The sequence below is a fragment of the Halorubrum sp. CGM4_25_10-8A genome (assembly GCF_005435025.1).
In the GTDB taxonomy this organism is placed as follows: Archaea; Halobacteriota; Halobacteria; order Halobacteriales; family Haloferacaceae; genus Halorubrum; species Halorubrum ezzemoulense.
Window position 1 is genome coordinate 114600 of sequence record NZ_SGTX01000004.1, and the last position, 56116, is coordinate 170715.

Consider the following 56116-nt stretch of genomic DNA (forward strand, 5'->3'; position numbering starts at 1 on the left):
GTGGTCGGCGATGGCGTCGAGCTGGCCGGAGCCGAAGTCGGTGAACAGCACCACGTCGAACTCGCGGGCGGCGATCCCGGCGATCGAGTCGGCGTCGAGCTGCTTCTCGAAGACGACCTCGTGGTCGATCCCCGCCCGGGCGAGCCCGGTGGACGCGACCGCGGCGCTCGTGATCCCGTCGGCGTCGATGTGGGACGCGAGCAGCACCCTGTCGGCCTCGCGCAGGCGGTCGGCGCAGTCGGTCGCGCGGTCGGCGAGGTCGGGAACGGGGGCGGCGACTGCCATTACCTCTTGTTGGCTCGCGACCGTGGATAAACTCACGCTTCGTCGCGGCGGTCGACGACGCGCTCAACCCGCGCGTCCCGGCTCGAACGGCCGATCTCGACGGCGTATTCGCCGGGGTCGACCCGCCACCCTGACTCCCCGTACCGCGCGAACGCGCGCTCGTCGAGCACGATTTCGACGGTACGTACCTCACCCGCCGGGACAGCGACGCTCGCGAACCCCGCGAGCTCCCGGACCGGGCGGTCGACCCCGTCCACGGCCGGCGGGCGAACGTACGCCTGGACGACCTCGCGGCCGTCGCGGTCGGAGACGTTCGCGACGGTGACGGTCGCCCGACGCTCGGCGTCGGCCGCCGGCGCCGCCTCGACGCTCGCGTCGCGGTACTCGAAGGTCGCGTACGAATGGCCGTGGCCGAACGGGTAGGTCGGTTCGGCGTCGCCTGCGCCCGCGGCGCGGTCGTCGTCCGCGTCGAACCAGCGGTAGCCGACGAACACCCCCTCGTCATGGCTCACTTCGCCATCGACGCCGGGGAAGCGGCGCTCGTCGACCGCGGTCGGGTATGCCCCCTCAGGGGCGAACGTCACCGGTAACCGTCCGCCGGGGTCGGCGTCGCCGTAGCAGACGCTCGCGACGGCGTCGCCGTGCGCCTGTCCCGGGTACCAGTTCACCAGGACCGCGTCGACGGCGTCGCGCCAGGGCAGCTCGACCGGACCGCTGGCGTTGACGACGACGACGGTCCGGGTCGCGGCGGCCGCGGTCCGCTCGACGAGTTCGTCCTGTCGACCGGGGAGCCGGAGCGATTCGCGGTCCATCGCCTCGGTGGCGGCGTCGCGCACGAAGACCACCGCGGCGTCGGCGTCGCCCGCGGCGTCGACCGCGCCGTCGACGTCGGGATCGCGCGCGTCCCCGTCGGTCCCGTCGTCGCCCGCGAGGAGGTCGAACATCGAGACGCCCTCGACTCGCGGGAGCCCGTAGCGAACGGTCACGTCGCCCGCGGCGCGGGACTCGAACCCCTCGACCGGCGCCGTGGAGACGACCGGCGTCGTCTCCGAGGAGCCGCCGCCGCCGAGGACCGCCTCGTCGACGTTCGGGCCGATCACGGCGACATCGGCATCGTCGTCGAGAGGGAGCGCCCCGCCGTCGTTCTTCAGCAGGACGGTCCCTCGCGCGGCGACCTCGCGGGCGTGCTCGCGGTGGGCCGGCGTGTCGACGGCGCCGTCGGCGCGCTCGTCTACGTCACGTAAGAGCCCGACGCCGTCCATTGCGCGGAGGACCCGGACGACCATGTCGTTGAGGCGTGACTCGGGGACGTCGCCGTCTCGCACCGCGTTGGCGAGCGTCTCGGCGAACCCCTCGCAGGTCCGCGGATCGGGCATGCCGCGAGCGATCGATTCGGGGAGGTCGTCGAAGCCGCCGCCGTCGGACTCGTCGCCCTTATCTTCCGTCCCGTCGTGGAGCGCCTCGGGCGAGGTGCCCGGCATCTCCACGTCGAGGCCCGCGTTGGCCGTGGCCGCCGCGCCCTCCGTTCCGTACCAATCGGAGACAATGAACCCGTCGAACCCCCACTTGCCTTTCAGCACCCCGGTTACGAGCTCGCGGTGGTCACTCATCCGGACGCCGTCGACGCCGTTGTAGGCGGTCATCACCGATCCCGCGCCCGCCTCGACGGCGTCGCGGAACGAGGGGAGATAACACTCCCGGAGCGCGCGCTCGCCGATCTCGGCACTGACCGACGCGCGATGCGTCTCCTGACTGTTCGCGACGTAGTGTTTGGGGGTGGCAATGACGTCCGCCGACTGGATCCCCGCGACCACCCGCGCGCCCATCGTCGCGGAGAGGACCGGGTCCTCGGAGAGGTACTCGAAGTTCCGGCCGTTGTGCGGGACGCGGATCAGGTTGACGCCGGGCGCGAGCAGGGCGTCCTGTCCCGCGCCGCGCGTCTCCCGGCCGAGCGCCGCGCCGTGCTCGCGCGCGAGAGCCGAGTCAAAGGTCGCGGCGAGCGCCACCGGCGCGGGGAACGCGGTCGCCGACTCGCCGGGGACCCGGACACCGAGCGGCCCGTCGACCAGCCGGAGCGGGGGGATGTTGAGGCGCTCGACGCCCGGGACGTAGCCCGTCGCCCGACCCTCAGGGTCGACGGCCCCGTGGACGAGTCGGACCTTCTCCGTCAGCGTGAGGTCGGCGACGAGGTCGGCAGGTGTGGGTGTTTCAGTCATACCCGAATCCTCGTGAGACTGCCGGAAACCGTTTCGGGGGGCGTTCTCCAAGCGGCGTCGCAGTAGCGACGGGTTCGGTCTCGAGCCGCGGCGCGCCGTTCGGTGTCCGCCGCGGGACAGGCCGAGGCATCACTTGCCGTAACTGACGGTTATAGCAGTGTCCAGAGATATACACTACGTACATGACACGTGGGTTTTCCACCCGGAGTCTCCACGCCGGCGCCGAGCCCGACGCGGCGACCGGCGCCCGCGCCACGCCGATCCACCAGACGACCTCGTACGTTTTCGACGACGCGGACACGGCGGCGGAGCTGTACGCGCTCCGGGCGGAGGGCCACGTCTACTCCCGGCTCTCAAACCCGACGGTGAACGTCTTAGAAGAGCGGCTCGCCGACCTCGCCGGCGGGTCGGACGCGGTCGCGACGGGCTCGGGGATGGCCGCGTTCGACGCGATAACCACCGTCCTCGCGAGCGCGGGCGACAACGTCGTCGCCAGCTCCGAGATGTACGGCGGGACGGCCGCGTACCTCACCAGCGTCGCGGACCGCCGCGGGATCGAGACGCGGCTCGTGGAGACCCTCGACTACGACGCGTACGCCGACGCAATCGACAACGACACCGCGTTCGTCCACGTCGAGACGCTCGCGAACCCCTCGCTCGTCACGCCCGACTTCGAGCGGCTCGCCGAGATCGCCCACGAGAACGCGGTGCCGCTCGTCGTCGACAACACGTTCGCGACGCCGTACTGCTGTCGGCCGTTCGAGCACGGCGCCGACATCGTCTGGGAGTCGACGACGAAGTGGATCACGGGCAACGGCACCACCGTCGGCGGCGTCGTGATCGACGGCGGGCAGTTCCCGTGGGACCACCCCGACGCCGACTACGCCGAGCTCGACGGCGAATCGCCCGCGTACCCGATCGACTTCGTCGAGCAGTTCGGCGACGCCGCGTTCGCGAACGTCGCCCGCCAGCGCGGCGTGCGGCCGACCGGCGGCCAGCAGTCGCCCTTCGACGCGTGGCAGACGATCCAGGGGCTGAACACGCTCCCCTTGCGAATGGATCGCCACTGCGAGAACGCGCGGCGGGTGGCCGAGTTCCTCCGCGGCGACGACCGCGTCGACTGGGTGACGTACCCCGGCTTCGAGGACCACGAGAGCCACGGCAACGCCGCGGAGTACCTCGACGGCTTCGGTGGGATGGTCACCTTCGGCGTCGACGGCGGATACGAGGCCGCAAAGACCTTCTGCGAGTCGGTCGACCTGACGAGTTTCCTCGCGAACATCGGTGACGCGAAGACGCTCGTCATCCACCCCGCCTCGACCACCCACGCGCAGATGGACGAGGACGAGCAGCGGCTCGCGGGCGTCTACCCCGAGATGCTCCGGCTCTCGGTGGGGATCGAGGACCCCGACGACGTGATCGCCGACCTCGACGCGGGACTGGCCGCGGGCGAGCACGTCGCGGCGGGCCGGACCGAGGAGGAGCGGGCCGCGGACGAGGGGGCGGACCGATGAGCGCCGTCCCGACCGACCACGGCGTCGCCTCGCTCGGCGAGTTCACCTTCGAGTGCGGGCAGTCGGTCCCCGACTTCGAGGTCGCCTACGAGACGCACGGCGAGTTCGACGGCGACAACGTCGTGCTCGTCTGCCACGCGCTCACCGGGAGCCAGAACGTCGCGCGCTCCCCCGAGCCGGAGCGGGACGCGGAGACCACCGGGGCCGGGCAGGCCGGGCAGGCCCGGGCGTGGTGGGACGACGTCGTCGGCCCGGGGAAGGCGATCGACACGACCGAGTACTACGTCGTCTGCGCGAACGTTCCGGGCTCCTGTTACGGGACGACCGGCCCCGCCAGCGAGCGACCCGCGGACCTCGACCTCCGCGAGGAGCCCGACCACGGCCGGTGGGGGACCGCGTTCCCGCCGGTCCAAGTTGAGGACTGGGCGCGCGCGCAGCGCCGGCTGCTCGACCACCTCGGCGTGGGGCGGCTTCGGGCGGTCGTCGGCGGCAGCGTCGGCGGGATGAACGCCTTGGAGTGGGCGAAGCGGTACCCGGACGACGTCGACCGCGTGGTCGCGATCGCGACGGCCGGACGCCTCGACGCGCAGTGTCTCGCGCTCGACGCGGTGGCGCGCCGGGCGATCCGCGCGGACGCGGACTGGAACGGGGGCGACTACTACGGCGACGACCGGCCGGCCCCGACCGAGGGACTCGCGATCGCCCGCCAGATCGGCCACATCATGTACCTCTCGAAGGCGTCGATGGAGCGGAAGTTCGGGCGCCGGTCGGCCGGCCGCGACTCCCTGACGCGCGAGGACGGGGACCTCGGGCTGCCGCCGGAGCCGACAGCCGGGTTCTTCCCGTACCGCGAGGTCGAGTCGTACCTCGACTACCAGGCGGAGGGGTTCGGCGACCGCTTCGACGCGAACAGCTACCTCTATCTGACGCGCGCGATGGACGAGTACGACCTCGCCGCCGGCCACGGGACCGACGCCGACGCCCTCGCCGCGTTCGAGGGCGAGACGCTGCTGATGAGCTTCACCGCCGACTGGCACTTCACCGTCGAGCAGTCGGCGTCGTTGGGCGACGCGTTCCGCGAGGCCGGGGTGCCGGTCGCCCACCACGTGGTCGACTCCGACCACGGCCACGACGCGTTCCTCGTCGAGCCGGAACACGTCGGCCCGCCGGTCCGAGACTTCCTCGCCGACGGCGTCGACGGCCGCGCCGTCTCCGACGAGGACGGCGACGACGGCGACGACCCGCGGCCAGACTCTAACCACGCGCCGGTCCACGCGAGCCTGTTTCGGGGGTGAAGAGTCACGATCAATCATGATAACGTTCATAGTTCCAGACCGCGTGAGGTGAGAGGTATGCCAGGCGGACACGCGCAGACCCTGCGACCGTTCATGTGGCGCGCCGAGCGACTGTACCCCGACACCGAGATCGTCTCGCGGACGCACGAGGGGCGGACGCGGCACACGTATGCCGAGTACGCCGACCGGACGGCCCGGCTCGCGAACGCCTTAGACGACCACGGGATCGAGCGCGGCGACCGCGTCGCGACGTTCTGTTGGAACCACACGCGGCACTTCGAGACGTACTTCGGCGTCCCGAACACGGGCGCGCAGCTCCACACGATCAACCCGCTGCTGCCCGACGAGCACATCCGGTACATCGTCGACGACGCCCAAGACGAGATCATCTTCGTCGACCCGTCGCTCGCCGAGAAGATCGCGGGCGCCGCGGAGGGGGCGGAAGAGTTCGACGGCGTCGACTTCGTCGCGATGGGCTCGGAGGGCATCGACGCGCTCGACGCGCCCGCCTACGAGGAGTTCATCGCGGACCACTCGACCGAGTACGACTGGCCGGACCTCGACGGCGACCAGCCCGCCGGCCTCTGTTACACCTCCGGCACGACGGGGAAGCCGAAGGGGGTCGAGTACACCCACTCGATGCTATGGAGCCACACGATGGCCTCCCAGACCCCGCAGGGGATCCCGATGGAGGACTCCGACGTGGTGATGCCTGTCGTTCCCATGTTCCACGTCAACGCGTGGGGGATGCCGTTCACCGCCGCCGCCGCGGGCGCGAAGCACGTCTACCCCGGTCCCTCGCCGGACCCCGCGGACCTCGCGGCGCTGATCGAAGAGGAGGGCGTGACCATCTCCGCGGGCGTGCCGACGGTGTGGCTCGGCCTCCGCGAGTACATCGAGGGGGGTAACGAGGTAGACCTCTCGACGCTCGACACCGTGATCATCGGCGGCGCGGCCGCGCCGAAGGCACTGGTCGAGTGGTACGACGAGCGCGACGTGGAGGTGCTCCACGCGTGGGGGATGACGGAGCTGTCGCCGATCGGCACCGTCTCGCATCTCAAAGATGACCTTCGCGACGCCGAGTACGAGACGCAGGTGAACAAGCGCTCGAAGCAGGGGCTCGTCGCTCCCGGCCTGGAGTTCGAGGTCATCGACGAGGACGGCGAGGAGATCCCGTGGGACGGCGAGGCGTTCGGTGAGCTCCGGATCCGCGGCCCGTGGGTCACGAAGGAGTACTTCAAGCGCCCCGAGGCGAACGAGGAGGAGTTCGTCGACGGCTGGCTGAAGACCGGCGACGTGGTCACCGTCGACGAGGACGGCTACATGCAGCTCGTCGACCGGACGAAGGACGTGATCAAGTCCGGCGGCGAGTGGATCTCCAGCGTCGAGTTGGAGAACGCGATCATGGCCTACGACGGCGTCAGCGAGGCGGCCGTCGTCGGCGTGCCCCACGAGCGCTGGCAGGAGCGCCCCGTGGCGTTCATCGTCGTGGCCGAGGGCGTCGACCGCGACGAGCTCGTCGAGCGGATCGAGACCGGGCTCCGCGAGGAGTACCCCAAGTGGTGGGTCCCGGACGCGGTGGAGTTCATCGACGAGGTTCCCAAGACCGCCACCGGGAAGTTCTCGAAGAAGGACCTCCGGGAGCAGTACGGCGACCAGTCGCTCGTCGAGGGGGCCGTCCCGGAAGACGACGCGCCCGAGCAGGAGTAGTCGAGCCGAGCGGGTAGCCGGTCGCTCGGCGGGCTTTCAGTCGTCGCGGTCGCCGACGACCCACTTGTGCGAGTAGCTCTCGCCGCAGGTACAGTGAGCGTACGCGTGGACCACGTCGCCCTCGGCGTAGAGGCCGCCGACCTCCTCGTTTTGCGCCTCGGCGAACGCGAAGATGAACTGGATGTCGTGGTCGGCTTCGGGATCCTCGCTCGCGTCGTCCGCGTCCGGGCCGTCCGCGAACGGACACGCGCCGTCGTCGAGCGAGCGCGCGATCTCGCCCTCCGCGGCCATCGCCGTCTTCGCGAACTCCATCGCGCCCATGCCCGTGCCGGCCTGGAACGCCGACCGCCCGGTCTCGCCGTCGAGGATCAGCCGCACGCCGCCGGCGGTCTCGGTGCCGACCTCGCGCAGCCGGGAGTCGTCGTCGAGGTACGCGTCGCTCAGGTAGAAGACCACGTCGTCGAGCCGCTCGCCCGCGAGGAACTCGTCGAGGTTGCTCATGCCGCCCGGAGGCGCGTGAGCGGTAAAAGGTGTGCGTGTCGCCTCGAGCGGAACCGGCTCCGGTCGCGGGCGATCGCGGAGCGGCGATCCGCCGAGCATATAATAGATCGTGTGGAATCGGGGTAACTGTTAATACGCACCACGGAGATCCGTCGCGTAATGAGCACGCAGAACAGATCCGACGACCGGCTCGCGGAGTGGGCGCAGCTGGTCGACGAGGACGTTCCGGAGGAGCTCCGAGAGGAGCGTTCCGTCGACGGATAACTTTCACCCCGCTTCGCGAAGGCTTTAGGCCGACGGCGGCGAAGCACCGCCGATGGCGACCGAGGCCGCCGGGATCGACAGACCCCTGCTCGTCGACGACTTCCTCCAGCGGCGCCGCTACCAGCTCCAGTTGGCGGACGCCGCCGCCGACAAACACACGCTGGTCTGTCTCCCGACCGGCCTCGGCAAGACGACGGTCAGCCTGCTCGTCACCGTCGAGCGCCTCCACGAGGCGGGCGGGAAGGCGCTCTTCTTGGCCCCCACGAAGCCCCTCGTCCAGCAGCACGCGGACTTCTACCGCGAGGCGCTTGAGATTCCGGACGACGAGATCGTCGTGTTCACCGGCGACGTGAAGCCCGACGACCGCGCCGCGCTCTGGGACGACGCGCGCATCGCGATCGCGACGCCGCAGGTCGTCGAGAACGACCTCGTCGGTAACCGGATCTCGCTGCGCGACGTGACCCACCTCACCTTCGACGAGTGCCACCGCGCGACCGGCGACTACGCGTACGTCTACATCGCGGAGCGGTACCACGCCGACGCAGCCGACCCCCTCGTCACCGGGATGTCGGCCTCGCCGGGCGGCGACACCGAGGAGATCGAGACGGTCTGCGAGAACCTCGGGCTCGTCAACGTCGAGGTGATGACCGAGGAGGACGCCGACGTCGACGAGTACACTCACGACACCGATGTCGGGTGGGAGCAAGTCACCTTGCCGGACGAGGTGCTCGCGATCCGGGACGCGCTCAACGAGGTGATCACGGACCGGCTGGAGAAGCTGAAACAGCTCGGCGTGACGAACACGACGAACCCCGACCTCTCGCAGAAGGACCTCAACAAGATGCGGGGGCAGCTGAAACAGATGATGGACAACGACCAGTCGGAGGGGTACAAGGGGATGTCCACCCACGCCGAGGTGATGAAGCTCCGGCGCGCGACCGAGCTTGTCGAGACGCAGTCCGTCGAGTCCGTGCGTCGCTACTTCGAGCGCCAGCGCGAGGCCGCCCGGTCGTCGGGCGCGTCGAAGGCCAGCCAGCGCATGGTCGCGGACCCCAAAGTGAGAGAAGCGATGCGGAAGGCGGAGTCGTTCGACGGGCTCCACCCGAAGTTCTCGAAGGCCCGCATCCTGCTGGCGGAGACGCTCGGGATCAACGAGGGCGAGCGCGCCATCCTGTTCACCGAGTCCCGCGACACCGCCGAGGCGCTCGTGGAGTTCCTCTCCGCCAGCTTCGACGTGCGCAAGTTCGTCGGACAGGGCGACAAGGACGGCTCCGACGGGATGAGCCAGAAACAGCAACAAGAGACGCTCGACGAATTCAAGACGGGCAAGTTCGAGGTGCTCGTCTCCACCTCGGTCGCGGAGGAGGGCCTCGACGTGCCCGAGGTCGACCTCGTCTGCTTCTACGAGCCCGTCCCCACTGCGATCCGCTCGATCCAGCGCAAGGGGCGGACGGGCCGGCAGGCCGAGGGAAAGGTCGTCGTCCTGATGGCCGAGGACACCCGCGACGAGGCGTTCTTCTGGATCTCACGGCGCCGAGAAAAGAAGATGGCCAGCCAGCTCGCCGAGCTGAAGGAGGCCACCGACGACATCGAGGAGTCAGTCGGCGACGAGGGACAGGCCGGCCTCGACGCGTTCGCCGGCGGGTCCGCGAGCGAGGGCGACTCTGGCGAAGGCGGCTCGGGCGATGACCAGGGTGAGGCTGAGGGCGAAGTCGATGGTGACGATGAAGGCGAGATCGGCGGTGACGACGAGGGCGACGCCGGTCTCACCGACTTCGCTGCGGAAGCGCGGGAGGGAGAAGACGACGTGGACGACGTGGAGGCCGAGGCTGGCGGAGAGACGGAGGTCGAGGGAGAGACGGACGCAGGCGACGACGGCGTCGTCGCCACCGCCGGCGTCGACGAGGGCGTCGAGGTTGTCGTCGACCAGCGCGAGCTCGACTCCTCGATCGCGAAGGACCTCTCGACGCGCGACGGCCTCGTCACCCGGCTGGAGACGCTCGCGGTCGGCGACTACGTCCTCTCGGACCGCGTCGCGGTCGAGCGCAAGTCGGCGGCCGACTTCGTCGACTCGATGCTCGATTCCGACCGGTCGATGTTCGAGCAGGTGGGCGAGCTCTCGCGGGCGTACGCTCGCCCCGTCATGGTCGTCGAAGGGACGAACCTCTACGGCCAGCGCGATATCGACCCGAACGCGATCCGCGGCGCGCTCGCGTCGCTCGCGGTCGACTTCGACGTGAGCGTCCTCCGCACCGAGGGCGAGGAGGACACCACCGAGCTGCTCGCGACGATCGCCAAGCGGGAGCAGGAGACGCGCGACCGCGAGGTGAGCGTCCACGGCGAGAAGACGACGAAGACCCGCGCGGAACAGCAGGAGTACGTCGTCTCCTCGATCGCCGACATCGGGCCCGTGACGGCGCGGACGCTGCTGGAACACTTCGGCACCGTCGAGGCCGTGATGACCGCGCCCGAAGACGACTTACTGGACGTCGACGGCGTCGGCCCGGTGACCGCGGAGCGCATCCGCGAGGTCGTCGGGACCGAGTACGAGTGAGGCCGGACCGGCCGCGGAGTTAGTCGAACCCGCTCACCAGCGTCACCACCCACTGCCCGAGGTCGTACTCCGACCGGACCTCCACGCGCGTCACCCATTTCACCCACTGGAAACCCCGGCGGTCGGGCGCGACCAGTCGGGCGGGCGCGCCGTGGCCGTGGCTCAGCCGCTCTCCGCCCACGTGCGTCGCGAGCAGCGCGTCCTCGGCCTCGTCGAGGGGGAGACTCCAGCGGTAGCCCGTCACGGACGTAAACCGGACGTGGGCCGCGTCGCCGTCGATATCTCCGGCCGCGTCGAGCAGGTCGCCGACGCGGATCCCGCCCCACTCCTGGACCGTGTACCACCCGCTCGTACAGTCGAGCAGGGCCTCGGTCTCGTGGCCCGCGGCGAGGTCCGCGGCCGTCAGTTCGACGGGGTCGCTCACGAGGCCGTCGACCGCCAGCCGGTACGCGTCCCGGTCGATCGGGTCGGGGTCGTCGGCGACCCACGAGGTGATCGGGAAGGCGCCGTTTCCGTCGCCCTCGCGGGGCTGCGAGCCGGTGAACCGCCGGTCTGCTCCGGCCGTGTCGAGCGCGTCGTTGATCCCCTGCTGGAGGCGGTAGGTCGTGCCGCCGGCCGCGAGCAGCGCGAAGTAGCGGACCGCGGTCCGCCGCCGCTCGAAGTCGACGCGCCGAGGCGGGCGGAACCGGGTGGAGGCGTGCGCGGCCACGAGCGGGACGAGCGCGAGCCCGAACCCGACGTGAACGGACAGGAGGGTCCAGTAGGAGAGACGCACGTCGAGGCCGAACACCCACGCGACGCCGGTCCCGATGGCACCGACCGCGGCGACGAGCGTCAGGACGGAGAGCGCGGTCGACCGTTGCCAGAGGGTCGGGTCAGTGAGCCGGCGGCGGACCCGCGCGAGCTTCCACGCGAGCAGCGCGACGATGCCGACGCCGAGCGCGCGGTGGAGCCAGAAGAGGGGCCACCCCTCGGGGACGCCGACGGTGAACGAGACCAGCCCGGTGACCGCCTCGGCGACGACGAACGCGAACAGCGACCAGTCGACCGCGCGCGGCGGCGGCTCCAGGCGGTCGAGCGCGGTCCGGAGTCGGTCCCTCGCGGCCATCTACGCGTGATACGTGCTAGCGGGTCAAAAGGGTACAGCCCGCGGACGGTCGCCGCGCCAGCTACAGCTCGTACACTTCGCCGTCGACCGCCAGCGGCTCCTCGAACGCCTCGTCGGCGGGGTAGAAGTGCGCGAGGTGGACGAGCCGCGTCCGGTCGGCGTCGAGGTCGTCCGCGAGCGCGAGCGCGCCCTCCCGGGTCATGTGCTTCGTGCCGAACGTCCGCGGGACGCCGTCCGGCCCCTCGTGGCGCCCGCCGATCGGGTGGTGTTCACAGAGCGAGGCGGGGACGATGGCGTCGGCGAGCAGCAGGTCCGCGCCGGCGAGCGCCTCGCGGGAGGCCTCGGGGACGTCGTAGCTGGTGTCGCCGGTGAGCGAGAGCGTCGCGCCTGTCTCCGGATCCTCGATCACGACGCCGTAACAAACGAGCGGCGGGTGGTCGACCGGGACGAACCGGACCTCGAACCCGCAGGTCTCGAACGGCTCGAACGGCTCGCGGGCGTGGACGCCAATCCGGTCCTCGAGGTAGTCGTACTTGTCGCGGATCGTCTCGGCGACGCTCTGATCCGTCGCGGGGTCGGTCTCGTTCGGCGCGTGGACCGGGAGCCCGTCGACGAGCCGGTAGACGTTGCCGAGCCCGTCGAGGTGGTCGAAGTGGATGTGCGTCACGAGCCCGGCGTCAGGGAGGGGGACGTCGGCCGCGAGGAACTGCTGTCTGAAGTCGGGACTGAAGTCGACGAGCAGCGACTCGCCGGTGCGCTCGTTGGCGATGTGGACGGAGAAGCGCGACCGCGACACCCCGCGCTCGCGGGCCCGTTCGCAGGTGTCGCAGTCGCAGCCGACGGTCGGCGTCCCCGTCGTGTCGCCCGTCCCGAGGAGGGTGACCCGCATGGGACGCTCTCGGCGGGCCACGGCCTTAGCGTCCGCGGTCGGGGCGCGGCAGAAGTCGGGGCGGGAGCGACCGCACGGCGGCCGAACCGCACGGCGGCCGAAGCGCACGGCGACCGAACCGCACGGCGGCCGAAGCGCACGGCGACCGAACCCCCGAGGTATAACCCCGATCCGCCCCGATCCGGACCATGCACACCAGCCGAGAACTGACGCTCGCGCGGCTCCCCTCGGGCGTGCCGATCCGGACGACCGTCCACGCGTACGGCGAGGGCGAACTCGTCGACGGCGACGACAGCCCCGAACTCGACGCGCCCGAGGACGCGCCCGTGGTGTACACGCAAGCGGCCCAACACGGCCGGGAGGTGAACGGGACCGCGGTGCTCCGGCGGCTCCACGACCGGCTCGTCGGCGACGGCGCCGAGGGCGCGTCCGGAGCCGAAACCGGGGACGGAGCCGAGCCCACGGCCGCCGGTCTCACCGGCACGCTCGTGACGGTCCCCGTCGCCGACCCGCTCACCTTCGACCGGGTCTCGTACACGACGCCGGAGTCGCTCGACTCGCGCCAGCCGAACATGAACCGATGCTGGCCCGGCGACCCGGAGGGGTCGCTCCACGACCGGATGGCCGCCCGGCTCTGGGCGTTCGCGGGCGAGGCGGACGCGATCGTCGACCTCCACACCGGGTCGCCGTCGATGGCGACCCACGCGGTGTACATGCGCGGCGACGACGCCTGCCGCGGGCTCGCGGAGGCGTTCGGCACCGACCTGCTGCTCGCGGAGGCGGCCGGAGACGACGCGGACACGGAGTGGGACGAGCGCGGGTTCGCCGGGAAGCTCCGGGTCGCGGCCACCCGCGAGGGGATCCCGACGATCACGCCCGAGCTCGCCCACAGCCGGGAGGTCGTCCCGGCGGCGGTCGAGACCGGCGTGGCCGGGATGATCGGCGCGCTGCGACACGAGGGGCTGCTCGACGGCGAGCCCGAGCCGTGGGACGGCGTCGTCGCGCGCAACCACCTCGGGCGGGTGACCGCCGGCGACTCCGGGCTGTTCGTCCCCGAGCCAGACCTCGCCGTCGGGGACCGGGTGACCGAGGGCGACCGCGTCGGCGAGGTGTTCGACCCGACGACGTTCGAGACGCATCAGGTCGCGCGCGCCGACCGCGACGGGATCGCGTACTCGGTCGCCCGCGAGGCAACGGTCACCGCGGGCGCGACGCTCGTCGGCGTCGCGGAGCGGATCGACGTGGAGTGAGAGAGCGGAAACCGACTGCGGCGCGAGGCTACGGCCGCCGGACGCGGATCTGCCCGTCGGCGGCGACCGTGACGAACAGCCGGTTGCGGACCTCGCGGCCGTGGACCGCGTCTCCCGCGCGGTCGCCGATCGCCTTCATCAGCTCCGGGGCGGTCTGGTTCACCTTGACGCCCGCCTCGTCGCAGGCGTCGTACACCCGCTTCGGCGCGTCGTAGAGGTCGGTTCCCGCCTCGATCTCGACGCGGACCGGCGAGGACAGCGCCTCCGCGAACGCGACCGTCTCGCGGGCGCGCTCGACGTTGTCGCGGGCGCTGGCCTCGACGCTGGAGACGTTCGCGCGAGAGGTGCCGAGTCGGCCGGCGATGTCCGACTGTCGGAGCCCGCGCTCGCGGAGCGCTAACACCTCCGCCTGCCGGCGCGTGAGCACGCTCTCGTCGGCGTCGAACCCAGCCCCCTCCAGGATCGAGTCGGCGTCGACATCGACCGGCTCCGGCTGCTCGTCGTCTGCCACCATGTGGTCATCGACGGGCCGGTCGCTCAAAAAACGGCGGTTTCAGACGACGGGCGTCGCGGGAGTCGGGCGGCGGAGAATCGCGCGACGGATCGACGGCGTCCGGACTGTCCGTGGGGCGGGGCTCCCCCGAGACGCCGTCACTTGCCCCAGAAGTTCTCGCGGCTGCCGAGCCGTTCGCGGTCCGGGCGGTCGCGGCGACTGCGACCCTCGTCGTCCTCGCTCTCCTCCTCGTCATTCCCCTCGGCGTCCGCGTCGTCGTCGGACTCCTCGGCGTCCGGGTCGTCGGGGAGGCGCTCGACGACTTCCTGCGCCGTCGCGTGGCTGGACTTCACGCGGTGGATCTTGACCTCGGCGCGCGCCGGGGGGAGGAGCCCGTCAACGAGGACGATGAACCCGTCGTCGGTGCGGCCGACGCCAGCACCGCTCTCGTGGATGTCGTCGACCTCGACGACGACCGCCTCGCCGGGCTGGACCGGCTGCTGTTTCAGCTCGTAGATCGGCATGTCGTAGTGGTTACACCACTCCGCGCCGCCTTTGTTGCCGTAGTGTTGACACCCCATCCCCTGGATCCGTTCGTCGAAGCTGGGGCAGTCGTCGGCGAGTGGACAGTCCGCCATACCGTAGGGGAGACCGGCCGCTGTTGTAAACGTTTTCGACTCTCAGACCGAAGTTCGCGAAAAACGTCGCCTCACGCGGGCGAGCGGCGGCTGTTTTGGTGGGGTCCGACGACCCAGAGCGGCGGCGGCAGCGACGCTTAGCGGCGCGGGCGGCGGCCTCAGAGAAACTCGCGGACCTCGGAGTACCACATGTCGTGGTGGTCGACGGCGTCAAGCGCGTCCGCGACGTCGACCGCGATGGCGTGCCAGCAGCGCTCGTCGGGGTCGTCGGCGTCGAGGTTGTACGTCGCGTCCGCGCAGGTACACTCCCCGTCTTCGACCACGTACTCGTCCTCGTGGCCGACGACGACGGTGAAATCGCGGTACCGCTTCACGCGCCCCTCGCCGACGGCCTCGATCGCGCGCTGGCCGCGGTCGCCGTGGGCCTCGACGAGGGCCGCGGCGATCGGGCCGGTCAGCTCGCCGGCCTCGGCGATCGCCGACCGCCAGTCGTCGACCGGTTCCATACCCCCTCGTTCTCGGGCGTTCGGTTAAACAGCGTCGGTCAGATCGGCCCGACCGACGTCGCGGTCCCCCGCTCCGACTCGGGTGCGGCCCTACGCGGCCGCGTCGAACTCGAACCGCGCGCCGCCGTCGCTCCCCTCCGTCACGGCGACCGTCCAGCCGTGCGCCTCCGCGATGTCGGCCACGATCGAGAGCCCGAAGCCGGTCCCTCCGTCGCTGGACGTGACGCCGTGACGGAGCACCTCGTCGCGTCGATCCGGCGGGATCCCGCTCCCGTCGTCCTCCACGTAGAAGCCCCCGTCACCGTCCAGCCGCCCGACGGTCACCGAGACGGTCGACCCGCCGTGTTCGACCGCGTTCCGAAAGAGGTTCTCGAAGAGCTGCGTCAGGCGCCCCGGATCGCCGGTGACCGTCGGGACGGCGTCCGCGACCGCGAGCGCCGCCTCGTCCGTGTCGACGTACCCCCACGCCTCCATCGTCACGGTCCCGAGGTCCACAGTCTCGGCGTCCTCGACCGCGGCCTCGCCGCGAGCCAGCGCGAGCAGGTCCTCGATGAGCCGCTCGGTCCGGTCGTGCGCCGACTGTACCCGGTCGAAGTGGTCCGGGTCGCCCGTCTCCGCCGCGATTTCGAGGAACCCCTGCGCGACGGTGATCGGGTTCCTGAGGTCGTGGGCGACGACGCTCGCGAACTCGTCGAGCCGCTCGTTCTGTCGCTGGAGCTCCGCCTCACGGCTCGCCCGCGCGAAGGCCGCCTCGACGGTCGCGCCGAGGATCCGGAACAGGTCGACGTCGGTCTCGGAGAACTCGCGGGGCGACGTCGACCCGGTGATCATGACGCCGTACTCGCCCAGCGGGACGATGACCACGCTCTGGATCGGCGTGTCGGGGTCGTATCGGCGGTCCGCGTCGTCGAGGTCGTCGTACACCCGCGTCTCCCCCGACTCGAACGCGTCCCACGCGAGCCCCTCGCCGCGGTCTAACCGAGGCGCCGCTCCGAACAGGTCCGTCGTCGCCGGCGTTTCGCTGATCGGGACGAGCGCGTCCGCCCGCTCGTCGTGCTCCCACGCCGCGGTGATGTCGAGGCCGAGGACGTCGGCCGCGGCGCCGACGGCGACGGAGCCGATCCCCCCGGCGGACTCGGCGCTGCTGAGCCGCTGAGCGGTCTCCTGGAGCGCCCGGAGCCGGCCCTCCAGCTGCTTCTGGTCGGAGATGTCCTCGACGACGGCGAGCGTGCCCGTGACCTCGGCGTCGGGATCCGTTATCGGGGCGATAGACAGGAGGAGATCCAGCTCCGCCCCGGCCCTCGTCTCTAGCCGTACCTCCTCGGCGCGGACCCGCTCGCCGCGGAGCGCCCGCCGCCGGTGCGCGGCGAACTCGTCCCACCGCTCCGCCGAGACGAGCGGGTTCTCCTCGCCGCGCACCTCCTCGTGGGACCAGCCGAACATGGTCTCGGCCTCCTCGTTCCAGCGGACGACGCTCCCGTCGGCGTCGACTTCCATGACGGTGAGCGGGGTCGCCTCGATGAGCGACTCCAGTCGCTGGTTCGTCGCCTCGAGCTCCCGCTCCCGTTCGACCCGCTCGGTCACGTTCCGGGCGATACCCACGAGCCGGACCGTCTCGCCGTCGACGATCACTGGTGCGAGGCTGGTCTCCCAGAAGCGGCCGTCGGCGACGGTCTCGAGCTCCTCGCTGTACGATATCGGCTCGCCCTCCGCGACGCAGCGGGCGTAGTTGGCCGCGAGTTCGGCCCCCTGCTCCTCCCCGAACACCGCCCGCGGCGTCTCGCCCCGGACGTCCGCGGTCGTGAGCCCGGTCTGCGACTCGTAGCCGGGGCTGAGTCGGGCGAACTCGAACGACGGCTCGTCGCCGGCGGCGTCGACGTCAAGCAGGAATATCGCGTCGCCGGACGTCTCCAGCAGCGCCGCGTACTCCTCCGCGAGTGCTTGGTGTTCGCGCCGCTTCGCCTCCCGCTCCGTCACGTCTTGGAACACGCCGCGAAGCGCCGCGTCGCCCCGCCGCGCGTCCTCGACGTACTCCCCCCACGCTCGGACGTCGCGCACCTCGCCGTCCGCCCGCTCGATCCGGAGGTCGAGGTCGTACCCCTCCCCGTCCTCGACCGCGGCCTCGACCGCGTCGGTGATCGTCGCGCGGTCGTCCGGGTGGTAGAACTCGACCGCGTTGTCGATCGACGGCTCGTACCCCGCGTCGACGCCGTGGATCCGGCGCGTCCCGTCCGACCACGTGAGCTCCTCTCGCGACGGGAAGTACTCCCAGACGCCGATGTCCGCGATGTCCTGAACGCGGTCGAAGAGGAACTCCTGTCGCTCCAGTTCGGCGCGGTCTCGCGCCCGGGAGAGCTCGGCGCTCACGAGCTCGGCCAACAGCTCGACGAACGTCCGTTCGAGCGCCCCGAACGGGGCAACCCGCGTCGTCGGGCTCGAGAAGTTGACCGTCCCGTAGCGGGCGTCGTCGACGACGAGCGGCACGCCGATGTACGACTCGAGTTCGAGGTCGCGGTACGCGGGATGCGTCTCCTTCCCGTCGCTGACCGCGTCGGCGAACGAGCAGACGGAGTCGGTCTCGACGACTTCCGCGCAGTACGTCGTTTCGAGGTCGAACCGATCGCCGGCCTCGAGGTCGGCGTCCGGCGCGTGAACCGCTTCGACCGTGTAGTCGTCGTCGCGGATCCGCGAGACGATGCCGATCTCGAGCCCGAGCGTCCGGCAGCCGACACGGAGGAGGTCCCGGAGGCGAGCCGTGGCCGAGATGTCGTTTTTCCCCATGACGGTCTGGAGCTCTCGGAGCGCGTCTCGCTCCCGTTCCAGCTGGCGTTTCGCCCCGCTCTGTTCGGTCACGTCGCGGGCGACGACGAGCACCTGGTTGGTCGATCGGCGCTGGAACGGCGTCAGTCGAATGTCGAACGTCCGCTGGCCGCCTCCGACGGCGACGTCCATCTGGAGGTCTGCGTCGTAGAACCCGGAGGTCCCGCCGTCGCTCTCCATCTCGTCGAGCGTCAGGTCGACGGTCTCGGAGAACGCGCGAGCGTCCGACTCGCCGACGCGGTCGCCGACGAGGTCGGAGAGCCGCTCCCCCGTGAGGTCCGCCGACCGATCGTCCGACAGCAGTCGGCCCGCGGCCGCGTTCGCGAAGACGACGGACCGGTCCTCGTCGACGACCGTCACCGCGTCGTGGACGTTCTCCAGTACCGCTTCGCTACGCTCCAGCTCCAGTTCGCGTTCCCGGTCGTCAGTGATCTCCCGCGAGAAGACGGTGAGCCCATCCTCGTCCGGGAACGCCCGCACCTCGACCCAGTAGTCGAACGGCTCGCCGAGCCGCTGCTCGAACGACGCCGGTTCGCCGGTGGCCATCGCCGTGCGATACCGCTCTTCGAGCTCCGTCCCCACTATCGACGGGAACGCCTCCCAGATCGTGTTCCCGACGATGCGCTCCGGGTCGCGGTCGACCCGCTCGGCCATCGTGTCGTTCATGTACTCCACCCGCCAGTCGTCGTCGACCGCGTAGATCGCGTCGGTGGCGCGTTCGAGCGTCCGCTGGAAGCGGTCCGACAACCGCTCGGCGGCCGCCTGCTTGCGCGCCGCGTCGACGAGCGTCCGGATCCGCCCGGCGAGCAGTTCGAAGCTGTCCTGGGTCCCGTGGATCGGGATGTAGTCCGACACGCCGGCCTGGGTCGCCTCGCTGGCGATCCGTTCGCTGCCCCTCCCGGTGAAGAGGACCGTCGGCAGGTCGGGGCGCTCGGTCTCGACTCGCGAGACGAGGTCGATCCCGGTCCCCTCCGGCAGCGAGTACGAGGTGACGAGGCAGTCGGCGGAGCCCTCGATCGCCCGATCGAGGGCGGCCCGCGCGTCGCCGACGGTCGTCACCGTGACTCGCGGGGCGATCCGTTCGAGTTTCGCCCGGGCGAGTTCGGCGAAGTCGGCGTCGCCGTTCACGTACAGCACGTGAATCCGCTCCGGGTGTTCGTCGCTCGGGTGTTCCATTACGGACTCTCGGCGACGCGGTCGTATCAATCATTCCCGCCGATTATTTCCAGTGATAGAGCCACCAAGAGTGCCGTGAGAGACGGGTTCGTCACCGAGGAAACGCGCGAAGCGACTCGCGGGGACGGGAGTCCGACTACTCCAACACGATCAGCACGTCGCCCATGTCGACGCTGTCGCCCTCCGCGACGTGGACCCCCGCGACGGTGCCGCCGCGCTCGGCGACCACGTCGTTCTCCATCTTCATCGCCTCGAGGACGCAGACCACGTCGCCGGCGGCGACCTCGTCGCCCTCCGCGACGTCGACCGAGAGGATCGTCCCCTGCATCTCCGCGTCGATCGCCTCGCCGCCCTCCGCGACGTCGACGTCGCCCTCGTCGCCGCCGTCGTCGGATTTCGCTTGCGGCGGGCGTTGCTGGCCGCTCCCACCGCTCCCACCGCCCTCCGGGACCGGGATCGCGGGCGCGCCGCGCTCCTCTAACTCGACGTCGAAGCGCTTGCCGTTCACCTCGACGGTGAATTCGCGTTCGGTCACCTCCTCGTCGTCGTCCGCGGCGCCGACCGTCTCGGAGCCCCAGCGCTCCTGCGCCTCGGCGACCAGCTCCCGGTCGAGATCCTCGTCGAGGTACTTCGTCGTGTGCGTCCCGTCGACGAAGCGCTCGTCGTCGAGCATGAGCCGGTGGAACGGGACGATGGTGACGACGCCGTCGATGTCGTACTCCGCGAGCGCGCGCTTCGAGCGGGTGAGACAGGTCTCGCGGTCGCCGGCCCGTACGATCAGCTTCGCGATCATCGAGTCGTAGTCCGTGACGAGCTCGTCGCCCTGCCGGAGCGCGTCGTCGACGCGGACGCCGATCCCGCCCGGCGGGTCGTACGTGTCCAGCGACCCCTCGTTGGCGGGCTGGAAGTCGTCCGCGGCGTTCTCGGCGTTGATCCGGAACTCGATCGCGTGGCCCTCCAGCTCGACGTCGTCCTGCGAGACGGAGAGCCCCTCGCCGCTGGCGACCCGGAGCTGCTCTTTGACGATGTCGATCCCGGTCAGCTCCTCGGTGACGGTGTGTTCGACCTGAATCCGAGTGTTGACCTCGAGGAAGTAGAATGGGGTGTCGGGCCCGAGCGGCTCCGACGGGTCGCGGTCGGGGTCCTCCTCGACGAGGAACTCGACGGTGCCGGCGTTGGTGTAGTCGGCGGCGGCGACGCCCCGGCGGGCGGCCTCGCCGATCTTCTCGCGCAGCTCGTCGGAGAGCGCGGGGGAGGGCCCCTCCTCGATCACCTTCTGGTGGCGGCGCTGGAGCGAGCAGTCGCGCTCGCCGAGGTGGACCACGTCGGACGTGTCGGCGGGGCCCTCGCCGTCGTCGCCCTCGTCGGCGACGATCTGGACCTCGACGTGGCGGGGGGTCTGGAGGTAGCGTTCGAGGTACACCGAGTCGTTCGAGAAGTACGCCTCGCCCTCGCGTTTGGCGGATTCGAGCGCCTCCTCGGCCTCGTCGGCGCTCTCGACGACCTTCATCCCGCGGCCGCCGCCGCCGCCCTCCGCTTTGATCGCGACGGGGTAGCCGTACTCGTCGCCGAACGCCGTGACGGCCTCCACGTCGGTGACTGGCTCCGTCGTCCCGGGGACGATCGGCACGTCCGCGTCGTCCATCACGCGGCGCGCGTGCGTCTTCTCGCCGAGCCGCTCCATCGCGTCGCTCGCGGGACCGATCCACGTGATCCCGTCGGCGGCCTCGACGCGGGCGGCGAACTCGGCGTTCTCAGCGAGGAAGCCGTATCCGGGGTGGATCGCGTCGGCGCTGGCGGACCGCGCCGCGTCGACGACCGCCTCGCCGTCGAGGTACGAGTCGGCCGCGCGGGCGGGCCCGACGTTGTACGCCTCGTCCGCGTACCGGACGTGGCCGCCGTGCTTGTCGGCGTCGCTGTAGACGGCGACGGTGTCGACGCCGAGCTCTTCACAGGCGCGCATCACGCGGACCGCGATCTCGCCGCGGTTCGCCACGAGAACCTTATCGAACATTCCTGTCGGTTCTTCCACGAACTGCTACCAAACTCTGTCGGTCCGTGCCGAGGCGGTTAAGGGGGCGGCGGGCGCCACGGTGAGGTATGCTTGACGCCGGGAACCCATACATGCTGCCGTCGGTCCTCGTCGGCGCCGCCGTCTACCTCGGACTCACGGTAGCGACCGACGCGTCGCTGTTGGTCCGAGTCGGCGCGCTCCTCGCCTTGGTGGTCGTCGTTCCGATGGTCCTCAACCGGCTGTTCGGAGACCGGGGTGGGGCGCCGACCTCCGGCGGCGACGAGCTCGGAGAGGAGTGACCGACCGCGAGAGAGACTACCACAGGTATATATGTCAGTGGACCGATCTACGAACGCGCCCTGAGTCAGGGCCGGGTCGACGGCGTGACGGGTCGACGGCGCGCCGTCGGGGGAATGTACGCGGCCGGACGCCACCGCGTCCGGCGACGCTATTCGACGTGTCGAGTGTCCGACCAGCGACGGCGCGAGCGACCGTCTGAACTCGACCGTCACAGAGCGAAGGGAAGTGGGTCTGGCGAGAAGTCGGGATCGGTCGCCTCCGCCGAGAGGATCAGAACCGGTCGCTCCGACCGGCCGCGGTCCACGGGTCGGTCGGCGCGTCGACGGGGACGCGCACCCGGCGGCGGTGGAGCCGGTCGATCCGGGCGGCGAAGCCCCAGCGGTCCTCGTCGCGGTCGTCGTCCGCGTCGCTCGCGGCGGCCGCCGCGGCGAGTTCGCCGTCCCGGAGGTGCGCGGCGACCGCGGCGGCGATCGCGGCCGCCTCGTCGTCGCGAGCGTCGTCGGGGATCGAGAGGCCGGCGAGCGCGGGCGCCGGATCTGTCGTCGGAGCCTCGTCGGTCGCACCCTCGCTCGCCGACCCCTCGCGGCCCGGTTCGTGGTCGGTCGCCATCAGATCGGGATGTTGCCGTGCTTCTTTGCGGGCTGGTCCGAGCGCTTCCCCTTCAGCATCTTCAGGTCCTCAATCAGGCGGGCGCGCGTCTCGGTCGGTTCGATCACGTCGTCGACGAAGCCGCGGTCGGCGGCGGTGTAGGGGTTCGCGAACTCCTCGCGGTACTCGTCGATGAGCTCCTGTCTGCGCGCGTCGGGGTCGTCGGCCTCGGCCAGCTCCTCGCGGTAGAGGACGTTGACCGCGCCCTTCGGCCCCATCACCGCGATCTCGGCGGTGGGCCACGCGTAGTTGACGTCGCCGCCGATGTGCTTCGACGACATCACGCAGTAGGCCCCGCCGTACGCCTTCCGGGTGATGACGGTGAGCAGCGGGACGGTCGCCTCGGAGAAGGCGTACAGCAGCTTCGCGCCGTGGCGGATGATCCCGTTGTGTTCCTGATCCGTGCCGGGCATGAACCCGGGCACGTCCTCGAAGGTGACGATGGGGATGTTGAACGCGTCGCAGAAGCGGACGAACCGCGCGCCCTTCTGGCTCGACTCGATGTCGAGGGTGCCGGCGTTCACGCGGGGGTTGTTCGCGACGACGCCGACGGAGTGACCGTCGAGCCGGGCGAAGCCGACGACGACGTTCTTCGCGAAGTTCTCGTGGACCTCGAAGAAGGAGCCCTCGTCGGTGACGCTCTCGATCACGTCTTTCATGTCGTACGGCTTCCGGGGGGCGTCGGGGACGATCTCGGCGAGCGCGTCGTCCGCGCGCTCCGGGTCGTCCCACGGCTCGACGCGCGGCGGGTCCTCCACGTTGTTCGCCGGGAGGTACGACAGCAGCCGCGCGATGTTGTCCAGCGCCTCCTCTTCACTCTCCTCGGCGAAGTGCGCCACGCCGGATGTCGACGAGTGGGTCACTGCGCCGCCCAGCTCCTCGAAGCTCACCTCCTCGCCGGTGACCGTCTCGATGACGTCCGGCCCGGTGATGAACATGTGCGACGTGTCTTTCACCATGAAGGTGAAGTCTGTGATCGCCGGAGAGTACACCGCACCGCCGGCGCACGGCCCCATGATCGCCGAGATCTGAGGGATCACGCCCGAGGCCTCCGTGTTGCGCCGGAAGATCTCGGCGAAGCCGCCGAGCGAGGCGACCCCCTCCTGAATGCGGGCGCCCGCGGAGTCGTTGAGGCCGACGACCGGCGCGCCCACGTCCATCGCCTTGTCCATCACCTTACACACCTTCTCGGCGAACACCTCGCCGAGGGACCCGCCGAAGACGGTGAAGTCGTGCGCGAAGACGAACGTCTTCCGGCCGTTCACCTCGCCGTAGCCGGTCACCACGCCGTCGCCCGGGATCTGCTTCTCCTCCATCCCGAAGGTGTGGTTGCGGTGGGTGCGGAACCGGTCGAACTCGTGGAACGTGCCGTCATCGAGGAAGTAGTCGATCCGCTCGCGAGCGGTCATCTTCCCCTTGTCGTGTTGCGACTGGATCCGGTCTTCGCCGCCGCCCTTGGCCGCCCGCTCGCGGCGCTTCCGGAGGTCGTCGATGCGGTCGTCCATCGTCACGGCGGACCACCCTGCGTCATTACTTCATGGGTCGAAGAGCGCCGTCAAAAGGGTTCCCCTATCCGACGTTTTGGCGTTCGACGCCCGTCGAATCCGAGTCCTGCGGCCCGGCGAAGCGGGCGCGACCGCGTGACCGCCAGCGAGCGGCCCTGCCTCCGGTTCACACGGCGACCGGCGGTTCGACGCTTTTAAACCTCCGATGAACCACTCTCCGATGAGACAGGCTTCGCCTGTTTCACTGACCCGTAGGAGCGACCTGCGTACTACGGAGGTGAAAATGGCAGACACAATACAAGAGGCCGTAACCCTCGCACTCGACGATGCGCCCGAGCGGAACTTCCGCGAGACCGTGGACATCGCGATCAACCTGCGAGACCTCGACCTCAACGATCCGTCGAACCGTATCGACGAGTCCGTCGTGCTGCCGGCTGGAACGGGGCAGGAGACACAGATCGTCGTCTTCGCGGAGGGCGAAACCGCCGTCCGCGCAGAGGAGGTCGCTGACGAAGTGCTGGACAGCGACGACCTCGAAGACTTAGGAGACGACGACGACCGCGCAAAGGACCTCGCCGGCGAGACCGACTTCTTCGTCGCGGAGGCCAACCTGATGCAGGACATCGGTCGGTACCTCGGTACCGTCCTCGGTCCGCGCGGGAAGATGCCTACCCCACTGCAGCCGGACGACGACGTCGTCGACACAGTCAACCGGATGAAGAACACGGTACAGCTCCGGTCGCGCGACCGGCGCACGTTCCACACCCGCGTGGGCGCCGAAGACATGGGCGCCGACGCGATCTCGGACAACATCGACGTCATCATCCGGCGACTCGAAGCAGACCTCGAGAAGGGCCCGCTCAACATCGACGGGATCTACGTGAAGACCACGATGGGTCCCGCGAAGGAGGTGCCCGTATGAGCTCGGTCCGCAAGACCGAGACGATCCCCGAGTGGAAACGGGAGGAAGTCGACGAGCTCGTCGAGTTCATCGACTCCTACCAGTCCGTCGGGATCGTCGGCGTGGCCGGCATCCCGAGCCGGCAGCTCCAGGCCATGCGCCGGGAGCTCCACGGCTCGGCCGCCGTCCGCATGAGCCGCAACACGCTCACGACCCGAGCGCTCGAGGAGGTCGGCGACAGCGTCGAGGCGCTGACGGAGTACGTCAGCGGCCAGGTGGCGCTCATCGGCACCAACGACAACCCGTTCGGCCTCTTCAAGCAGCTCGAAGCCTCGAAGACCCCCGCCCCGATCAACGCGGGCGAGGTGGCCCCCAACGACATCGTGATCCCCGAGGGCGACACCGGCGTCGACCCGGGACCGTTCGTCGGCGAGCTCCAGACGGTCGGCGCGTCCGCCCGAATCATGGACGGCTCGATCAAGGTAACCGAGGACTCGACCGTGCTGGAGGAGGGCGAGGTCGTCGACGACGACCTCGCGAACGTCCTCGTCGAGCTCGGCATCGAGCCCAAGGAGGTCGGTCTCGACCTGCGCGCCGTCTACTCCGAGGGCGTCCTGTTCGAGCCAGAAGAACTCGAACTCGACGTCGACGAGTACGAGGCGGACATCCGGTCCGCCGCGGCCGCCGCGCGAAACCTCTCGGTCAACGCCGCATACCCGACGGCCGCCACCGCCGGCACCCTTCTCGCGAAGGCGTCCGGCGAGGCGAAGTCCGTCGGGCTGTTCGCGGAGATCGAGAGCCCGGACGTCGTGCCCGACCTGATCGGGAAGGCCGACGCCCAGCTGCGCGCGCTTGCGGCGCAGATCGACGACGACGAGGCGCTCCCCGAGGAGCTCCAGGGCGTCGAGGCCGCGCCGGCGGCGGAGCCGGCGACGGACGACGCCGACGACGAGGAGGAACAGGCGGACGACAACACGGAAGACGCCGAGGAGGCCGACGCCGACGACGCCGACGAGGACGACGGCGACGACGGCGGCGACGGTCTCGGCGCGATGTTCGGATAACACGAGGTACACACCAATGGAATACGTTTACGCTGCGCTCATCCTGAACGAGACTGGCGAAGAGATCAACGAAGACAACGTCACCGGCGTGCTGGAAGCCGCCGGCGTCGACGTCGAGGAGTCCCGCGTCAAGGCGCTCGTCGCCGCGCTGGAGGACGTCGACATCGAGGAGGCCATCGAGACGGCCGCCGCGGCCCCGGCCGCCGGCGCGTCCGCCGGTGGCGCCGCCGACGCCGACGCCGCCGACGAGGCGGATGACGACGAGGAGGAAGAGGCCGACGAGGCCGAGGAGGCCGACGAGGCCGACGACGACGAAGAGGACGGCGACGGCGGCGAGGGCCTCGGCGAGCTCTTCGGCTAACGCCGGAGCCCACCGACCCCCGACCGCATCGACCGACGCTCGAACGCGATTTTTCCGACCGCCGATATCCGGAGTGATAACGCCGGCCGCGATTTTATGTACGGATCCCGGGTACCGAGAGGCGATGAAGATCGTCGACGGCGACAAGGCGGAGTGCGACCGGTGCGAGTCGGTGTTCCCGCTCGAAGACGTCTCTCTGTTGGAGAAGGACACGAACCGCGACTACGAGCGGGTGCTGTGCGCCGACTGCCTGGAGGTCGTCGGTGTGCCGCGGGGGTACAGCCTGCGGCGGGACATCACCCATCTCGCGCGGTGAGTCGCCAGGCGGGACGCCCATCGAAGTCCTTTTTTAGTGGCGACGGGAAGCCGCAGCCATGGAAATCGACGCGGAACTCCGTCGGCAGATCACCGTCTCGCTGGCGGCGGCCGCGGTGTTCACCGTCGGGTTAGTCGGGATCGGGGTCACCTTCGGCGGGTCGACGGTCCTCCCCGAGGCAGGGGCGATCGCGCTCATCGGGCTGCTGGCCGGATTCGTCCTGCTGATGGCCGGCATCGGGACGTACCTGATGCGCGCGAAAGACGAGCCGTAGCCGGTCCGACCTCGCCGACTCTTTCTCCGCGTCCGGGGCGTCGCGTTCACGCCCCGGTCGTCTCGTCCGGTCGTCGCTCGGCCCGCCAGTCCGTCACCTTGTCGGCGGCCGCCACGCGTTTCTCGTAGTACGAGAGCGGGCCGATCGCGACCTGCATGTGGTCGTCCTCGTTGTGGCAGATCCCGTAGTTCGCGAGCGTCTCGCAGGTCGGCGGAGGGTACTGGGTGCCCCGGTCGTCGGTCAGGAACTTGGTCTGGTAGCGGATCCCCTCGGCGTCGAGGCTCGTGTCGGCACAGAAGGCGACGACCTCGTCGGGCGTCATCCCGATGCCGACGAGGAACGCCATCAGCGCGAACGACTCGGCCGACGAGAGCTTAGTGTCGTCCGCGGCCTTCTCGATCAGGTTGGTCATACACGGCGGGAACAGTTCGCGGTCGACGACATCCGGCGGTTCGGCGTACGTCCGCTCGGAGAGCAGGCCCCGGAGGTCGGCCACACGGGACTCCAGCGCCTCGGCGAGTGATTCCCCGAGGTCCTCGAACGGGAGTCCCTCGGCGACGCGCTCCTCGACGGCGGCCTCCAGCGCCGCCAGTAGCTCGTCGCGCGTGACGCGCACCGCGCCGTCGGCGAGCGCGCGGTTGACGAGCCGCCACGAGTCCCCCCACTCGGGCGAGGTGAGCCGGAGGTAGGATCCGACGTCGATCCGGTAGTGGTCGGGGTCGCGGCCCGCGGCGTTCCCGGTCGGTCCCCCGGCCGCGCCGCCCCTCGAACCGCCGCTGACGCCGGCGGGGGCGCTACGGCCGGGGCGCACCGCGTCCGCGAGGTCGAACTCGGCGAGCAGGTCGTCGAGCGCAACCGTCGCGGTCGACACCGACCGCAACTCGTCGTCGGTCTCGAGGTCGCGACGAACCCGGTCCATAGCAGTCGCCGCCTCAGCGGCAGCGTACTTCTCGATGGCGGGGTCGGAGTCGAGCAGCGACACGAGGATCCGGGCGATGGGGTACGAGAGGAGTTCGGCCTGTACGTCGTACGCCGACTCGCCGGGAAACGCGCCGCTCTCCGAGGCGACCGTTCCTTCGAGGAGTGCGCGCTCGACGCGCTCGCGGGCGCGCTCGACGGCCGGGGCGTCGGCCGCGACGAGGTCGGGCAGCGACACCCCGGCGGACGCGACCGCCTCGCGGGCGCTCGCGAAGAACGGGTACTTGGCGTCGAGCGCGTCCATGTCGGCCCGAGGTAGTGAGGGCCGGCGAATAAGCGGTGCGGTCCGCGGTCGGTCGAGCGGGATCGGACCGGGCGGGTCGAAGCCCCAGACGGGGCGGGCGGTGCTACTCCTCGGATCCCTCGGCGTCTCCGGGCTCCTCGACGGCCGCGCCCGGCGCGTTCGACTTGACGCTGCGCAGCCCCTGTTTCGCCTTCTGTTTGGAGGCGTACCCCTGTCCCCCGTCGGCGATGACATTGCCGTTGCCGTGCCGGAGCCGCCAGCGGTACTTGTCCGCCTTGTCGCGGAACAGCTCGAAGACGGCGTCGCTGCCCCCCTCGTCTGGCGCCTCCTCGTCGCGCGAGACGTCGACGACGTGCGCACCCGGGGCGTTCCGCTGGACGCTCTCGATCCCCGAGCGGGCGTCGCGCTTGTCGGCGTACCCCTCGCCGCCGTCGGCGATGATGTTCCCGTTGTCGTGTCGGAGCCGCCAGCGGTACTGGTCGGCGCTGTCGGCGTACAGCTCGAACGTGGCCTTGCTCGCGGCCGCGTCGGAGTCGACCGCGGCCTCCTCATCGGGCCACTCCATCTCGACCTCGAGGTGGACCGTCTCGTCGTCGCGTTCGAGTTCGACCTCGACGTCGCCGGTGGCGGCCGCGTCGACGGTCACCGTGCCGGCCTCGTCGACCGGCACCGGCTCGCCGCGTCCCAGCGCCCGAGCGATCCGGCGGAGGTACGTGGCCAGCCCCTGTCGGGTCCGCGACCGCTTCGACTCGTGGATGGTATCATCTGGCATACGCGATAACGGTCACTGCCGCGAAACAAAAGCGTATGCCCGAACTCGGATGTCGGTCGTGCGGTCCGAGGCGACGCCCGATTCGACGCCGTGCGCAACAGCGCCGCGCGAGAGGTCCGGAACCGTTCGACCGCGTCGCGTGATGGATCTAAGGATCGTCCGGCCGCTCCGCGATGATCGTCTCGCCCGCGCGCACGCCGTCGCCCTCCCTGACGAGGAGGTCGTCGCGCGTCACGTCCGCGGGCAACACGACGTCCGCGCGCGAGCCGAACGAAACGTGTCCGACGCGGTCGCCGCGCTCGACCCGGTCGCCCGCCTCGACCGAGGGGTGGATCCGGCGGGCGAACCAGCCGGCGATGACGAGCAGTTCGTAGTCGCCGAAGTCGATCGCGACCTGCTCATTGCGGTCCGACTCCTTGTCGAACGCGGGGCGGTTCGCGCCGGGGCGGTGGCGGACCTCCGTGACCTCGCCCGCGATCGGCGCGCGGTTGACGTGGACGTCGGTGACGTTCATGAACACGCCGACGCGGAGCCGCGAACCCTCCTCGCGCACGACGGAGACCGTGCCGTCGGCGGGGGAGACGACCGCTTCCTCCGGGTCGGGCGGATCGCGTTCCGGGTCGCGGTGGAACCAGAGGATCCCGACCGCGAGCGCGACGAGCGCGACGCCGACCGGCGAGAGGACAGGCAGCGCGACGGCGCCCGCGAGCGCCGGGACGAGCGCCAAGTCCCACGCGGCGTCGACCACCGGGAACGGGAGGAGCCGCGAGAGCGGCGGCGCGCGGCTCACGGGGGCACCTCCGCGTCCCGCAGTTCGGGCGAGAGCTCGGTCCGCCCCGCGGCCCACGCCGCGAGCAGGTGGACGAGGTGCGTCGTGTCGTCGAGCCCGTCTGTCATGTCGAGGTCGACCTCGCCGGCGAGCGCGTGGAGCCGCGCGAGGTCGTCGCCGCCGAACTCGGAACCGGCGCGGGCGACACGGAGCGTCTCGCGGAGCAGCTCCTGCCCGCTGTACCCCTCGTCGAGGAGGTCGTCGAGCGTCGAGCGCGCGCCCTTCAGGTCGCCGTCGCGGGCGGCGGCGAGCGCCTCGCGGAGCGCGTCGTCGTCGCCGACCTCGCCGAGCGTCTCGTAGGCGGTCGACATGGTGAGCTCGTCGCCCTCCACGGCGGTCGCCTGCGCCGAGAGGATCGCCTCTCGGAGGTCGCCGCCGGCCGCGCTGGCGACGAACTCCAGCCCGTCACCGTCGTAGTCGACGCCCTCGCAGTCGCAGATCGTCTCGAGGACGTCGATCGTCTCGTCGGTCGTCGGGGAGCGCACGCGGACCGGGAAGCAGCGCGACCGGATCGGGGCGATGAGCTTCGAGGGCTGGCGGGTCGCGATCACGAACTGCGTGGTCCGATGGTGCTTCTCCATCACGCGGCGCAGCGCCTGCTGGAAGTCCTCGCGGATCGCCTCCGCGTTGTCCAACAGGACCGTCTTGTACTCGCCGGACATCGGCGCGTACGACGCGGACTCCTTCAGCACGCGGTTTATCATGTCGCGTTTCGCCATGCTGCTCCGCCCCGCGAGGAAACCCTCGAACCGCGGGTCGGTGCGGATCTCTTTTTTCGTCCGGCCGAAGAAGTCGGCGACGTTGATCTCGATCAGGTCGGCGTCCGGGTCGGCGTGCGACGCGTCGGCGAGCGCGCGCGCGGCCGCCGTCTTCCCGACCCCCGGCGGCCCCTGAACGACGAGGTTCATCGGCTCGTCGACGGCCCGGCGCAGGCGGTCGCGGGCCTCGTTTTGCCGGATCTCGTCGAGATCTGGCGCGTGCGTGTCTATCCACAGCGGTCCCTGCATTACCGTCACCTCCGGGCCGCCCGGTCAAGAATCGGTCGGTCGCGGCGCCCCCAGCGGCGTGCGTTCGGCGGCCGACAGCGCGGCCTACCGTCGCCTCGCGCGCTCGACGGCGCGACCCAGGAGGTACGCGGCCACGAGGAGGCCGTACGCGAGGACGAGGGTCCCGGCGAGGGGGCCGAGACGCGACAGGGTGAACAGCGCGCCGCCGACTCCAACGGTGACCACGAGCGCGGTGAAGCCGAGCGTCCAGCCGAAGAAATACGCCGCGTGTCCGGCGACCGGGCGGACGGCGTCCGGGGAGAACGCTCCGCGGAGCGACCCCTCGCGCCCGTACACGGTCAACGCGATCGGCGCGAGATACGTGCCGAGGATGCCGAGGAAGAGGACGGCCGTCGAGCCGGCGAGGATCCGACCGACAGGCGCGTTCGCGCCGGGTTCCAGCGAGACGACCCCGTAGAGCGTCACGAGGAGGGCAGCGAGCGGAACGCCGAGGTACGCCAAACAGACGACCGCTCCCCCGATCGACCGACGAACGAGCGTCCGCGGCTCGGAGAGGAACGGCGGGATCGACTCGCCGCGCTCGCTGGCGGCCAACACGCGGACGAGGTAGCCGACGACCGGCACCGCCGGGAGCACGGGGACGACGACCGACAGCGCGAACAGCAGCCAGACAGCAAGCAGCGGTCGCTCGGCGGCGTCGCCGGCGATCGGGTACGTGACGGCGGCGATCGAGGGGCGCATGAGTACGCTCATCGCCCGAACCGTGGTATGCCCGTCGGTCCCGGGTCGCTCGGGACTGAAACCGTCCGTAAAGAAATCCGTCAAAAATAGTTCTAAAAAAATGAGTAAGTATATATGCCAAAGATCCATTGTACATAGTGGAGTACCATGACAAATCAAGACAAGCGGTTGTCGCGGCGACACTTCGTCGGAGCGACGGGGGCAGCGACGCTCGCAGGCCTCGCTGGCTGTTCCGGCGGCAACGGCGGCGACGGTAGCGACGGCGGCGACGGTAGCGACGGCGGCGACGGTAGCGACGGCGGCGACGGTAGCGACGGCGGCAGCGATAACACGCTCGAAGTGCTCCACGCGTGGACCGGCGGCGACGGCGCCCGCGCGGCCGAAGCACTCGTCGCGGCCTTCGAGGAGGAGTATCCGGACGTCGACCACGAGTTCAACCCGATCGGCGGCGGCGGGAATCAGAACCTCGACGCGGTCGTCGCGAACCGGCTCCAGAACGGCGACCCGCCGAGTTCCTTCGCCAACTGGCCCGGCCCGAACCTCCAGCGGTACGAGGGCGTGCTGGGCGAGGTCGGCGGCGTCTGGGAGTCCGAAGGCTTCGAGGACGTGATGGTCGACGAGGCGGTCGACCTCCACCAGTACAACGGCGCGTACCGGGCCGTTCCGCTCGGTTCGCACCGGCTGAACTGCCTGTTCTACAACACGTCGGTCGTCGAGGAAGCGGGCGTCGACCCCGACTCGCTGACGAGCGTCTCGGCGCTGATCGACGCGCTGGAGACGGTCCAGAGCGAGACTGACGCGATTCCGATGACCCACGGCGCGAGCGGCACCTGGACCACGACCCAGCTGTTCGCCTCGACGATGCTCGGACAGGAGGGGTACGACGCGTACATGAGCTTCCTTGACGGGAGCCCGGACGAGGCCGCTGTCCGCGCGACCTTCGAGTCGCTCGCGGAGATCCTCGGGAACTACATCAACGAGGACGCCTCCTCGATCGGGCTCACCGAGTCCAACCAGAACATCATCGAGGGGAACGCGGCGTTCATCCACCAGGGGAACTGGGCGGCCGGCGCCTACCGGAACGCCGAGGACTTCAATTACGACGAGGACTGGGGCTTCAAGACGTACCCCGGCTCGGAGGGCATGTACATGCTCCACTTCGACTCGTTCCTCTACCCCTCGGACAACCCGAGTCCGGAGGCCACGGAGCAGTTCATGGCCTTCGCCGGCAGCGAGGCGGCACAGGTCGCGTTCAACCAGTATAAGGGCTCGATCCCCACGCGCACCGACGTGGACATGAGCCAGTTCGGCCCGTACCTCCAGGAGACGCAGGAGGACTTCGCCAGCGCGGACCAGCGACCGCCGAACCTCCAGCACGGTCTCGGCGTCCCCTCGGAGACCATGACGTCGCTGAACGACGTGATCTCCAGCGAATTCTCCGGACCGTACGACGTCGACGCCGCCACGCAAGGATTCGTCGACGCGGTCTCTAACTGACTCCGGTCCACGATGCGACCGGATTTCGGCGGTTTCGGCGCACGAAGAACAATATGACACGAAATACTGACACCGGCGACGACAGTGGCGACGCGGTCACGGACGGCGGCGTCGCCGAGGACGGGCAGCGCTCCGGGTTCAGTCCGGTCGCCGCGCTGAACGAGCGCTTCGGCAGCGACTTCGTGGAGTCGTCGCAGTTCTGGCTCCCGCCGTTCCTGTTGGTGGGACTGTTCGTCTACGGAGCGATCATCTGGAACCTCCTGATATCGCTGACGGACTTCACCGGATTCGGGACCCCGGACTACAGCGACCTCGACCTCCAGATGTACAGCCGCGCGTTGGCGGACAGCGGGTTCGTCGACGCCGCGATCAACACCTTCATCCTGCTCGTCGGGTTCACCCTCGTGACGCTTGCGCTCGGGCTCGGGCTGGCGATCCTCATCGACCGGAACATCCGGTTCGAGAACACCTTCCGGACGATCTACCTGCTGCCGATGAGCCTCTCGTTCGTCGTCACCGCCCAGTTCTGGGCGTGGATGTTCAACTTCAACAACGGGGTGATCAACATCGTGATCACGTCGCTCGGACTCGGCCGAGTCGACTGGATCGGGAACCCGGACATCGTCCTCTGGGCGGTCATGTTCGCGCTGATGTGGCAGTTCGCTGGGTACGCGATGGTCGTGTTCCTCGCGGGCCTGCGGGCGATTCCGAACGAACACTACGAGGCGGCGAAGGTCGACGGGGCCTCCACGGTCAGGATGTACTGGCGCGTGATCATCCCCCAGCTGAAGGGGTCGACGATCAGCGCCTCGGTCGTCCTGATGGTGTTCGCGCTGAAGGCGTTCGACTTCCTCTACTCGCTCGTCGGCGGGTACCGACCACCGAACGGGGCCGACATCCTCGCGACAAAGATGGTCCGCGAGGCGTACGCGAACCTGAACTGGGCGTACGCGTCCGCGGTCGCCATCACCCTGTTCGTGATGACGCTCGGCATCGTCGGTCCGTACCTCTACTACCAGTACAACCGAGGGAACCTATGAGCAACGACGCACGAACCGACGGTGGTACGGTAACGGAAGCGGACCCCGGAGCGTCCGCTGGACTACTCTCGGGCCTCGACGCGTACCGGGTCCTCCTGTACCTCGGGCTGCTCGGGATGTTGAGCTTCTTCCTGATCCCGATCGAGTCGGGGCTCGTCACCTCGTTCAAGACGGCCAGCGGCGTGAGCGGGTCCCTTCCCTTCGCGCCGCCCACGGGCGGTACGTTCACTTTCGAGAAGTGGCGGGCGGCGTTCGACGCGCTCGGCCGGGGACTCATCAACAGCGCGCTGTACGCGATCCCGGCGACCGTCATCTCGGCGCTCCTCGGGAGTTTCACCGCCTACGGGCTCACCCAGTCGAATTGGAAGCAGAAGTACAAGGCGCCGGTCCTCGCGCTGCTGGTCGCCGGGGTATTCATTCCCTATCAGGCCGTTCTCGTGCCGCTCTCGCAGTTCTGGTCGATGATCCCGCTCCAAGAGTGGTTAGGGTTCCTGTGGGCGCTCGGGATCAACAACGACTACGCCAGCGTCATCGAACTGATCATCACGCACGTGGCGTACGGCCTGCCGATCTGTACTGTTCTGTTCAGGTCGTACTACAAGAACATGAGCGACGAGATGATCGAGGCGGCGCGGCTGGACGGCGCGTCGATTCGCCGGATCTACCGCCGCATCGTGCTCCCGCTCTCGGGACCGATGTTCGCGGTGGTCCTGATCTATCAGTTCACGCAGATCTGGAACGACCTCCTGTTCACCCTCGTGTTGGTCCAAACGGAGTCCAGCGCGGCCGCGCCGATCGTGTTGATCCTCGCGGGACTGGGAACGTCCCTCGAAGGCCAAGACTTCGCGCTCCGCATGGCGGGCGCGTTCATCGCCGCCCTCCCGACGCTCGCGGTGTACATCGCGTTCGGCGAGGAGTTCGCCGAGGGGGTGGCGACGTGACCGCCATCGCTCGCCAGCAGCAATCTATGACTCGACAGCACTCACGCAGCCGACCGGAGGAATCGCTCTCAAACCGCCGCGCCGACTCGCGGGGGCGATAGGATGGGAACGCTCGAACTCGACGGCGTGACGAAGGTGTTCCCCGACGGCGACGGCGAGATTGTCGCCGTCGACGACGTCGACATCGAGATGCGCGACGGCGAGTTCCTCGTCGTCGTCGGTCCCTCGGGCTGTGGCAAGTCGACGACGCTCCGGATGGTCGCTGGCCTTGAAACGATCTCCAGCGGGGAGATCCGCCTCGCGGGCCAGCGGGTCAACGACGTGAAACCGCAGCACCGGGACATCGCGATGGTGTTCCAGTCGTACGCCCTGTACCCCCACATGACCGTGGAAGAGAACATGGCGTTCGGGTTAGAGGAGTCGACGGATCTGTCCGACGGGGAGATCGAGACGCGCGTCGCCGACGCCGCGGAGACGATGGGCATCGCCGAGCTGCTGGACCGGAAGCCAGCCGACCTCTCCGGCGGCCAGCGGCAGCGGGTGGCGCTCGGGCGGGCGATCGTCCGCGACCCGGAGGTGTTTCTCATGGACGAGCCGCTCAGCAACCTCGACGCCAAGCTCCGGTCGGAGATGCGGACGGAGCTTCAGCGCCTCCAAGACGAGCTCGACGTGACGACGATGTACGTCACGCACGACCAGACCGAGGCGATGACGATGGGCGACCGGATCGCGATCCTCAACGCCGGCGAGCTCCAGCAGGTCGCGACGCCGCTGGAGTGTTACCACGAGCCGGCGAACCGGTTCGTCGCCGGGTTCATCGGCGACCCGTCGATGAACTTCTTCCCCGTCGAGCGGGACGGCGAGACCCTCATCGGCGACATGTTCGACTACCCGCTCTCGGGGTCGACGCTCGACGACGTGGGCGACGTGACCGACCTCACCCTCGGGGTCCGTCCGGAGGACATCTCGCTGGCCGGCGACTCGGCCGGCGACCACACCTTCTCGACGGTCGTCGAGGTCGTCGAGCCGATGGGCGACGAGAACACCGTGTACCTCCGGTTCGCGGACGCCCCGGAGGGCGAGACGTTCATCGCCACCGTCGGCGGCCTCCAGCAGGTCTCGGCCGGCGACGAGATCACCGTCGAGATCCCCGAAGAGACGATCCACCTCTTCGACGGAACCTCCGGCGAAGCGGTCCACAACCGCGAGATCGACGAGTAACGCGCCGGATTCGCTTTCGGGAGGTGGCCTCGTTTTCACTCCCGCAGCCGCTCTACCTCGCGCCGGACGCCCTCGCGGACCCTGTTCGCGACGTCCTCGCCGGGGGCGTCGACCGTCTCGGCGTCCTCGGTTTCGAGGAGGCGGTCCAGCTTGCGTTCGAACTCGCGTTCGTCGATGTCGCCGTTCGCGTAGCGCTCGCGGAGGGCGTCGAGCGCGGGGTCGCCGGTCGCGTGCGCGTCCTCGTCGGAGCCGTCGTCCGGGACCGGCTTCACCAGCGTGTGGAGGATCGGGAGCGCGATGAAGAGGCCGAAGAACCACACGAGCGGGAGCCACCACCAGACGCCGGTGAGGAGGGGCGCGGCGACGCCGGCGCCGACGACGCAGAGCGCGAACATCCGCCGCCAGCGGTGGCGGAGGTTCCACGCGATCCGGGCGGGGAGTCCGGTCATGGTCGTGGCGACGCCGGCGAGGCTGAAAGCGGTTTCGTCGCCGGGCGCGACCGCGGCGCCGCGGCGTCACTCGCGGTCGATCACCAGTCGGTCGCCGGGGTCGACGCCGTGGCGCTCGCTCCACCCGCGGGGGACTTCGAGGACGTACTTCCCGGTGCCCTCGTAGCGCGTGAGCGAGCCTGACTCCGGCGCGGCCTCGTGGATCGTCGTGACGGTCCCGTCGGTATCGACGAAGACGATATCGATTGGGAACGCCATGTCGCGCATCACGTAGGCGCGCTCGGCGGCGTCGCCGTGAACGAACAGCATCCCCTCGCCCGCGTCGAGGTCGTCGGTCGCGGAGAGTCCGACGTACTGCTTCAGGAAGCCGTCGGCGACGCGGGCCTCGACCGTCGCGAGCGACTCCCCGGTGTCGCCGTCGACGGCCTCGACCGTGGTCGTGTCGTAGCCGGTGATCAGGAACGCGGGATTGGTCGCGGCGACGGCGGCGACGGCGAGGAGGACGAGCGCGAGCGCGGCCGCGACCCCGGCGAGACGGCGGTTCACGGTCGATCGTCGCGCCGGAGAAAGAAACCGTTTTCCGCTCCCGGTGGGTTCAGACGGGTGAGGGCTCGTGGTCTAGCTGGTTATGACGCGGCCTTTACAAGGCTGAGATCGGCGGTTCGAACCCGCCCGAGCCCATTTCTGGGACGAACGAAGTGAGTCACAGAGATGTCTGCGAGGGCTGTCGAACCCTATCGGTCGCGCGCAGCGAGCGGAGCGAGCGAGCACGTCCGATTTCGGTTCGAACCCGCCCGAGCCCACTGTCGCTGTCGCGAACACACCGTGAGCGACAGCGACGTGCGTGTCTGAGGGCGCGGTTCGAATCCCCCCGATCCAACTTCCTGCGGCGAGCGACTCCGCGAGCCGCAGGCGCGGCCCCCGCTTACAGGTCGTCGGCGTCGAACTTCAGCAGGCCGGCGAGCGGCGGCGCGAGCGTCCAGAAGACTAACATCGCGGCCGCGGAGAGCTGCCGGTTCGCCGTCTCGCCGCTGAACAGCTGTTCGCCGAGGAACGCGTTCGACAGCGCCTCCACCGCGGTCGTGGGGTTCGAGACGCGGAGGAACACCCGGAGCTGCGTCGCCGACACCGGGAGCGCGTCGACGAGGGGGCCGGCCGCCCCGACGAGCCGCCCGGTGACCGCGCCCCAGAGCAGGACGAAGAGGACGTAGATCGCGACGCCGCCGATGAGCGCCCGGCGCTGGGTCGACGACGCGGCGGAGAAGCCCACCGCGATCGAGACGAACACGACGCCGAGCGCGGCCGCGAACACCGTGTACCCGAGGAACGCGCCGCCGTTGAACACGACGGGCGCGGCGATCAACACGAGCGCAGGGAGCAGGAAGCCGGCGAACACCGCGAGCGCGAGCGCCGCGCCGCGGCCGACGACCTTGCCGAAGACCACGTCCGCCCGCGAGTGCGGCAGCGACAGGAGCAGTTTCAGCGAGCCGGACTCGCGCTCGCCGCTCACCGCGTTGTAGCCGACGACGACGCCGACGAGCGGGACGAGCGTCGTGACGAGGAACGGACCAATGAAGACGCTCAACAGCACCTCCGTGGCGAACTGCTCGCTCTCGGCCGTGGGGCGCACGGCGAACGCGAACGCCGCGACGAGCAGCGAGAACAGCACCACCAGAGCGATCATGCCCCGCGACCGGACCGTCTCTTGGAAGTCCTTCCGGGCGATGGCGACGAGGCTCATCGGTCCACCTCCTCGGACGCCGAATCGTCGTCCGTCGCGTCGTCGGTCGGTTCGCCTTCGGTCGGCGCGGAGGCGGCGGCGCCGGCGTCGCGCGTCGCCGCGTCGCCCTCCGTGTAGGCGAGGAAGAGGTCCTCCAGCGACGCCTCGCGGGTGTGGAAGTCGGCGACCGCGACGCCGGCGTCCTCCAAGGCGGCGATGACCTCGGTCTTCGCGTCGCTGTCGCAGTTCACCACCAGTTCGTCGCCGTCGCGGGTGACGCCCGAGACGCCGTCGAGCGCGCGGACCGCCGCCATCGCCTCGTCGTCGGCGCCGGCAGCCGCGACGTCGAGCGTCTCCTCGCCGCCGACGGCCTCGCGGAGCCCTTCGACGGAGTCTTCGGCCACCAGTTCGCCGTCGCGGAGGATGCCCACGCGGTCGCAGACGGCGTCGACCTGTTCGAGGATGTGCGAGGAGAAGAAGACGGTCGCACCGCGCTCGGCCTCCGCGCGGACGATCTCGCGCATCTCCTTCGCGCCGGCCGGGTCGAGGCCGGAGGAGGGCTCGTCGAGGACCAGCAGGTCGGGGTCGTCGACGAGCGCCATCGCGAGGGCGAGCCGCTGGCGCATCCCCTTCGAGTACTCCCCGGCAGCCCGGTCGGCGGCGTCGGCGAGCCCGACGCGCGCCAACAGCGCGTCTGGGTCGTCCGCGGCCTCTTTCGACTCCACGGCGAACTCGACGTGTTTCCGCCCGGAGAGGCGGTCGTACACAGAGAATCCGTCGGGGAGCACGCCGGTCCGACGCCGGACATCGACCCCGTCGGTCGCCACGTCGGCACCGAGGACGCGGACCGTCCCCGCCGTCGGGCGGACGAGGTCCAAGAGCATGTCGATCGTCGTCGACTTGCCCGCGCCGTTCGGGCCGAGGAACCCGTACACCTCGCCGTCTTCGACGGTGAGATCGAGGTCGCGGACGGCCGTGACGTCGCCGAACTCCTTGGTCACGCCCCGCAGTTCGATCGCGGTCATATCATTCGGTTCCGTCGTAAGTTGATAAATGGTTGCGGGTCGCCGCGGAGCGCGGCCGACGGTGCCCCCGTTCCCGTCGCCTCAGTCGTCGGTCGGCGGCCAGTCGACGCCGCGGTCCGCGAGCAGGTCGCCGAACCCGTCCTCGTCGACGACCGGCACGTCCTCGGCGGCCGCGTCGTCGCGCTTCGACCGGCCCGGGTTCTCGCCGGCGACGAGGTAATCCGTGTTCCCGGAGACGCTCGACGTCGCCGACGCGCCGTGCGCCTCGACGTGCGCCTGGGCCTCGCTCCGCGGGACGGAGAGCGACCCGGTGAACACGAAGGTGAGGCCGTCGAGCGCGTCGGCCGGAGCGTCGCCCGCGTCGCTCTCGAACGGCTCGGGGTCGACGCCGCGCTCGCGGAGCCCCGCGATCGCGGCGCGGTTCTCCTCGCGGGCGAAGAACGAGCGGATCGACCCGGCCACTTCGGGGCCGACGTCGTCGACCTCGCGGAGGGCCGCCTCGTCGGCGTCGAGGAGGGCGTCGAGCGTCCCGAAGTGCGCGGCGAGCGCCCGCGCCGTCGTCGCGCCGACGTCCGGGATCCCGAGTCCGGCGAGGAAGTCGTCGAGCGGCGGGTCGCGGGTGGCGTCGAGCTCGGCGATCAGGTTCTCGGCGCTCGTCTCGCCCCACCCTTCCAGTGCGGCGAGATCGGCGGCGGTCAGGTCGTACAGGTCCGGCAGCGACTCGACGAGGCCGGCCTCGCGGAGCTGTTCGACGCGCTCCGGGCCGAGCCCCTCCACGTCGAGCGCGTCGCGGCGCGCCCAGTGTTCGACCGCCCGCTCCAGCTGCGCGGGGCAGCCGAGCCCGCCGGTACAGAACGCGAGCGGGCCGTCGCGCTCGACCGCGGCGCCGCAGACCGGGCAGGCGTCGGGGAACTCGTAGGTCCCCTCCGACCGCTTCTCGACGACCTCCGGGACGTAGGGGATCACGTCGCCCGCGCGGTAGATCCGGACCCGGTCGCCGACGTTCACGCCGAGCGCCTCGATCTCCGCGGGGTTGTGGAGCGTCGCGCGCGAGACGGTGACCCCGCCGACCGCGACGGGGTCGAGCTCGGCGACGGGCGTGAGCCGTCCGGTGCGGCCCACCTGGACCGTGACGCCCTCGACCGTTGTCGTCGCGGTCCGCGGCGGGAACTTATGCGCGAACGCCCACCGCGGCGCGCGCGACGTGCTCCCGAGCGCCTCGCGGTGCGCTTGCGCGTCGACCTTGATCACGACGCCGTCGACCGCGTAGTTCAGCTCGTCGCGGGCGGCGAGAATCTCGTCGCGGTAGTCGATCGCGGCCTCGACATCGTCGACGACTTTCACGCGGTCGTTCCGCCGGAGGCCGAGCGACGCGAACGCGTCGAGCGCGTCGCGGTGGCGCGCGGGGCGCTCGGGGCCGTCGTCGCCCGTCTCCCACGCCAGCACGTCGAAAAAGAAGACGTCGAGGGGGCGCTCGGCGACGACCGCGGGGTCGAGCTGGCGGAGCGTCCCGGCCGCTGCGTTCCGAGGGTTCGCGAAGGGCTCCTCGCCGCGCTCCATGAGCGCCTCGTTGTACGCCTCGAATGCGTCGCGGGGCATGTACACCTCCCCGCGGACCGCGAGGCGCTCGGGGTGGTCGTCGCCCCGGAGCCGCGCGGGGACCGATCCGATCGTCCGGACCTGCTCGGTCACGTCGTCGCCCTCGCGCCCGTCACCGCGCGTGGCCGCGCGGACGTACGCGCCGCCTTCGTACACCACCTCGACGGAGAGCCCGTCGAACTTCGGCTCGCAGACGTACGCGAGGTCGCCGGGGTCGAACCCGGGGAGGTCGCCGGCGTCGGCCGCGTCCGCCAATCCCTCGCGGACGCGCTCGTCGAACTCGCGGACGGCGTCGGCGTCGGTGTCGTTGTCGATCGAGCGCATCGGCGCGACGTGCTCGACGCTCTCCAGCTCGTCGAGCGGTTCGCCGCCGACTCGGCGCGTCGGCGAGTCCTCGGTCGGGAGGTCGAACGCCGCTTCGAGGTCCGCCAGTCGGGCGAACAGCCGGTCGTACTCCTCGTCGGTGACGAGGGGGGCAGCCTCGACGTAGTACCGGTGGTCGTGTTCGCGGACGGCCGCCCGGAGCAGGGCGGCCTGTTCGGCGGCCTCGTCCTCGGAGAGGTCGGCGACCGGGTCGAAGTCGGTCGGCGGGTCTTCGACGTAAGGGTTCTCGTCCGGGTCCGCGTGCCGGGTCGACGAGGTCGTCATCGGTCGATCGTCGGGGCGCGACCCGGTAAAAAGGCCGGTTCGCGAGCGGCCGTCGGACGGTGTCCGGGTCGGCCGTCAGGCGACGCGCTCGCCGCGGGCGAACACCGCGTCCGGGTCCCGCCACGCCTCGACGTCCTCGGTCGGGTCGGCGTCGAGGACGACGAGGTCGGCCCGATACCCCTCGGCGACGAGCCCCACGTCGTCGAGTCCGAGCAGGTCGGCGGCGTTGACGGTGGCGGCCTCCAGCGCGCGCTCCGGCGAGAGCCCGTAATCGACCATGTACCCCATCTCCTGCGGGATCTCCTCGAAGAAGTTGAACGGCGTGCCCGCGTCGGTCCCCATCGCGATCGGGACGCCCGCGTCGAGCGCGTGGTCCCACGCGTCGCCGAAGCGCTCGGCGGCGTCCTCGGCCTTCGCGACGGCGTCTTCGGGGATCCCGGCCTCGATCCCGTTGTCGACGATGCCGCGGAGGGCGCTCGCGGTCGGCACCCAGTAGGTGCCGCGCTCGGCCATCATTTCGGCGGCCTCGCGGTCCATGAACGTCCCGTGTTCGATACTGGAGATGCCGGCCTCCACCGCGTTCTTGATCCCGACCTCGCCGTGAGCGTGGGCCGCGGTCGGCGTGTCCGTGGGCGCCGCGGCGTCGGTGAACGCGGCGAGCTCCTCGGGTGTCAGTTCGGGCGCACCCGTCACCGCGCCCTCGGTGAGCACACCGCCGGTGGCCATACACTTGAGCACGTCCGCGCCCGCCTTCAGCTGCTCGCGGGCCGCCTTCCGCACCTCCGCGGGGCCGTCGGCCTCCCGACCGAACCAGTTGCCGTGGCCGCCGGTCATGATCACGTTGCGGCCGCAGGCGAGCACGCGCGGCCCGTCGATGTCGCCGGCCGCGATCGCCTCGCCGGCGTCGAGCGCGAGCGTCCCGCGGCTGCCGAGGTCGCGGACGGTCGTGACGCCCGCTTCGACCGCGGCCTCGAGGTTGCTCGCGGCCCGGTAGCTCGCCGCGTAGTCGCTGTCGGAGACCGCCGTCGAGACGTCCGGTCGCCCGTCCATCATCGCGTGGACGTGCGCGTCGATCAGTCCGGGCGAGACGACCCGCCCGTCGGCGTCGACCTCCGTGACCTCCCCCGCGTCGCGCTCCGCGACCGCGTCGTCGACCGCCGCCGGCTCGCCGACCGCGACGATATCGCCGTCCGCGACCGCCACGTCGGCCTCGCGGGTCCCCTCGGCGTCCGCCACGCGACCGCCTCGCAGTACGTACATGCCACCACGAGGGAGCGTCAGGGTCGTAAACGCTCGGGTCGCGGTAGTCGGGGAGGCGAGCGCGCGCTCGTGTCAATCGCCACTACATATAACCGGCTGGCCGGAGTCAGCCGTCATATGGCAACAGATGACAAACAAGACGGCGGCGGACTGTACCGGCGGCGAATCGGCACGCCGACGACGACCGACGAGGTGAACGGCTACTGGCTGTTCGGCTTCGGCGTGCTGCTCGGCCTCGCCGGCGTCGCGGTGTTTCTCCTCACCGAGTCGGCGACCGTCGCCCGCGGCGTCGGGTACGCGCTGGCCGCGCTGGCCCCGCCGTTCGTGATGCTCGGGGCCGTGATCCGGTTCCCGCTCCAGCGGACCGGGACGTACCTCGGCTACCTCGGCACGGCGGTGAGCGTCCTCGGCGTCGTGTGGTTCGTGAACGTCTTCCCGGACGGGTGGCTCACCGCGTCGGGCGACCCGGCCGTGATCACCGTCTACGGGGTCGGGCTCCTCCTGATCGGGGTCGCGGGGACGGTCGTCCCCCTGCTCTCGGACCCCGTCTACGAGGACTACGAGCGCATGCGCGACGAGGCCGCCGCGGCGACCGCGACGGCCGAGGAGGCGGGTGAGGAGCTGGCGGCGACCCGTGGCGAGCTGGCGTCGACGGAGTCCGAGCTGGAGGCGGCCCGTGAAGATCTCTCGGAGACAGAGGCCGACCTCGAAGCGACCCGTGACGAGCTGACGGCCGCGGAGGCCGTCGTCGCGTCGCTGCGCGAGAGCAAGGCCCGGTTCGAGCTGTTCGAGGACGCGAGCGGGAAGCCGCGCTGGCGGCTCCGCCACCGCAACGGCAACGTCATCGCGACCGCCGGACAGGGGTACAGCAGCCGCGGGAAAGCCCAGCAGGGCCTCCACAGCGTGCGCCGGAACGCGCTCGGCGCCGGCCTCCTCCGGATCGAGACGCCGGTCGAGGAGGCGGCGGCCGTGGCCGACGACGACGGCCCGGAGCCGACCGACGCGACGGACCCGGACGTGGCCATCCCGGACGAGACGGAGGGCCCGGAGAGCGACGCGACGTTCGAGCTGTACGCCGACGCCGCCGACGAGTGGCGCTTTCGGCTCCGCCACGACAACGGCGAGATCGTCGGCGACTCCGGCGAGGGGTACGCCTCCAAGTCGAACGCGAAGCGCGCGCTCTCGAAGCTGCGCGACCACGTCGCAGCCGCGGACTACCTCCGGATCGACCCCGCCGCGTTCGAGGTGTTCGAGGACGCGGCCAGCGAGTACCGCTGGCGGCTCGTCCACCAGAACGGGAACGTCATCGCCGACTCCGGCCAGGGGTACGCCTCCCGGTCGAAGGCACAGCAGGGGCTCGACAGCGTCAGGTCCAACGCGGGCGGCGCGGGGCTCGAGTTCCCGGACGACGAGGAGGCGGAGGGCCGGGCGGGCGACGGCGAGAGCAAGGCGACGTTCGAAGCCTACGAGGACAGGGGCGGCAAGTGGCGCTGGCGGCTCGTCCACGACAACGGGAACATCATCGCCGACTCCGGCCAGGGGTACGCCTCCGAGTCGAACGCGACGGACGCGGTCAAGCGCGTCGGCGAGTACGCCCCCGACGCGAGCGCGCTGGCGGCCGGCGGGGCGGCGTTCGACATATACGAGGACGCCGCCGACGAGTGGCGCTGGCGGCTCCGTCACCGCAACGGCAACGTCCTCGCGGACTCAGGCGAGGGGTACGCCTCCCGGTCGAGCGCCGTCGAGGCCGTGACGGGCGTGAAGGCCAACGCTCCCGGGGCGGAGACGGTCGAGCAGTAGACCGGGCGGTAGAGCCGGGCGGTCCGTCGCGCGTTTTTACCCGGATCAGGTCGCCGCGAGAAGCTTCAGCCGCAGGTCGCGCTCGTCGACCTCGTACTTGAACGCCGGGTGGCCGTCGACCAGCACGTAGGGGACGCGCTCGCCGTACTCGTCTGCCAGTTCCGGGTCGGTATCGACGTCTATCTCGTCGATATCGACCGTCACGGGGTCGAGGTCGGCGGCGACCGACTCGATCGTCTCGCGGGCGATGACGCACAACGAGCAGTTCTCGCGGGTGTAGAGGGTGACAGGGACGGTCGTCGGGCCCTCGTCGGCCGAGGCTTCGTCCCCGGTCACGGCTCGGAGGAGCCGTCCGCGTCGTCGGCCGGTTCGGCGGGGTCGTCCGCGTCGCCGGTCAGCTCCTCGGCGACCGTCGCGGCGTCCAGCAGTTCGGGGCCGACCGCGAGGTCGGCGACCGTCGCGACGAACTCCGGCAGCGACCGGCTCGCGTACGTCACGATCTGGACCTCCGGATTCTTTTCCTTCGCGACCGGGATACCGGTCGCTTCCTCCACGTCGGTGAGGACGAAGTACGCGGCGTCGGCGATGCCGGCCTCGGCGAGCGCGTCGGCGGTGACGAGCCCCTCGATACGGTTGATCGCGACGCCGCACGCGGCGAGCTCCTCGCCGAGCCCGTGCTCGTCGGGGCCGGCGACGACGGCGAGTGGTTGGTCCGTCATCACTCGTACTCGATCGTCGCGGGCGGCTTGTGGGTCACGTCGTAGACGACCCGCGCCACGTTCTCGTTCTCGCCGGTGATCCGGCTCTGGATCCGCTGGAGCGTACTCCAGTCGAGCTCCTGCGCGCGGGCGGTCATCCCGTCACGGCTCTCGACGGAGCGCACGGCGACTACCCAGCCGTGGACGCGGTTGTCGCCCTTGACGCCGGTCGCCTTGCCGAGGACCGCGGCGAACGCCTGCCACGGGTCGTACTCCGCTAACTCCTCCTCGACGACGTGGGTCGCCTCGCGGGCGACCGCGGCCTTCTCGGGGGTCACCTCGCCGACGATCCGGACGGCGAGCCCGGGCCCGGGGAACGGCATGCGCTCGGAGATGATCTCCTCGAGGCCGAGCTCCCGGGCGACCTCGCGCACCTCGTCCTTGTAGAGGTCGCGGACGGGCTCGACGATCCCCTCGAAGTCGACGACCTCGGGGAGCCCGCCGACGTTGTGGTGCGACTTGATGTTCCCCTCCGACTCGATGCGGTCGGGGTAGATCGTCCCCTGAACGAGGTAGTCGGCGTCCACGTCGCGCGCGACCGTCTCGAACTCGTCGATGAACCCCTCGCCGATGACGTGGCGCTTCTCCTCGGGGTCGGTGACACCTTCGAGCCGGTCGAAGAACCGGTCCTGCGCCTCGATGACGCGCAGCGACTCCATGAAGTCGAACGTGTCCCGTATCTCCGCGGTCTCCCCCTTCCGCATCAGTCCCGTGTCGACGTAGACGGGGGTGAGCTGGTCGCCGACCGCCTCGTAGGCGAGCGTCGCCGCGACCGAGGAGTCGACCCCGCCGGATAAGGCGATCACGGCGTTCGCGTCGCCGATCGCCTCCCGTATCTCCGCTTTCGCCTCCGCGATGAATTCCTCCGTCTCGACCATCTATAGCCTCACGTCCGCGTTCCGCTCGGTTGTGTCCGTCGATCCCAGCGCCGCCTCGACGAGGGAGACGAACGGCGGGCTCGCGCGGTCGGGCCGCGACCGGAACTCGGGGTGCGCCTGCGTCCCGAAGAAGAACGGGTGGCCCGGGCGTTCGAGTATCTCCATCCGGTTGTCGGCGCGCCCCGAGAAGACGAGTCCGTCGGCCTCCAGATCGTCGATGTACTCAGGGTTCACCTCGTAGCGGTGGCGGTGGCGCTCGGTACAGGCGTCGGCGTCGTACACCCGGGCGGCGAGCGTGTCGGGCTCGATGTCGGTCTCGTGGGCGCCGAGCCGCATCGTCCCGCCCATGTCCTCCGTCTCGTACTGCTCGGGGAGCAGGTCGATGACGGGGTGCGGCGTGTCGGGGTCGATCTCCGCGGAGTGGGCGCCGTCGAGCCCGAGGATGTTGCGCGCGTGTTCGACGACGGCCATCTGGAAGCCCAAGCAGAGCCCGAGGAACGGCACGCCGTTCTCGCGGGCGTAGCGGATCGCCTCGATCTTCCCGTCGGTCCCGCGGGAGCCGAAGCCGCCGGGGACGACGACCGCGTCGGCCTCGGCGAGCCGCTTCTCGTGTTCGGCCTGCGTCTCGTCGGCATCGACCCACAGCACGTTCACCTCGGTGCCGGTCTGGATGCCGGCGTGTTTCAGCGCCTCGTGGATCGACATGTACGCGTCTTCAAGCGCGTACTTGCCCACGAGCGCCACGTCGATCTCCTCGTCGCGGTCGCGGGTGACCAGCTCGCGCCACTCCGTCGACCGCTCTTCCTTCGGAAGCGCCTCGTCGGCGAGGCCGAGCCGCTCCATCACGTACTCGTCTAATCCCTCGTCTTCGACCATCAGCGGGACGTGGTAGATGTCCTCGACATCGGGGTTCGAGAAGACGGCGTCCGTGGGCACGTCACAGAAGAGCGCGATCTTCTCTTTCGTCTCCGGGTCGAGTCGGTCCTCCGAGCGGCCGACGAGGATGTCGGGCTGGAGGCCGATCGAGCGCAGCTCTTTCACGGAGTGCTGGGTGGGCTTCGTCTTCTGCTCGCCGTTCTTCGAGTACGGGACGAGGGTGACGTGCGTGAAGAGGATGTCATCGTCGTCCTCCTCGTGGGCGAACTGGCGGAGGGCTTCGAGGAACGGCATCGACTCGATATCTCCGACCGTCCCGCCGATCTCGACGAGACAGACATCGCTCCCCTCGGCGGCCTCCCGGATGCGACGCTTGATGTCGTCGGTGACGTGCGGGATGATCTGGACGGTCTTGCCGAGGTAGTCGCCGGCGCGCTCGCGCTCGATGACGTGCTGGTACGTCTTCCCCGTGGTAACGTTGTGGTCGAACGTCATGTCGGTCCCGAGGAAGCGCTCGTAGTTGCCGAGGTCGAGGTCGACCTCGCCGCCGTCCTTGAGGACGTACACCTCACCGTGCTCGTACGGGTTCATCGTCCCGGCGTCGACGTTGAGGTACGGGTCCACCTTGACGGCGGTGACGTCGAAGCCCGCGTTGGCGAGAAGGCGCCCGGTGCTGGCGGCGGTGATGCCCTTGCCCAGCCCGGACATCACTCCGCCCGTGACGAACACGAACTTCCGACCCAGCGAGGGGTCGTACCCCGTGTCGGGATCTGCTGGCATATCGACCGTCCGGCAGGCCGGGGCAAAACCGTTTCGGACCCCGCGGTTCGCTGGACGTTCGTGTCGTTTCGGGACGTGTCGGATCACCGTGGAGAACTGTGTGGTGGCGAGGTGATCGAGGCCGTCAGGTCGACCGCTTGTTCGGAAGTCGGTGACCGTGGATCATCGGCGAACACCGCCAAAGCCCCGGTCGCGAGGACTCGCGCGACTCGCTGTGGTCCTCAGTCGCTCACTCCGCTCGCTCCCTGCGGTGTTTGTTTGTCGTGCTTCGCCGTCGCGACCGCCCGTTTGAGTCCCGCCCCACACAGCAACCGCACCTCGCGCCTCCCCGGCCTCGTCAGTCGTCCTCGCTTCGCTTCGGACGACTGACTCCAGCGAGGGACCGAAGGTCCCTCTGGCAGCCGATTTGACAGAGCAGTCGCTCGCGGCGTTCGAGTGGATTTTGCGAGGGAAGAGCGCTCCGAGAGCGTCTTCCCGCATCACGGGGGGAGGACCCCGGCGATGCGAGGGGAGGGATTTGAACCCACGGACCTCTACAGGAGCGGAGCTTGAATCCGCCGCCGTTTCCGGGCTTGGCTACCCTCGCACGCGGACTGGCGTTGGATCGGCCTCCTCTTTATCCCGTCGGTTCCGCACCGACCAGCGTCGCCCGGAAGCCCCCCTCTGGGGACTCGTCGACTTCGAGCGTCCAGCCGTGCGCGGCCGCCACGTGCTCGACGATAGCGAGCCCGATCCCGGTCCCGCCCCCAGGAGAGACGCCAAAGTCGGTCAGTTCCACCCGGTCGCGCTCGTCATCCGGGAGCCCAGGACCGTCGTCGGCCACGTACAGCCCGCGGTCGTCGACGCCGACTCGAACCGTGGGGGCGTCCCCGCCGTACTCGAAGGCGTTGCCGATGAGGTTCCCGACGGCGCGCCGGAGCAGGGTCGGGTCGCCGGTGACGGCGCCGGCGTCCGCGACGACGAGGTCGGCGTCAGCGGGGATCTCTCCGAAGTCGCCCGACCCTAGGCAGTCGGCCGCAAGGTCGGCGAGGTCGACCGCGGCGTCCTCCGTCTCGATCGCGTCCGGATCGCGGGCCATTACGAGTGCCTCGTCGATCATCGACTCGATCCGACCGAACGCGCTCTCGGCGGCGGCTAACTGCTCGGTGTCGCCGGTCTCGCGCGCGAGGTCGATGTACCCCCGCGCGACCGACAGGGGGTTCCGGAGGTCGTGCGAGATGAACCCCGCGAGCCGTTCGAGCCGCTCGTTGAGGCGCTCCAGTTCGCGCTCGCGCTCGACCCGCGCCGTGACGTCGCGGATGACTCCCACCGCGCCGACGACGGCGCCGCCGCGCTCGATCGGCGTCAGCCGCGTTTCCGTCGTCACGTCGCTCCCGTCGTCGAGCGTCGTCGTGAGCTGGACGCGCTCGTCGTCGGCTTCGCCCCCGAGGACGCGCTCGACCGCGGCGCGGTAGCGCTCGCCCGCCTCCTCGCTCCAGCGCCCCTCCGCGACGAGTCGCTCGGGGTGTTTCGCGTGGAGAACCGCCTCGTCGAAGCCAGTCACCTCGCGGAGGCGGTCGTTGACGAACACGCGGTTCCGGTCGGCGTCGAGGACGTACGCGCCGTCGCCGAGGGCATTCACGATCGACTCGGCGTGATCGATCGGGACCGACTCCGGCGGAGTTTCCATACGGCCCGTACGGGCCCCAGAGACAAGTGTTACTCGGGTAGCGGCAGGCGTGGCGGCGAGCGGCCGACCGCGTCAGCCGGCGATCATCGCGACGCCGGCGACCGCGAGGACCGCCGCGGCGAGCCGGAGCCGGAAGTGCCGCTCGCCGAGCAGCACGCCCCCGAGGACCACCGCGACGATCGCCTGCGTGTTGATCACGGGGGAGGCGACGCTCGCGGGCAGCGCCGCGAACGCGACCGTCGTCAGGTGCTCGCCGAGCGCGACGAGCCCGCCGGCCGCGAGGAACTTCGGGAGGTCCCGCCGGGTGACCGCGAACGGGCTCCGGAGCGCCGCCGGAAAGAGGACGACCGCGACGCCGGCGAGCAGGAGCGGCACCCACAGCGTGCCGGGGATCGAGAACTCCTGGAGCGCGACCCGCTTGCCCACGTCGGCGACCGCGTAGCAGGCCGCGCTCGCGAGCGCCAGCTGCGCCGGCCGGGAGCGCGCGGCCCGCGCGAACGGCGCGAAGAAACCCCCCGGCTCGTAGTTCGCGACGTACACCGCGAGGGTGGTGACGACGACGCCGGCGACCTGGACCGGCGCGAGGACCTGCCCGAGCAGTCCGACCTCCAGCGGGAGGACGAACATCGGGACGATCTTGTTGATCGGCGCGACGTACGACACCGCCCCCTGGTCGATGGCGCGCAAGAAGAGGACGAAGGCGGCGGCCGTCCCGAGGGTCGTGACGGCGACGACCGCGGCCCGACGCGGCGCGACGAGCCCGGACACCCCCGCCGCGGCGTCGCCGAACCCGACCGTCAGCCCGGTCCCGGCGAGGAACCACGAGACCGCCGCGACGTTGATCGCCACCGTCAGCGCGGCGGGCGGGTATCCGGCGAAGGCGCGCTTCAGGACGAAGAGGTACGCGCCCCAGACGACGGCGGCGGCGACCGCGGCGAGGAGTCCGGCGTCCATGCGGTCGACCCGAGCGCGAGCGGGGGAAAGAAGGGTTCGGTTCGCGGGCCGGTCGGCTTCGCCGCCGGCGCCGCGAAACGGTTAGGTCGCTGCCGCGTGAACGGCACGCACATGGACGACCACACTCGGGACCCCGGCGTCGCCCCGCCGCTCGGGAACCCGACCGGATGGCACGCGGGCGACGAGTCGCGCGCGGCGTCCGGAGAGGCGGAAGCGTCGTCCGGCGACGCGGACGCGTCATCCGGCGACGCGGACGGGCTGCCAGACGCACAGGCGGTCGGCGGGTACTGGGAACACGCGACGCTCCGACGCGCGACCGAACACGGCGTGCGGCTTTTCAACGACGGCGCCTACCACGAGAGCCACGACTGCTTCGAGGACGAGTGGTACAACTACGGCAGCGGCACGGCCGAGAGCGCCTTCCTCCACGGGATGGTCCAGGTGGCCGCGGGCGCGTACAAGCGCGTCGACTTCGAGAACGACGCGGGGATGCGGTCGCTGTTCGAGACGGCCCTCCAGTACCTCGACGGGATCCCGAGCGACTTCTACGGGGTCGACGTCGACGACGTGCGAGAGACGCTCCGGGCCGCGCTCGACGACCCCGCCGCGGTCGACGGGTGGCAGATACCCCTCGACGGCGCACGTCAGCCGGCGTACCCCACCGACTACGAGTACACTGAGCGCGTCGACGAGGGGCACTGAGCCCGGGCGTTGCCTGACGCACGGGGATCGGACCGCTCGCCGCGGATCCGAACGCCACTTATTCGCCGCTCGTCAGGGTGTGGTATGGAGATCCACGATCTGGGCGACGGGGAGCCCGAGGTCGCCGTCGTCGGCGCGATCCACGGCGACGAGCCCTGCGGCGCCCGCGCCGTCGAGCGCCTGCTCGACGCCGACCTCGACCCCGAGCGACCGGTCCGCCTCGTCACCGCAAACGAGGCGGCGCTCGACGCGGGCGAGCGCTACCTCGACGCCGACCTCAACCGGGCGTTCCCCGGAAACCCCGACGCGGAGGCCCACGAGGTCCGGCTCGCGGCCGAACTGGTCGACGCGCTGGAAGGGTGTACGACCCTCGCGATCCACTCGACGCAGTCGTACGCGGAGCCGTTCGCGGTCATCGACTCGATGGACGAAGTGACCCGCGCTGTCGCGCCGCACCTCCCCGTGGACGCGGTGATCCAGACGGACGCGTTCACCGAGGGCCGACTCATCGAGCACCCGCACACGCTCGAAGTGGAGGCGGGGCTCCAAGGCTCCGAGGCGGCCGCTGACAACGCCTACTGGCTGTCGCGCGCGTTCCTCGCCGCGACCGGCGCCATCTCCGCGCCCGGCGCCGACGACGTGCTCGACGCTGGCGGTCGGGAGGACGTGTCGGTGTTCCGACTCCGCAAGCGGATCCCGAAGCCGGAGGCGGAGGCGTACGAGGTGTTCGCGCGCAACTTCGAGCGCGTCGAGCCCGGCGAGCGGTTCGCGGCCGCCGACGGCGAACCGCTGCTCGCCGACGAGCCATTCTACCCCGTACTGTTATCGCCGAACGGCTACCGCGACCAGTTCGGCTACGTCGCCGACCGCGTCGGCACGCTGGAGTAGGTGCCCGCCTCGCGGCGCGCGAGGCCGAGCCCGGACGCCCGCTACTCGACGAGTTCGATCGCGTCGTCGCCGTTCGGCACCGCACAGATGAACGCGCCGGGCTCGTCGCGCTCGTTGCGGTACCAGTGTTCGACCCCCGGCGGGATCAGGAGAGTGTCGCCGGCCGACACGGTGCGTTCCTCGTCGCCGATCCCGACGACGTACTCCCCGGCGAGGACGTACTGCTCGTGTTCGATCGCGTTGGTGTGGCGGGGGACCTCGGCGCCCGGTTCGAGCTCGAACCGGCGCATCGCGAAGGTCGGCGCGCCGTCCGACTCGTCGAGGAGGACGCCCTTCGAGAGCCCCTCGGCGGCCTCGACGGGCTCGTACGCGATGTCGTCGCCGCGCTTCACGACCGACTCGGCGTCGCCTGCGTCGCTCATACGCGACCGTGACGGGAGGCGCGTATTTAATTGCTCACCGCCCGGTCCCGGCGGCTCGAACGTCGACCGACCCCTGTGACTTAACCGCTCACCGGCCGAACGCGATGGCATGCGTGGAATCAAGATCGGGAGCGCGTTCGGGATTCCGATCCGGCTCAACTGGACGTTTCTGATCGTCTTACCGCTGTTCGCGTACCTGATCGGGTCGCAAGTCGGGATGATCGCGGAGGTGATGAACGAGACGGCCGGTCTCGGGATCGACGCGACCGCGGTCGCGAGCGGCACCACGCCGTGGGTACTCGGGCTGTCGGCCGTGATCGGGCTGTTCGTCGGGGTGCTGCTTCACGAGTTCGGCCACTCGCTGGTCGCCATGCGATACGGCTACGAGATCGAGTCGATCACGCTGTGGCTGCTCGGCGGCCTCGCCAGCTTCGCCGAGTTCCCCGAAGACTGGAGACACGAGTTCTGGATCGCGATCGCCGGCCCGCTCGTCAGCGTCGCGGTGGGGATCGCCTGCTACGGGGTCGTCCTCGTCGCGCCCGTCGGCTCGAACGCCGTCCTCTTCGTCTTCGGCTACCTCGCGCTCCTGAACATCGTCCTCGCCGTGTTCAACATGCTGCCCGCGTTCCCGATGGACGGCGGGCGGGTCCTCCGGGCGCTGCTCGCACGGAACCAGCCACACGCGCAGGCGACCCAGCGGGCCGCCTCCGTGGGGAAGGTGTTCGCGTTCCTGATGGGGATCTTCGGCCTGTTCACCTTCCAGCTGCTGCTCATCGTGCTCGCCTTCTTCGTCTACATCGCCGCCTCGGGCGAGGCCCAGCAGACGACCCTGAAGGCCGCCTTCGAGGACGTGACCGTCGGCGACGTGATGACGCCCCGTGAGGGGCTCCACACGGTGACGGAGGACACCTCGGTCGGCGACCTGATGAGCCGGATGTTCGAGGAGCGCCACACTGGCTACCCCGTCCTCGACGGCGACGAGCTCGTCGGGATGGTCACCCTCGAAGATGCCCGGTCGGTCCGCGAAGTCGAGCGCGACGCCTACCGCGTCGACGACGTGATGGTGACCGACCTCGTCGCCGTCGACCCGGACGCCGACGCCCTGACCGCCCTCCAGACCATGCAGGAACACGGCGTCGGCCGCCTCCCCGTAGTCGATGCCGACGGCGAACTCGTCGGCCTCATCTCGCGGTCGGACCTGATGACCGCGTTCAACATCATCCAGACGGGCGGGACGCCGGGCGTCATCAGCGGCCGGCGACAGCAGGCCGGCGAAGAGCCCCGAATCCTCTGACCGCTCGCTCCCGCGGCGGCGGTCCGCGACCGCCCCCGGCGTGGGGTATATACGCGGCAACGACCTACTCGGGATGTGACAACCCGGACCATCCGCGCCCGCGACCGGCCGGTGTTCGGCGTCGACGTCCACAGCGGCGACGTCCGCGGCGACAGCCCCTCCTACGCGCTGGTCATCCTGGACCCCGTCGACGAGGACGACCCGGACGCCCCCGACGCCGACGGTCCGATGGCCCGGATCACCCGCGACGTGGTCTCGTTCCGGAAGCTCTGCCGGCTGATCGACGACCGCGAGCCCCTCTACGTCGCCACCGACAACGCCTACGAGCTGGCGGCGGACAAGGGGGAGCTCGTCAACTTCCTCCGGTCGCTGCCAGACGGGACCCGCCTCGTCCAGGTGACCGGCGCGGAACGGCCGGAGCCGCTCTCGCGGGTCGCCTCCCGGCACGGCATCCCCTACGGCAAGAAGCCGATGAAGGAGGCGGAGGCGTCGGCGCGGCTCGCCGCCGCGAACGTCGGCCACGAGGTGACCGCGTTCACCGACGAGACGACCGTCAAGGTGTCTCGCGGGCGCTCGACCGGAAATGGCGGGTGGAGTCAGGACCGCTACACGCGGCGGATCCACGGTAACGTCCGCAAGCGGACGCGCCAGGTCCAGTCGAAGCTGAAGGATGCGAACCTCGACTTCGAGCGGGACGTGACCGAGAAGTACGGCGGCTACGCGAACGCGACGTTCACCGTCGAGGCCCGCCCCGAGGATATCCCGGTGTCGAACTCGCGGGCGGGCGACGTGCGCGTCGAGGTCGAGCGGGAACGCCGCGACGGGATCGAGTACGAGCCGCTGGTGAAGCGGCGCGACCGCGTCATCGTCGGGATCGACCCCGGGACGACCACCGCGGCCGCGGTCGTCGGCCTCGACGGCACGGTCCACGCGCTGTACTCCTCCCGCACCGGCGATACCGCCGAGGTGACCGAGTGGATCGTCGAGCAGGGGCGACCGATCATCGTCGCCGCCGACGTGGAGCCGATGCCGGAGACGGTCGAGAAGTTCCGGCGCTCGTTCGACGCCGCCGGGTGGCGGCCGACGACCGACCTCCCGGTCGATGAGAAGCTCCACCGCACCCGCGAGGCGAGCTACGCGAACGACCACGAGCGCGACGCGCTGGCGGCCGCGCTGTACGCCTACGACGACCACGAGGACCAGTTCGAGCGGATCGCGGCGAAGACGCCCCCGCGGCTCGACCGCGGGGCGGTGATCGCCGGCGTCGTCGCGGGCGGCTCGTCCGTCGAGGCCGTCATCGAGGACCTGAGCGAGGACGACGGCGGGGACGGAGACGAGGACGACGCGGACGAGGCGGACCCCACCGAGCCCGACCGCACCGAGGAGGAGGAGACGATCCGCCGGCTTCGCGAGCGCGTCGACCGGCTGGAGTCGCACGCCGAGTCGCTGGAGGAGGACTTAGAGGAGCGCGACGACCGGATCGCTGAGCTGGAGGGCGAGCTGGAGGAGGCGAAACGCGAGGAGCGCATCGAGGCGCGCTCGCGGCGCGCAGTCTCGCGGCTCGAACGCGAGACGGACCGGCTGGAGCGCGAGCGCGACGAGGCAGAAGAGCGCGTCGCCGACCTCGAACGCAAGGTGGAGACGCTGAAGGAGCTGTGGCGGCTCGACCACTCGAACTTCGGCGACGTGGCCGAGGGGCGGGGGCTGGTGAGCGTGAAGGTCGTCGAGCAGTTCACGCTCGACGCGCTCGACGCCGCGGACGACGCCTACGGGCTCGTCGCCGGCGACGTGGTCTACCTCCGGGACGCGTCGGGCGCTGGCCGGCGGACCGCGGAGCGGCTCGCGGAGGCGGAGCCGCGGGCCGTGATCCGCGGCGATGGGAACCTCTCAGACGTCGCCGACGAGGTGCTGTTCGAGCGCGCCGTCCCCGTGGTGCCCGCCGACGCCGTGCCGGTCCGCGAGGTGGACGAGCTGGCGGTCGCGAGCGAGGAGGACCTCGCGGCCGCCGTCGAGGACTGGGAGGAGCGCGCCGAGCAGCGCCGGCGCGACGAGAAGGCCGAGCGGATCGACCGGATCATCTCCGAACACCGGGCGGGGCGGACGCTGCCCGAGACGGAGGAGTGAGCGCGCCCGGGGACGACCGGAACGCGAGTCAAAGCGGCCGACGGGCGCGCTGGCGGCGCTCCGCGTGAGTCGTCGGCACGCATCCAGAAGTCATATGTCCGGGAACGCACACTCGGAGGTATGGACGCTCACGAGCTGATCACCCGGAACGCGGCCGAGGTGGTCACCGAGTCGGAGATCGAGGCGCTGGCCGACGACCCCGAAGGAAAGCGGGCGTACGTCGGCTACGAGCCCTCGGGCGTGCTCCACATCGGTCACATGCTCACCGCGAACAAGCTCATCGACCTCCAGGAGGCGGGCTTCGAGGTTACGGTCCTCCTCGCGGACGTACACGCCTACCTCAACGACAAGGGGTCGTTCGAGGAGATCCGCCACACCGCCGAGCGGATGCGCGACCA

General features: G+C 70.4%; 51 protein-coding genes and 2 tRNA genes (2 of these 53 only partly in view). 22 read left to right on the forward strand and 31 right to left on the reverse strand.

Going from position 1 to position 56116, the window contains the following annotated elements:
• Positions 1-285, reverse strand: the 5' portion of a protein-coding gene (locus tag EXE52_RS06505; RefSeq protein ID WP_089308428.1) for a DHH family phosphoesterase. The gene continues 1134 nt to the left of window position 1, outside the view; the window shows 285 of its 1419 coding nt (coding positions 1-285); its start codon is at positions 283-285; the stop codon falls past the left edge of the window.
• 32 nt (positions 286-317) lie between these two features.
• Positions 318-2501 carry a glycoside hydrolase family 3 C-terminal domain-containing protein gene (locus EXE52_RS06510; protein ID WP_089308429.1) on the reverse strand — a complete coding sequence of 728 codons (2184 nt, stop codon included), beginning with the start codon at positions 2499-2501 and terminating at the stop codon, positions 318-320.
• Between the two features lie 182 nt (positions 2502-2683).
• Between EXE52_RS06510 and EXE52_RS06515 the strand changes: the two genes are divergently transcribed.
• From EXE52_RS06515 to EXE52_RS06525, 3 genes are read left to right on the forward strand one after another with little or no spacing between them, the layout of a single operon-like run.
• Positions 2684-4015, forward strand: a complete 1332-nt coding sequence (locus EXE52_RS06515) for an O-acetylhomoserine aminocarboxypropyltransferase/cysteine synthase family protein (protein ID WP_089308430.1) — start codon at positions 2684-2686, stop codon at positions 4013-4015.
• Positions 4012-5310, forward strand: a complete 1299-nt coding sequence (metX, locus tag EXE52_RS06520) for a homoserine O-acetyltransferase (protein WP_089308431.1) — start codon at positions 4012-4014, stop codon at positions 5308-5310. The genes EXE52_RS06515 and metX overlap by 4 nt, the downstream gene beginning before the upstream one ends.
• Before the next feature lie 57 nt (positions 5311-5367).
• On the forward strand, positions 5368-7020 hold the full coding sequence (locus EXE52_RS06525; RefSeq protein ID WP_089308432.1) for a long-chain fatty acid--CoA ligase: 1653 nt from the start codon (positions 5368-5370) through the stop codon (positions 7018-7020).
• 36 nt (positions 7021-7056) lie between these two features.
• Here EXE52_RS06525 and EXE52_RS06530 read toward each other — a convergent pair whose 3' ends face one another.
• Entirely contained in the window at positions 7057-7521 is a 465-nt protein-coding gene (locus tag EXE52_RS06530; protein ID WP_049932670.1) for a DUF5807 family protein, read from the reverse strand.
• 316 nt (positions 7522-7837) lie between these two features.
• Between EXE52_RS06530 and EXE52_RS06535 the strand changes: the two genes are divergently transcribed.
• Positions 7838-10339 (forward strand): DEAD/DEAH box helicase, encoded by a 2502-nt coding sequence (locus tag EXE52_RS06535; protein ID WP_049932671.1) that lies wholly within the window; start codon positions 7838-7840, stop codon positions 10337-10339.
• A 19-nt stretch (positions 10340-10358) separates the two neighbouring features.
• On the opposite strand, the gene EXE52_RS06540 is transcribed toward EXE52_RS06535, so the two are convergent.
• Both EXE52_RS06540 and EXE52_RS06545 read right to left on the reverse strand, forming a co-directional pair.
• Positions 10359-11447, reverse strand: coding sequence for a molybdopterin-dependent oxidoreductase (locus tag EXE52_RS06540; protein WP_137703567.1), 1089 nt, complete (start codon positions 11445-11447; stop codon positions 10359-10361).
• Positions 11448-11508: 61 nt separating this feature from the next.
• Complete coding sequence (locus tag EXE52_RS06545) at positions 11509-12336, reverse strand: MBL fold metallo-hydrolase (RefSeq protein ID WP_089308435.1); 828 nt, start codon at positions 12334-12336, stop codon at positions 11509-11511.
• Between the two features lie 188 nt (positions 12337-12524).
• On the opposite strand from EXE52_RS06545, the gene EXE52_RS06550 reads away from it, so the two are divergent.
• Entirely contained in the window at positions 12525-13586 is a 1062-nt protein-coding gene (locus EXE52_RS06550; protein WP_137703568.1) for a succinylglutamate desuccinylase/aspartoacylase family protein, read from the forward strand.
• Between the two features lie 28 nt (positions 13587-13614).
• Here the strand turns inward: EXE52_RS06550 and EXE52_RS06555 are convergent, their stop codons facing one another.
• The 5 genes from EXE52_RS06555 to EXE52_RS06575 all read right to left on the reverse strand — a co-directional run bounded on the left by EXE52_RS06555 (position 13615) and on the right by EXE52_RS06575 (position 21233).
• Positions 13615-14100 carry a Tfx family DNA-binding protein gene (locus tag EXE52_RS06555; protein ID WP_049932678.1) on the reverse strand — a complete coding sequence of 162 codons (486 nt, stop codon included), beginning with the start codon at positions 14098-14100 and terminating at the stop codon, positions 13615-13617.
• Positions 14101-14237: 137 nt separating this feature from the next.
• The gene (locus tag EXE52_RS06560; RefSeq protein WP_049932679.1) at positions 14238-14717 is read right to left on the reverse strand and encodes a TRAM domain-containing protein; all 480 of its coding nucleotides are present in this window, start codon (positions 14715-14717) and stop codon (positions 14238-14240) included.
• A 158-nt stretch (positions 14718-14875) separates the two neighbouring features.
• A complete protein-coding gene (locus tag EXE52_RS06565; RefSeq protein ID WP_049932681.1) occupies positions 14876-15223 on the reverse strand; it encodes a hypothetical protein in 348 nt (115 codons plus the stop codon).
• Positions 15224-15313: 90 nt separating this feature from the next.
• Positions 15314-19219: a PAS domain-containing protein gene (locus EXE52_RS06570; RefSeq protein WP_137703569.1), complete on the reverse strand. Its 3906-nt coding sequence runs from the start codon at positions 19217-19219 to the stop codon at positions 15314-15316.
• A 136-nt stretch (positions 19220-19355) separates the two neighbouring features.
• Positions 19356-21233 carry a biotin carboxylase N-terminal domain-containing protein gene (locus EXE52_RS06575; RefSeq protein WP_137703570.1) on the reverse strand — a complete coding sequence of 626 codons (1878 nt, stop codon included), beginning with the start codon at positions 21231-21233 and terminating at the stop codon, positions 19356-19358.
• A gap of 86 nt (positions 21234-21319) precedes the next feature.
• Here EXE52_RS06575 and EXE52_RS06580 point away from each other — a divergent pair, with 86 nt between their 5' ends.
• Positions 21320-21532, forward strand: a complete 213-nt coding sequence (locus tag EXE52_RS06580; RefSeq protein WP_089308439.1) for a hypothetical protein — start codon at positions 21320-21322, stop codon at positions 21530-21532.
• A gap of 271 nt (positions 21533-21803) precedes the next feature.
• On the opposite strand, the gene EXE52_RS06585 is transcribed toward EXE52_RS06580, so the two are convergent.
• Complete coding sequence (locus tag EXE52_RS06585; protein ID WP_089308440.1) at positions 21804-22142, reverse strand: hypothetical protein; 339 nt, start codon at positions 22140-22142, stop codon at positions 21804-21806.
• Positions 22142-23686 (reverse strand): acyl-CoA carboxylase subunit beta, encoded by a 1545-nt coding sequence (locus EXE52_RS06590; protein WP_089308441.1) that lies wholly within the window; start codon positions 23684-23686, stop codon positions 22142-22144. Before EXE52_RS06590 ends, EXE52_RS06585 begins: the two co-directional genes overlap by 1 nt.
• Before the next feature lie 283 nt (positions 23687-23969).
• Here EXE52_RS06590 and EXE52_RS06595 point away from each other — a divergent pair, with 283 nt between their 5' ends.
• From EXE52_RS06595 to EXE52_RS06615, 5 genes are all read left to right on the forward strand, one after another.
• Entirely contained in the window at positions 23970-24608 is a 639-nt protein-coding gene (locus tag EXE52_RS06595; RefSeq protein ID WP_049932691.1) for a 50S ribosomal protein L1, read from the forward strand.
• Positions 24605-25651, forward strand: a complete 1047-nt coding sequence (locus tag EXE52_RS06600) for a 50S ribosomal protein L10 (RefSeq protein WP_086215250.1) — start codon at positions 24605-24607, stop codon at positions 25649-25651. The genes EXE52_RS06595 and EXE52_RS06600 overlap by 4 nt, the downstream gene beginning before the upstream one ends.
• A 16-nt stretch (positions 25652-25667) precedes the next feature.
• Complete coding sequence (gene rpl12p / locus EXE52_RS06605; RefSeq protein WP_049932695.1) at positions 25668-26012, forward strand: 50S ribosomal protein P1; 345 nt, start codon at positions 25668-25670, stop codon at positions 26010-26012.
• A 124-nt stretch (positions 26013-26136) separates the two neighbouring features.
• Complete coding sequence (locus tag EXE52_RS06610; protein ID WP_049932696.1) at positions 26137-26328, forward strand: hypothetical protein; 192 nt, start codon at positions 26137-26139, stop codon at positions 26326-26328.
• A gap of 58 nt (positions 26329-26386) precedes the next feature.
• Positions 26387-26602 carry a hypothetical protein gene (locus tag EXE52_RS06615; RefSeq protein ID WP_049932697.1) on the forward strand — a complete coding sequence of 72 codons (216 nt, stop codon included), beginning with the start codon at positions 26387-26389 and terminating at the stop codon, positions 26600-26602.
• 46 nt (positions 26603-26648) lie between these two features.
• On the opposite strand, the gene EXE52_RS06620 is transcribed toward EXE52_RS06615, so the two are convergent.
• The 5 genes from EXE52_RS06620 to EXE52_RS06640 form a co-directional block, all read right to left on the reverse strand.
• Positions 26649-27824, reverse strand: a complete 1176-nt coding sequence (locus tag EXE52_RS06620; RefSeq protein ID WP_089308442.1) for a DNA primase — start codon at positions 27822-27824, stop codon at positions 26649-26651.
• 103 nt (positions 27825-27927) lie between these two features.
• Positions 27928-28596 carry an HVO_2922 family protein gene (locus EXE52_RS06625; protein WP_089308443.1) on the reverse strand — a complete coding sequence of 223 codons (669 nt, stop codon included), beginning with the start codon at positions 28594-28596 and terminating at the stop codon, positions 27928-27930.
• Between the two features lie 148 nt (positions 28597-28744).
• On the reverse strand, positions 28745-29386 hold the full coding sequence (locus EXE52_RS06630; RefSeq protein WP_049932700.1) for a protein sorting system archaetidylserine decarboxylase: 642 nt from the start codon (positions 29384-29386) through the stop codon (positions 28745-28747).
• Positions 29383-30432: an AAA family ATPase gene (locus tag EXE52_RS06635; protein ID WP_049932701.1), complete on the reverse strand. Its 1050-nt coding sequence runs from the start codon at positions 30430-30432 to the stop codon at positions 29383-29385. Before EXE52_RS06635 ends, EXE52_RS06630 begins: the two co-directional genes overlap by 4 nt.
• A gap of 84 nt (positions 30433-30516) precedes the next feature.
• Positions 30517-31173, reverse strand: coding sequence for a DUF4013 domain-containing protein (locus EXE52_RS06640; protein WP_049932702.1), 657 nt, complete (start codon positions 31171-31173; stop codon positions 30517-30519).
• Between the two features lie 147 nt (positions 31174-31320).
• On the opposite strand from EXE52_RS06640, the gene EXE52_RS06645 reads away from it, so the two are divergent.
• From EXE52_RS06645 to EXE52_RS06660, 4 genes are all read left to right on the forward strand, one after another.
• Positions 31321-32670, forward strand: coding sequence for an ABC transporter substrate-binding protein (locus tag EXE52_RS06645; protein ID WP_089308444.1), 1350 nt, complete (start codon positions 31321-31323; stop codon positions 32668-32670).
• A 53-nt stretch (positions 32671-32723) separates the two neighbouring features.
• Positions 32724-33710, forward strand: coding sequence for a carbohydrate ABC transporter permease (locus EXE52_RS06650; RefSeq protein WP_049932706.1), 987 nt, complete (start codon positions 32724-32726; stop codon positions 33708-33710).
• A complete protein-coding gene (locus EXE52_RS06655; RefSeq protein ID WP_086215243.1) occupies positions 33707-34651 on the forward strand; it encodes a carbohydrate ABC transporter permease in 945 nt (314 codons plus the stop codon). The genes EXE52_RS06650 and EXE52_RS06655 overlap by 4 nt, the downstream gene beginning before the upstream one ends.
• Before the next feature lie 102 nt (positions 34652-34753).
• Entirely contained in the window at positions 34754-35872 is a 1119-nt protein-coding gene (locus tag EXE52_RS06660) for an ABC transporter ATP-binding protein (RefSeq protein WP_089308445.1), read from the forward strand.
• A 35-nt stretch (positions 35873-35907) separates the two neighbouring features.
• Here the strand turns inward: EXE52_RS06660 and EXE52_RS06665 are convergent, their stop codons facing one another.
• Positions 35908-36321, reverse strand: coding sequence for an SHOCT domain-containing protein (locus EXE52_RS06665; protein ID WP_089308446.1), 414 nt, complete (start codon positions 36319-36321; stop codon positions 35908-35910).
• A gap of 66 nt (positions 36322-36387) precedes the next feature.
• Positions 36388-36867, reverse strand: coding sequence for a DUF192 domain-containing protein (locus EXE52_RS06670; RefSeq protein WP_089308447.1), 480 nt, complete (start codon positions 36865-36867; stop codon positions 36388-36390).
• Positions 36868-36928: 61 nt separating this feature from the next.
• Between EXE52_RS06670 and EXE52_RS06675 the strand changes: the two genes are divergently transcribed.
• Positions 36929-37002: transfer RNA gene (locus EXE52_RS06675), tRNA-Val, on the forward strand.
• Between the two features lie 244 nt (positions 37003-37246).
• On the opposite strand, the gene EXE52_RS06680 is transcribed toward EXE52_RS06675, so the two are convergent.
• The 4 genes from EXE52_RS06680 to EXE52_RS06695 all read right to left on the reverse strand — a co-directional run bounded on the left by EXE52_RS06680 (position 37247) and on the right by EXE52_RS06695 (position 42573).
• Entirely contained in the window at positions 37247-38062 is an 816-nt protein-coding gene (locus tag EXE52_RS06680) for an ABC transporter permease subunit (RefSeq protein WP_089308448.1), read from the reverse strand.
• Positions 38059-39066, reverse strand: coding sequence for an ABC transporter ATP-binding protein (locus EXE52_RS06685; RefSeq protein WP_089308449.1), 1008 nt, complete (start codon positions 39064-39066; stop codon positions 38059-38061). Before EXE52_RS06685 ends, EXE52_RS06680 begins: the two co-directional genes overlap by 4 nt.
• 81 nt (positions 39067-39147) lie before the next feature.
• Entirely contained in the window at positions 39148-41313 is a 2166-nt protein-coding gene (ligA, locus tag EXE52_RS06690; RefSeq protein ID WP_137703571.1) for an NAD-dependent DNA ligase LigA, read from the reverse strand.
• Between the two features lie 75 nt (positions 41314-41388).
• On the reverse strand, positions 41389-42573 hold the full coding sequence (locus tag EXE52_RS06695) for an amidohydrolase family protein (protein WP_176450643.1): 1185 nt from the start codon (positions 42571-42573) through the stop codon (positions 41389-41391).
• Positions 42574-42690: 117 nt separating this feature from the next.
• Here EXE52_RS06695 and EXE52_RS06700 point away from each other — a divergent pair, with 117 nt between their 5' ends.
• Entirely contained in the window at positions 42691-44373 is a 1683-nt protein-coding gene (locus tag EXE52_RS06700; RefSeq protein ID WP_137703572.1) for an HVO_2922 family protein, read from the forward strand.
• A 45-nt stretch (positions 44374-44418) separates the two neighbouring features.
• On the opposite strand, the gene EXE52_RS06705 is transcribed toward EXE52_RS06700, so the two are convergent.
• The 7 genes from EXE52_RS06705 to EXE52_RS06735 form a co-directional block, all read right to left on the reverse strand.
• Positions 44419-44709, reverse strand: a complete 291-nt coding sequence (locus EXE52_RS06705) for a glutaredoxin family protein (protein ID WP_089308452.1) — start codon at positions 44707-44709, stop codon at positions 44419-44421.
• Positions 44706-45092, reverse strand: a complete 387-nt coding sequence (locus EXE52_RS06710) for a CTP synthetase (protein ID WP_049932720.1) — start codon at positions 45090-45092, stop codon at positions 44706-44708. The genes EXE52_RS06705 and EXE52_RS06710 overlap by 4 nt, the downstream gene beginning before the upstream one ends.
• Positions 45092-46009 carry a glutamine-hydrolyzing GMP synthase gene (gene guaA, locus EXE52_RS06715; protein WP_049932721.1) on the reverse strand — a complete coding sequence of 306 codons (918 nt, stop codon included), beginning with the start codon at positions 46007-46009 and terminating at the stop codon, positions 45092-45094. The genes EXE52_RS06710 and guaA overlap by 1 nt, the downstream gene beginning before the upstream one ends.
• Entirely contained in the window at positions 46010-47665 is a 1656-nt protein-coding gene (locus EXE52_RS06720) for a CTP synthase (RefSeq protein ID WP_089308453.1), read from the reverse strand. It abuts the gene before it with no gap.
• Between the two features lie 502 nt (positions 47666-48167).
• A tRNA-Leu gene (locus tag EXE52_RS06725) sits at positions 48168-48251 on the reverse strand.
• Between the two features lie 30 nt (positions 48252-48281).
• Positions 48282-49334 carry a PAS domain-containing sensor histidine kinase gene (locus tag EXE52_RS06730; protein WP_049932725.1) on the reverse strand — a complete coding sequence of 351 codons (1053 nt, stop codon included), beginning with the start codon at positions 49332-49334 and terminating at the stop codon, positions 48282-48284.
• Between the two features lie 72 nt (positions 49335-49406).
• Positions 49407-50288: an EamA family transporter gene (locus tag EXE52_RS06735; RefSeq protein ID WP_049932727.1), complete on the reverse strand. Its 882-nt coding sequence runs from the start codon at positions 50286-50288 to the stop codon at positions 49407-49409.
• Positions 50289-50399: 111 nt separating this feature from the next.
• Between EXE52_RS06735 and EXE52_RS06740 the strand changes: the two genes are divergently transcribed.
• Both EXE52_RS06740 and EXE52_RS06745 read left to right on the forward strand, forming a co-directional pair.
• Positions 50400-50990 carry a DUF309 domain-containing protein gene (locus EXE52_RS06740; protein ID WP_089308454.1) on the forward strand — a complete coding sequence of 197 codons (591 nt, stop codon included), beginning with the start codon at positions 50400-50402 and terminating at the stop codon, positions 50988-50990.
• 84 nt (positions 50991-51074) lie between these two features.
• On the forward strand, positions 51075-51878 hold the full coding sequence (locus EXE52_RS06745) for a succinylglutamate desuccinylase/aspartoacylase family protein (protein ID WP_089308455.1): 804 nt from the start codon (positions 51075-51077) through the stop codon (positions 51876-51878).
• Between the two features lie 41 nt (positions 51879-51919).
• On the opposite strand, the gene EXE52_RS06750 is transcribed toward EXE52_RS06745, so the two are convergent.
• Entirely contained in the window at positions 51920-52300 is a 381-nt protein-coding gene (locus tag EXE52_RS06750) for a cupin domain-containing protein (RefSeq protein ID WP_049932736.1), read from the reverse strand.
• 109 nt (positions 52301-52409) lie between these two features.
• On the opposite strand from EXE52_RS06750, the gene EXE52_RS06755 reads away from it, so the two are divergent.
• The 3 genes from EXE52_RS06755 to EXE52_RS06765 all read left to right on the forward strand — a co-directional run.
• Positions 52410-53594 carry a CBS domain-containing protein gene (locus EXE52_RS06755; RefSeq protein ID WP_049932738.1) on the forward strand — a complete coding sequence of 395 codons (1185 nt, stop codon included), beginning with the start codon at positions 52410-52412 and terminating at the stop codon, positions 53592-53594.
• A 75-nt stretch (positions 53595-53669) separates the two neighbouring features.
• The gene (locus EXE52_RS06760) at positions 53670-55718 is read left to right on the forward strand and encodes a DUF460 domain-containing protein (RefSeq protein WP_049932740.1); all 2049 of its coding nucleotides are present in this window, start codon (positions 53670-53672) and stop codon (positions 55716-55718) included.
• A gap of 120 nt (positions 55719-55838) precedes the next feature.
• Positions 55839-56116, forward strand: partial view of a tyrosine--tRNA ligase gene (locus EXE52_RS06765; protein WP_049932743.1) — the 5' end (the start) only. Its footprint extends 709 nt past the window's final position; 278 of the gene's 987 nt are visible here — the first part of the coding sequence; it begins with the start codon at positions 55839-55841; its stop codon lies beyond the right edge, outside the window.

Coding starts and splice junctions, on each gene's coding strand:
- EXE52_RS06510 (WP_089308429.1), bottom strand. CDS start 2,501: ATGACTGAAACACCCACACCTGCCGACCTCGTCGCCGACCTCACGCTG.
- EXE52_RS06515 (WP_089308430.1), top strand. CDS start 2,684: ATGACACGTGGGTTTTCCACCCGGAGTCTCCACGCCGGCGCCGAGCCC.
- metX (WP_089308431.1), top strand. CDS start 4,012: ATGAGCGCCGTCCCGACCGACCACGGCGTCGCCTCGCTCGGCGAGTTC.
- EXE52_RS06525 (WP_089308432.1), top strand. CDS start 5,368: ATGCCAGGCGGACACGCGCAGACCCTGCGACCGTTCATGTGGCGCGCC.
- EXE52_RS06530 (WP_049932670.1), bottom strand. CDS start 7,521: ATGAGCAACCTCGACGAGTTCCTCGCGGGCGAGCGGCTCGACGACGTG.
- EXE52_RS06535 (WP_049932671.1), top strand. CDS start 7,838: ATGGCGACCGAGGCCGCCGGGATCGACAGACCCCTGCTCGTCGACGAC.
- EXE52_RS06540 (WP_137703567.1), bottom strand. CDS start 11,447: ATGGCCGCGAGGGACCGACTCCGGACCGCGCTCGACCGCCTGGAGCCG.
- EXE52_RS06545 (WP_089308435.1), bottom strand. CDS start 12,336: ATGCGGGTCACCCTCCTCGGGACGGGCGACACGACGGGGACGCCGACC.
- EXE52_RS06550 (WP_137703568.1), top strand. CDS start 12,525: ATGCACACCAGCCGAGAACTGACGCTCGCGCGGCTCCCCTCGGGCGTG.
- EXE52_RS06555 (WP_049932678.1), bottom strand. CDS start 14,100: ATGGTGGCAGACGACGAGCAGCCGGAGCCGGTCGATGTCGACGCCGAC.
- EXE52_RS06560 (WP_049932679.1), bottom strand. CDS start 14,717: ATGGCGGACTGTCCACTCGCCGACGACTGCCCCAGCTTCGACGAACGG.
- EXE52_RS06565 (WP_049932681.1), bottom strand. CDS start 15,223: ATGGAACCGGTCGACGACTGGCGGTCGGCGATCGCCGAGGCCGGCGAG.
- EXE52_RS06570 (WP_137703569.1), bottom strand. CDS start 19,219: ATGGAACACCCGAGCGACGAACACCCGGAGCGGATTCACGTGCTGTAC.
- EXE52_RS06575 (WP_137703570.1), bottom strand. CDS start 21,233: ATGTTCGATAAGGTTCTCGTGGCGAACCGCGGCGAGATCGCGGTCCGC.
- EXE52_RS06580 (WP_089308439.1), top strand. CDS start 21,320: ATGCTTGACGCCGGGAACCCATACATGCTGCCGTCGGTCCTCGTCGGC.
- EXE52_RS06585 (WP_089308440.1), bottom strand. CDS start 22,142: ATGGCGACCGACCACGAACCGGGCCGCGAGGGGTCGGCGAGCGAGGGT.
- EXE52_RS06590 (WP_089308441.1), bottom strand. CDS start 23,686: ATGGACGACCGCATCGACGACCTCCGGAAGCGCCGCGAGCGGGCGGCC.
- EXE52_RS06595 (WP_049932691.1), top strand. CDS start 23,970: ATGGCAGACACAATACAAGAGGCCGTAACCCTCGCACTCGACGATGCG.
- EXE52_RS06600 (WP_086215250.1), top strand. CDS start 24,605: ATGAGCTCGGTCCGCAAGACCGAGACGATCCCCGAGTGGAAACGGGAG.
- rpl12p (WP_049932695.1), top strand. CDS start 25,668: ATGGAATACGTTTACGCTGCGCTCATCCTGAACGAGACTGGCGAAGAG.
- EXE52_RS06610 (WP_049932696.1), top strand. CDS start 26,137: ATGAAGATCGTCGACGGCGACAAGGCGGAGTGCGACCGGTGCGAGTCG.
- EXE52_RS06615 (WP_049932697.1), top strand. CDS start 26,387: ATGGAAATCGACGCGGAACTCCGTCGGCAGATCACCGTCTCGCTGGCG.
- EXE52_RS06620 (WP_089308442.1), bottom strand. CDS start 27,824: ATGGACGCGCTCGACGCCAAGTACCCGTTCTTCGCGAGCGCCCGCGAG.
- EXE52_RS06625 (WP_089308443.1), bottom strand. CDS start 28,596: ATGCCAGATGATACCATCCACGAGTCGAAGCGGTCGCGGACCCGACAG.
- EXE52_RS06635 (WP_049932701.1), bottom strand. CDS start 30,432: ATGCAGGGACCGCTGTGGATAGACACGCACGCGCCAGATCTCGACGAG.
- EXE52_RS06640 (WP_049932702.1), bottom strand. CDS start 31,173: ATGCGCCCCTCGATCGCCGCCGTCACGTACCCGATCGCCGGCGACGCC.
- EXE52_RS06645 (WP_089308444.1), top strand. CDS start 31,321: ATGACAAATCAAGACAAGCGGTTGTCGCGGCGACACTTCGTCGGAGCG.
- EXE52_RS06650 (WP_049932706.1), top strand. CDS start 32,724: ATGACACGAAATACTGACACCGGCGACGACAGTGGCGACGCGGTCACG.
- EXE52_RS06655 (WP_086215243.1), top strand. CDS start 33,707: ATGAGCAACGACGCACGAACCGACGGTGGTACGGTAACGGAAGCGGAC.
- EXE52_RS06660 (WP_089308445.1), top strand. CDS start 34,754: ATGGGAACGCTCGAACTCGACGGCGTGACGAAGGTGTTCCCCGACGGC.
- EXE52_RS06665 (WP_089308446.1), bottom strand. CDS start 36,321: ATGACCGGACTCCCCGCCCGGATCGCGTGGAACCTCCGCCACCGCTGG.
- EXE52_RS06680 (WP_089308448.1), bottom strand. CDS start 38,062: ATGAGCCTCGTCGCCATCGCCCGGAAGGACTTCCAAGAGACGGTCCGG.
- EXE52_RS06685 (WP_089308449.1), bottom strand. CDS start 39,066: ATGACCGCGATCGAACTGCGGGGCGTGACCAAGGAGTTCGGCGACGTC.
- ligA (WP_137703571.1), bottom strand. CDS start 41,313: ATGACGACCTCGTCGACCCGGCACGCGGACCCGGACGAGAACCCTTAC.
- EXE52_RS06695 (WP_176450643.1), bottom strand. CDS start 42,573: ATGTACGTACTGCGAGGCGGTCGCGTGGCGGACGCCGAGGGGACCCGC.
- EXE52_RS06700 (WP_137703572.1), top strand. CDS start 42,691: ATGGCAACAGATGACAAACAAGACGGCGGCGGACTGTACCGGCGGCGA.
- EXE52_RS06710 (WP_049932720.1), bottom strand. CDS start 45,092: ATGACGGACCAACCACTCGCCGTCGTCGCCGGCCCCGACGAGCACGGG.
- guaA (WP_049932721.1), bottom strand. CDS start 46,009: ATGGTCGAGACGGAGGAATTCATCGCGGAGGCGAAAGCGGAGATACGG.
- EXE52_RS06720 (WP_089308453.1), bottom strand. CDS start 47,665: ATGCCAGCAGATCCCGACACGGGGTACGACCCCTCGCTGGGTCGGAAG.
- EXE52_RS06730 (WP_049932725.1), bottom strand. CDS start 49,334: ATGGAAACTCCGCCGGAGTCGGTCCCGATCGATCACGCCGAGTCGATC.
- EXE52_RS06735 (WP_049932727.1), bottom strand. CDS start 50,288: ATGGACGCCGGACTCCTCGCCGCGGTCGCCGCCGCCGTCGTCTGGGGC.
- EXE52_RS06740 (WP_089308454.1), top strand. CDS start 50,400: ATGGACGACCACACTCGGGACCCCGGCGTCGCCCCGCCGCTCGGGAAC.
- EXE52_RS06745 (WP_089308455.1), top strand. CDS start 51,075: ATGGAGATCCACGATCTGGGCGACGGGGAGCCCGAGGTCGCCGTCGTC.
- EXE52_RS06750 (WP_049932736.1), bottom strand. CDS start 52,300: ATGAGCGACGCAGGCGACGCCGAGTCGGTCGTGAAGCGCGGCGACGAC.
- EXE52_RS06755 (WP_049932738.1), top strand. CDS start 52,410: ATGCGTGGAATCAAGATCGGGAGCGCGTTCGGGATTCCGATCCGGCTC.